45 protein-coding genes, 1 tRNA gene, 1 pseudogene and 1 riboswitch (2 of these 48 only partly in view) are annotated in these 57,671 nt (G+C 34.9%); of the genes and pseudogenes, 27 read left to right on the top strand and 20 right to left on the bottom strand.

What is annotated here, in order from left to right:
* Together AC0608_RS05910 and AC0608_RS05905 are read right to left on the bottom strand one after the other, a co-directional pair.
* On the bottom strand, positions 1-1,280 hold the start of the coding sequence (locus AC0608_RS05910; RefSeq protein ID WP_478288425.1) for a SusC/RagA family TonB-linked outer membrane protein. Its footprint begins 1,693 nt before the window's first position; only the first 1,280 of its 2,973 coding nucleotides appear in the window; it begins with the start codon at positions 1,278-1,280; its stop codon lies off the left edge, out of view.
* Between the two features lie 887 nt (positions 1,281-2,167).
* On the bottom strand, positions 2,168-4,174 hold the full coding sequence (locus tag AC0608_RS05905; protein ID WP_478288424.1) for a kojibiose hydrolase: 2,007 nt from the start codon (positions 4,172-4,174) through the stop codon (positions 2,168-2,170).
* A 196-nt stretch (positions 4,175-4,370) separates the two neighbouring features.
* On the opposite strand from AC0608_RS05905, the gene AC0608_RS05900 reads away from it, so the two are divergent.
* The 6 genes and pseudogenes from AC0608_RS05900 (at position 4,371) to AC0608_RS05875 (ending at position 12,491) form a co-directional block, all read left to right on the top strand.
* On the top strand, positions 4,371-5,966 hold the full coding sequence (locus tag AC0608_RS05900) for a glycoside hydrolase family 32 protein (protein WP_478288423.1): 1,596 nt from the start codon (positions 4,371-4,373) through the stop codon (positions 5,964-5,966).
* A gap of 43 nt (positions 5,967-6,009) precedes the next feature.
* Complete coding sequence (locus AC0608_RS05895; RefSeq protein ID WP_478288422.1) at positions 6,010-7,341, top strand: sugar porter family MFS transporter; 1,332 nt, start codon at positions 6,010-6,012, stop codon at positions 7,339-7,341.
* Entirely contained in the window at positions 7,334-8,251 is a 918-nt protein-coding gene (locus AC0608_RS05890) for a carbohydrate kinase family protein (RefSeq protein ID WP_478288421.1), read from the top strand. Before AC0608_RS05895 ends, AC0608_RS05890 begins: the two co-directional genes overlap by 8 nt.
* A gap of 147 nt (positions 8,252-8,398) precedes the next feature.
* Positions 8,399-10,002: pseudogene (locus AC0608_RS05885) on the top strand (glycoside hydrolase family 13 protein).
* 139 nt (positions 10,003-10,141) lie between these two features.
* Complete coding sequence (locus AC0608_RS05880; protein WP_478288420.1) at positions 10,142-11,161, top strand: LacI family DNA-binding transcriptional regulator; 1,020 nt, start codon at positions 10,142-10,144, stop codon at positions 11,159-11,161.
* Positions 11,162-11,441: 280 nt separating this feature from the next.
* Positions 11,442-12,491 carry a LacI family DNA-binding transcriptional regulator gene (locus AC0608_RS05875; protein WP_478288514.1) on the top strand — a complete coding sequence of 350 codons (1,050 nt, stop codon included), beginning with the start codon at positions 11,442-11,444 and terminating at the stop codon, positions 12,489-12,491.
* An 8-nt stretch (positions 12,492-12,499) separates the two neighbouring features.
* Here the strand turns inward: AC0608_RS05875 and queG are convergent, their stop codons facing one another.
* From queG to AC0608_RS05825, 10 genes are all read right to left on the bottom strand, one after another.
* Complete coding sequence (queG, locus tag AC0608_RS05870) at positions 12,500-13,423, bottom strand: tRNA epoxyqueuosine(34) reductase QueG (protein ID WP_478288513.1); 924 nt, start codon at positions 13,421-13,423, stop codon at positions 12,500-12,502.
* A gap of 97 nt (positions 13,424-13,520) precedes the next feature.
* On the bottom strand, positions 13,521-14,543 hold the full coding sequence (gene ruvB, locus AC0608_RS05865; protein ID WP_478288419.1) for a Holliday junction branch migration DNA helicase RuvB: 1,023 nt from the start codon (positions 14,541-14,543) through the stop codon (positions 13,521-13,523).
* Positions 14,544-14,665: 122 nt separating this feature from the next.
* Positions 14,666-16,462: a cytochrome c oxidase subunit I gene (locus tag AC0608_RS05860; RefSeq protein ID WP_478288418.1), complete on the bottom strand. Its 1,797-nt coding sequence runs from the start codon at positions 16,460-16,462 to the stop codon at positions 14,666-14,668.
* Between the two features lie 28 nt (positions 16,463-16,490).
* Complete coding sequence (locus tag AC0608_RS05855) at positions 16,491-17,648, bottom strand: cytochrome c oxidase subunit II (RefSeq protein ID WP_478288417.1); 1,158 nt, start codon at positions 17,646-17,648, stop codon at positions 16,491-16,493.
* Positions 17,649-17,667: 19 nt separating this feature from the next.
* The gene (locus AC0608_RS05850) at positions 17,668-19,125 is read right to left on the bottom strand and encodes a quinol:cytochrome C oxidoreductase (RefSeq protein ID WP_478288416.1); all 1,458 of its coding nucleotides are present in this window, start codon (positions 19,123-19,125) and stop codon (positions 17,668-17,670) included.
* A gap of 27 nt (positions 19,126-19,152) precedes the next feature.
* A complete protein-coding gene (locus AC0608_RS05845; protein WP_417958692.1) occupies positions 19,153-19,698 on the bottom strand; it encodes a c-type cytochrome in 546 nt (181 codons plus the stop codon).
* A gap of 8 nt (positions 19,699-19,706) precedes the next feature.
* A complete protein-coding gene (locus AC0608_RS05840; protein ID WP_091165797.1) occupies positions 19,707-20,231 on the bottom strand; it encodes a DUF3341 domain-containing protein in 525 nt (174 codons plus the stop codon).
* Entirely contained in the window at positions 20,224-21,627 is a 1,404-nt protein-coding gene (nrfD, locus tag AC0608_RS05835) for an NrfD/PsrC family molybdoenzyme membrane anchor subunit (RefSeq protein WP_121364343.1), read from the bottom strand. Before nrfD ends, AC0608_RS05840 begins: the two co-directional genes overlap by 8 nt.
* A gap of 37 nt (positions 21,628-21,664) precedes the next feature.
* Positions 21,665-24,721: a TAT-variant-translocated molybdopterin oxidoreductase gene (locus AC0608_RS05830; protein WP_478288415.1), complete on the bottom strand. Its 3,057-nt coding sequence runs from the start codon at positions 24,719-24,721 to the stop codon at positions 21,665-21,667.
* Positions 24,722-24,750: 29 nt separating this feature from the next.
* Positions 24,751-26,085, bottom strand: a complete 1,335-nt coding sequence (locus AC0608_RS05825) for a c-type cytochrome (RefSeq protein ID WP_478288414.1) — start codon at positions 26,083-26,085, stop codon at positions 24,751-24,753.
* A gap of 215 nt (positions 26,086-26,300) precedes the next feature.
* On the opposite strand from AC0608_RS05825, the gene AC0608_RS05820 reads away from it, so the two are divergent.
* Positions 26,301-26,690: an SPOR domain-containing protein gene (locus AC0608_RS05820; protein WP_417958695.1), complete on the top strand. Its 390-nt coding sequence runs from the start codon at positions 26,301-26,303 to the stop codon at positions 26,688-26,690.
* 447 nt (positions 26,691-27,137) lie between these two features.
* On the opposite strand, the gene infB is transcribed toward AC0608_RS05820, so the two are convergent.
* The 3 genes from infB to rimP form a co-directional block, all read right to left on the bottom strand.
* Positions 27,138-30,035: a translation initiation factor IF-2 gene (gene infB, locus AC0608_RS05815; RefSeq protein ID WP_478288413.1), complete on the bottom strand. Its 2,898-nt coding sequence runs from the start codon at positions 30,033-30,035 to the stop codon at positions 27,138-27,140.
* Between the two features lie 112 nt (positions 30,036-30,147).
* The gene (gene nusA, locus AC0608_RS05810) at positions 30,148-31,401 is read right to left on the bottom strand and encodes a transcription termination factor NusA (RefSeq protein WP_478288412.1); all 1,254 of its coding nucleotides are present in this window, start codon (positions 31,399-31,401) and stop codon (positions 30,148-30,150) included.
* Positions 31,402-31,414: 13 nt separating this feature from the next.
* Positions 31,415-31,879, bottom strand: coding sequence for a ribosome assembly cofactor RimP (rimP, locus tag AC0608_RS05805; protein WP_417989852.1), 465 nt, complete (start codon positions 31,877-31,879; stop codon positions 31,415-31,417).
* Positions 31,880-32,054: 175 nt separating this feature from the next.
* Between rimP and AC0608_RS05800 the strand changes: the two genes are divergently transcribed.
* The gene (locus tag AC0608_RS05800) at positions 32,055-32,879 is read left to right on the top strand and encodes a universal stress protein (protein WP_478288411.1); all 825 of its coding nucleotides are present in this window, start codon (positions 32,055-32,057) and stop codon (positions 32,877-32,879) included.
* Between the two features lie 115 nt (positions 32,880-32,994).
* On the opposite strand, the gene AC0608_RS05795 is transcribed toward AC0608_RS05800, so the two are convergent.
* A tRNA-Gln gene (locus AC0608_RS05795) sits at positions 32,995-33,065 on the bottom strand.
* Positions 33,066-33,303: 238 nt separating this feature from the next.
* On the opposite strand from AC0608_RS05795, the gene AC0608_RS05790 reads away from it, so the two are divergent.
* Together AC0608_RS05790 and AC0608_RS05785 are read left to right on the top strand one after the other, a co-directional pair.
* Positions 33,304-36,585: a glycosyltransferase family 117 protein gene (locus tag AC0608_RS05790; protein ID WP_478288410.1), complete on the top strand. Its 3,282-nt coding sequence runs from the start codon at positions 33,304-33,306 to the stop codon at positions 36,583-36,585.
* Between the two features lie 73 nt (positions 36,586-36,658).
* The gene (locus AC0608_RS05785; protein WP_478288409.1) at positions 36,659-37,300 is read left to right on the top strand and encodes a polysaccharide deacetylase family protein; all 642 of its coding nucleotides are present in this window, start codon (positions 36,659-36,661) and stop codon (positions 37,298-37,300) included.
* A 15-nt stretch (positions 37,301-37,315) separates the two neighbouring features.
* Here AC0608_RS05785 and AC0608_RS05780 read toward each other — a convergent pair whose 3' ends face one another.
* The 3 genes from AC0608_RS05780 to AC0608_RS05770 form a co-directional block, all read right to left on the bottom strand.
* On the bottom strand, positions 37,316-37,612 hold the full coding sequence (locus AC0608_RS05780) for a thioredoxin family protein (RefSeq protein ID WP_073352222.1): 297 nt from the start codon (positions 37,610-37,612) through the stop codon (positions 37,316-37,318).
* A gap of 63 nt (positions 37,613-37,675) precedes the next feature.
* Positions 37,676-38,920, bottom strand: a complete 1,245-nt coding sequence (locus tag AC0608_RS05775; RefSeq protein WP_478288408.1) for a metallophosphoesterase — start codon at positions 38,918-38,920, stop codon at positions 37,676-37,678.
* A 203-nt stretch (positions 38,921-39,123) separates the two neighbouring features.
* Positions 39,124-40,617, bottom strand: a complete 1,494-nt coding sequence (locus AC0608_RS05770) for a phage tail-like protein (RefSeq protein WP_478288407.1) — start codon at positions 40,615-40,617, stop codon at positions 39,124-39,126.
* Positions 40,618-40,972: 355 nt separating this feature from the next.
* Here AC0608_RS05770 and polA point away from each other — a divergent pair, with 355 nt between their 5' ends.
* The gene (polA, locus tag AC0608_RS05765; protein ID WP_478288406.1) at positions 40,973-43,813 is read left to right on the top strand and encodes a DNA polymerase I; all 2,841 of its coding nucleotides are present in this window, start codon (positions 40,973-40,975) and stop codon (positions 43,811-43,813) included.
* An 86-nt stretch (positions 43,814-43,899) separates the two neighbouring features.
* Here polA and AC0608_RS05760 read toward each other — a convergent pair whose 3' ends face one another.
* Entirely contained in the window at positions 43,900-44,922 is a 1,023-nt protein-coding gene (locus AC0608_RS05760) for a LacI family DNA-binding transcriptional regulator (protein WP_417958703.1), read from the bottom strand.
* A gap of 242 nt (positions 44,923-45,164) precedes the next feature.
* Between AC0608_RS05760 and AC0608_RS05755 the strand changes: the two genes are divergently transcribed.
* The 16 genes from AC0608_RS05755 to AC0608_RS05680 all read left to right on the top strand — a co-directional run.
* Entirely contained in the window at positions 45,165-45,908 is a 744-nt protein-coding gene (locus AC0608_RS05755) for a ferritin-like domain-containing protein (RefSeq protein WP_478288405.1), read from the top strand.
* 19 nt (positions 45,909-45,927) lie between these two features.
* Entirely contained in the window at positions 45,928-46,740 is an 813-nt protein-coding gene (locus tag AC0608_RS05750; protein ID WP_417958705.1) for a ferritin-like domain-containing protein, read from the top strand.
* Between the two features lie 232 nt (positions 46,741-46,972).
* A complete protein-coding gene (gene rplM, locus AC0608_RS05745) occupies positions 46,973-47,428 on the top strand; it encodes a 50S ribosomal protein L13 (RefSeq protein ID WP_091202984.1) in 456 nt (151 codons plus the stop codon).
* The gene (gene rpsI / locus AC0608_RS05740; protein WP_073204671.1) at positions 47,428-47,814 is read left to right on the top strand and encodes a 30S ribosomal protein S9; all 387 of its coding nucleotides are present in this window, start codon (positions 47,428-47,430) and stop codon (positions 47,812-47,814) included. The genes rplM and rpsI overlap by 1 nt, the downstream gene beginning before the upstream one ends.
* Before the next feature lie 174 nt (positions 47,815-47,988).
* Complete coding sequence (gene rpsB, locus AC0608_RS05735; RefSeq protein WP_039108714.1) at positions 47,989-48,786, top strand: 30S ribosomal protein S2; 798 nt, start codon at positions 47,989-47,991, stop codon at positions 48,784-48,786.
* Between the two features lie 132 nt (positions 48,787-48,918).
* Positions 48,919-49,743, top strand: coding sequence for a translation elongation factor Ts (gene tsf, locus AC0608_RS05730; protein ID WP_417958707.1), 825 nt, complete (start codon positions 48,919-48,921; stop codon positions 49,741-49,743).
* 150 nt (positions 49,744-49,893) lie between these two features.
* A complete protein-coding gene (locus AC0608_RS05725) occupies positions 49,894-50,547 on the top strand; it encodes a queuosine precursor transporter (protein ID WP_478288404.1) in 654 nt (217 codons plus the stop codon).
* A gap of 2 nt (positions 50,548-50,549) precedes the next feature.
* Positions 50,550-51,110, top strand: coding sequence for a DNA-3-methyladenine glycosylase I (locus AC0608_RS05720; protein WP_478288403.1), 561 nt, complete (start codon positions 50,550-50,552; stop codon positions 51,108-51,110).
* Between the two features lie 91 nt (positions 51,111-51,201).
* Positions 51,202-51,298: riboswitch (TPP riboswitch) on the top strand.
* Positions 51,299-51,361: 63 nt separating this feature from the next.
* Positions 51,362-51,568 (top strand): sulfur carrier protein ThiS, encoded by a 207-nt coding sequence (thiS, locus tag AC0608_RS05715; RefSeq protein ID WP_417958710.1) that lies wholly within the window; start codon positions 51,362-51,364, stop codon positions 51,566-51,568.
* A gap of 185 nt (positions 51,569-51,753) precedes the next feature.
* Positions 51,754-53,577 (top strand): phosphomethylpyrimidine synthase ThiC, encoded by a 1,824-nt coding sequence (gene thiC, locus AC0608_RS05710; RefSeq protein WP_478288402.1) that lies wholly within the window; start codon positions 51,754-51,756, stop codon positions 53,575-53,577.
* Between the two features lie 31 nt (positions 53,578-53,608).
* Positions 53,609-54,208 carry a thiamine phosphate synthase gene (locus AC0608_RS05705; RefSeq protein WP_478288401.1) on the top strand — a complete coding sequence of 200 codons (600 nt, stop codon included), beginning with the start codon at positions 53,609-53,611 and terminating at the stop codon, positions 54,206-54,208.
* Positions 54,181-54,936, top strand: a complete 756-nt coding sequence (locus AC0608_RS05700; RefSeq protein WP_478288400.1) for a hydroxymethylpyrimidine/phosphomethylpyrimidine kinase — start codon at positions 54,181-54,183, stop codon at positions 54,934-54,936. Before AC0608_RS05705 ends, AC0608_RS05700 begins: the two co-directional genes overlap by 28 nt.
* A complete protein-coding gene (locus tag AC0608_RS05695) occupies positions 54,929-55,561 on the top strand; it encodes a thiamine phosphate synthase (protein ID WP_478288399.1) in 633 nt (210 codons plus the stop codon). Before AC0608_RS05700 ends, AC0608_RS05695 begins: the two co-directional genes overlap by 8 nt.
* Positions 55,548-56,318, top strand: coding sequence for a thiazole synthase (locus AC0608_RS05690; RefSeq protein WP_478288398.1), 771 nt, complete (start codon positions 55,548-55,550; stop codon positions 56,316-56,318). The genes AC0608_RS05695 and AC0608_RS05690 overlap by 14 nt, the downstream gene beginning before the upstream one ends.
* 82 nt (positions 56,319-56,400) lie before the next feature.
* A complete protein-coding gene (thiH, locus tag AC0608_RS05685) occupies positions 56,401-57,522 on the top strand; it encodes a 2-iminoacetate synthase ThiH (protein WP_478288397.1) in 1,122 nt (373 codons plus the stop codon).
* An 84-nt stretch (positions 57,523-57,606) separates the two neighbouring features.
* Positions 57,607-57,671, top strand: the start of a protein-coding gene (locus AC0608_RS05680; RefSeq protein ID WP_478288396.1) for a HesA/MoeB/ThiF family protein. Its footprint extends 646 nt past the window's final position; the window shows 65 of its 711 coding nt (coding positions 1-65); it begins with the start codon at positions 57,607-57,609; its stop codon lies off the right edge, out of view.

Below are 57,671 nucleotides of genomic sequence, written 5' to 3'. Positions count from 1 at the left end.
TTATTAGTGTTTGTATAATCTTTATACGAATTTAATAATTCTACCGGATTTAAATAAGTATTACTTATTGTATTATAAGAACCATTAGCTTTATAAATAGGCAATGTAGGGTTCCAATATAGAGCAGTCCCAATTATATTTCCAATAAAACCTGCGTCATTAGATAAAATAGTGGTTTCATCTTTTAATGAAGCATAAATAACTCTTGACTCCACTTTTAAAGCGCCACCAAAGAAATCGTTAGAATTGTAAAAAGAGGCCGAATATTTATCTAACCCTGTATTTTTTACAATACCATCAGTATTAGAAGCTCCAAAAGAGACTCTTGTATTTGAATTTTCAGTTGTTTTACTAAAAGACAAATCATGGTTCATTGAAAATCCATTACGCAAAACTGCATCTTTCCAATTGTAAGATCTTGAACCCTTATCATCTCCACCCGCTGCTACAAATTCATCCGCGCTCATTACGCCAAATTTACCTGACATTTTACTGAATTGAACTGATGAACTGTATGATAATTGAGGTTCTTTGGATTTTCCTTTTTTGGTTGTGATTACAATAACTCCATTTGCACCACGAGAACCATAGATAGCTGTAGAAGATGCATCTTTCAATACACTAATACTTTCAATATCATTTTGGTTTACAAAGTTTAATGGATTCTTTGCAGAAGAAGCACCTAGCAAGTTATCCCCACCAGCAGAAACATTTCCTCCATCTAAAGGAACACCATCAATTACAATTAAAGGGCCGTTCCCAGAACGAATAGAAGAATTTCCACGAACTCTAATAGCAACACCAGCTCCTGGCTCACCACTGGATTGTGTAACCTGAACACCAGCAACCTTTCCTCTTAATAATTGAGCAGGTGATGGTGAAGCCACATTATCAAAATCTTTTGCGCCAATTTGATCAACTGCCCCAGTTGCGTCTTTCTTTCTTACAGAACCGTAACCAATAACAACTACTTCTTTCAATTCAGCCGAATCTTCTTTTAATTCTACATTAATTGTACTTTTTCCAGCCACATTTATCTCTTGAGATTTAAGACCAATGTAACTAAAAACTAAAACTGCGTTTGAGCCAACATTCTTGATAGTAAATTTTCCATCGAAATCAGTTTGCGCTCCATTTGTTGTTCCTTTTACTATGATAGAAGCCCCTGGAAGCGGACCACTAGCATCAGATACTGTACCGGACACATCTTGCGAATATGTCAAACTTGTACAAAGCATCGTTAGAAACACCATTAAGCCTTTAATTAGACTATTTTTCATACGTAATAAATAAGTTGGTTAATAATTTGTTTAAATGGTTTGTTTAAATATTAACATCAAACATAATTATAATTTTATGATAATATTAAGATATTAACAAACTATAACGTTTTCGTTGCGTCGAAAACGTTTTCGATTTTAAAATTAATACTTTAAAAAATTAATAGTAAAATTATATTAAACACAAAAAAAATGGAATAAATATCACATTCTTATGGTTTCACAGCTTTTAAACCACAAAATCAATTGCATATTAATCAATAAAAAAGCTTATTGTAATATAAGATTGCGAATTATTCATTGTAATAAAGCTTTTTACTAAAAATCAACAATCCAGACTTCACCCATTGAAATAGTAATCAATACATTTCAAGTTATTTTTTATCAATCTTTTAAACGTAATACTATTGCGCTAACATAACGTGCAATTAAGAAAATTTAACGCTTCTTAAAATAAAAATTTGGAAGAAATAATTTACAATTTATAAAATGATTTAATACAATTATTTTTTACTACTACTAATAGTATTTAATTTGTCTTTTGGGGAAAGAATAAATAATATAATGTTTGAAAGTCATCCCAATATTGTAGTCGAAATGACAAAACACTTAAATTACATTTTAAAAAAGCTTGACGCAAGTAGTGGAAAGAGTTCTTGTTTTTATTATATTAAAAAAACATAAAATATAAAAATGGAGTTAGAAGATTCCTAACTAATGTTTACAACTGTTTTTGGGCAAAAAATTCCAGATAAAGTAATCAAGATGATTATTAAAGAAGCATAGGAACCTGAATCAGGCTAAAAGTGAAATAAAAAGCCCCGAATACAAATGAAAATCTTTAGAAATAAATTGTCATTTGTATTCGGGGCAAAAAAATTAAGCTATTACTTTATTAGTATCGTTTTATTATCCGTTCCAAGTCCAATAATTTTCAGCGACTTCCATTGTTTTGGCAATAGTCCTTTGTTATATTTTAACCCCAAATCGGTTTGTTCCACACCGCCAAAACCATAAATTACAGCTTGAAGCATTGCACCAGCACCTGTAGCAAAATAGGGATTATTACTATTCGACGATTCTGAAAATACGCCAAAAGGAGGACGACTGTTTGGTAAGTAGGATTTAACAAAATAACTATAGGCTTTATCGCTATCACCCAATCTAGCATACAGTACTGACAAAACTCCCGAAGCCATGGCTGGACCATCTTTTTTATCAATTTTTTCGGCATAGTATTCTAAATCTCTTTTAATTTGCTCCTTTTCGGTGATCACATGTAAAGGATACGCTAATAAGTTAACATCCGCTTGTTTAATAATTTGCCCTTGATACCCTTTATAATTTTGAGTTATACCGTTCAGGGTATGAATTACTAATTTTTCTGAAACCTCTTTCCAGTTTGGATTGATTGGTTCGTTCAAGATTGTTGCTGCTTTAATTGTGTTTTTCAAGGATTCAATTGCTGAAGCATTAGTAAAAGCATTGTCATCTATATGTTGTGCATACTCATCGGCTCCAACTACATTTAAAATTGAATAACTCCCATCTTGATTTTTCACTACGCGACTTATCCAGAAATCAGCCGTTTCTTTCAACACAGCCCATTCTTTTCTTAACCAAGATTTATCCTGCGTATACGCGTAATAATTCCAAAAAGCTATCGAAACATCAGCCGTTATGTGTTGTTCAAAAATACCTGTTAATGCCCAGGTAGGCGTGGCTTCTTCGCCTGTATCATCTGATTCCCAAGGATACATTGCTCCTTTGTAGCCATAAATAAATGCTTTTTGTTTTGCTTTTTGCAAGCGGTCAGAACGGTAATCCAAACACGACTTTGCCATATCGGGTTGCAACGCTAAAAGTGTCGGATACATCCAAAGTTCCGTATCCCAAAAAATATGTCCGTTATATCCTTGCGAAGACAAGCCCATTGGTGCAATACTCTGTCTGGTATCAGGACGGATGTACGAGTATAAATTATACAAAGCAAAACGCACGCGCTGTTGCGCATCGAGGTCGCCCTCTATTTGAATGTCCCCCGTTTTCCATAATTCAGCCCAAGCTTGTTTATGTCGGCTCAATAATTTATCGATTCCTTCCTGTAATGCGTAAATGGGTTGTCGTTCGGATTCATTTAAAGGATCCGTAACATCTTTTGAAGTACAAATTCCTCCTGCTACAGCAAATCGATATTTTTTACCTTTTAGCAACTTTTTAGTAAAACCAACTTCTTGACCACTTTGTTTTAAAGTTTCACTTTCCCCATCAAAAAGAAAAGTTGTTGAAGCAGCTACTGTATATTTTCCAGTCAATGTTTTAGCCGTTGTTCCAAAGACGGGCATTAAATACTGATTGTCTTTTAAAACACGATACTGACTTTTAGCCTCTTTCAATTCATCCGGAACCGACATGTAATTATTAGCTATAATTTCTATGTCTTTAGTAGGAGTAATTTCTACAATTGCCATTGCTGAAAAAGGCACAGCTCTATTCGCCAAAATCGTGTAATTGATCGTAGCTAAATCCTTAAATGAAAATGAGGTCGTGCTTGTCCCCTCTTTCATCGAGACTACTTGGCTCCAATTATCAATATTATCGGATTTGATTTCCTGATTGTTAATATTTAAATGCAGGTTTAAAAATTCTATACCCCGGACAATTCTACTGATTCCATTTTCAGGACTTCCGTCATAAACTCCATTCAAAATAATTTCTTTAGTCTTAAGAGGGGTATCATCCGTAACAATCCCTATTTGACCATTTGCCATAGCTACACCAAAATAATTTTCTCTAGAATTTGCGAATAAATGCCATTCATCTGATTTGGCTTGACCCATAACAATTGGACCTGCCAAAAGCATGAAAAACAAACTTTTAAATGTTGAAATCATAATTGTATTTTTTTAAAATATTTTCAAACATATATAATTTATTTGTTAAAATATTAAATAGTTCCATATTGTAGCCCGAATAGAAATCGAAAACGTTTTCGGCTTATCGAAAACGTTTTTGATACTTGGAAGTGTGAAAATTACAAAATAGTATTCTATTTTTATGAAGATACTATAATAATAAACTCTTTTTTAAATGAAGTTCACAAACAAAATAGTACTGACTTTTCTTTTTCTAGGAACTGTGTTAATGGTGTTTTCTTGCAAAAAAGAGCAAGAACATAAACACATCACTATCAACACCTCTGAAAAAATAGTGCCTGATTCCTCAAAAAAATACAAAGAACCTTTTCGCCCGCAATTTCATTTCTCACCTGAAAAAAAATGGATGAATGATCCTAATGGAATGGTTTTTTACAAAGGAGTCTATCATTTGTTTTACCAATATTTTCCAAATGATATTGTATGGGGACCTATGCATTGGGGACATGCCACAAGCACTGATCTCATACATTGGACCAATAAAAAAATTGCCTTGTACCCCGATAAATTAGGGATGATATTTTCAGGAAGTGCCATTGTAGATCTACACAACACTTCGGGTCTGGGGACAAAAGAGAATCCGCCAATGATTGCTATTTTTACTTATCACGATATGGAAGGTGAAAAAACTGGGAAAAAAAATTACCAAACTCAAGGATTAGCATATAGTTTGGATGCTGGAGAAACTTGGTTAAAATACACCGGAAATCCAATCATTGGAAATATTGACACAAAAGATTTTAGAGATCCTAAAGTGTTTTGGAATCCCGAAACTAATCTTTGGAATCTGGTTTTAGTCGCAGGGGATCATGCCCAATTTTTTACTTCAACAAATTTAATTAACTGGAAATTTGAAAGTGATTTTGGCAAAAACATCGGTGCTCATGGCGGCGTTTGGGAATGTCCCGATATTTTTAAATTAAAAGTTACCGATTCCAATGAGGAAAAGTGGGTTTTATTAATAAGTATTAATCCAGGCGCACCCAATGGCGGTTCCGGAACACAATATTTTGTTGGGGATTTTGATGGGAAAAGTTTCAAAACGTCTCAAAAAGAGATTAAATGGATTGATTACGGAACTGATAATTACGCTGGCGTTACCTATAACAATATGCCTAATGGGGAGCGAATTTTTATAGGATGGATGAGTAACTGGATGTATGCCAGGAACACCCCAACAAAAAACTGGAGAAGCGCCATGACATTACCCAGAGAACTTTCTCTTTCGAAAATAAATAAACATTACGTACTAAGAAATACGCCTATAAAACAATTTAAAAAACAAGTAGTCGCAGCATATTCCAAAGATTTAATTGCTATTGAAGCCAATCAAAAAATTACTTTTAATTACAACTCACTCAATCAATCTGAAATACAATTTAAAGCTACTACAAGTAATTTAAAACTGGTTTTTTTCAACGATGTCAAGGATTCCTTAGTACTGGATTATGACTCCATAACAAACATATTTTCTATTGACAGACGCCATTCGGGAATAGTAAATTTTGAAAAAAGTTTTGGGAAAGAAATTCATAAAAGGGCATTGTCAAATAGTAACTCGGAAACTATGGATTACCAAATTATTTTGGATTGGTCATCTATTGAAATTTTTCTGAACGGAGGACAGTATAGCTTCACCGAACAAATTTTTCCTAAAAAGCCCTACACGCATTTAAAGATTCAATCCGATTCGAAACAAGATCTTACAAATTTTAGAATAAGCAAAATAAAAGGAATTTGGAGAGATTAATCCTATTTCTCATTTTAAAAACTAACCAAAAATAACCAAAAACATGAATAACGTCCGAAATTGGTCTCTTACCGTTGCAGTAGCGGGATTTTTATTTGGCTTTGATACCGTAGTTATATCCGGAGCTAATCTACCCATCAAAGAATTATGGCATACCACACCCTTATTTCATGGAATCTTCATTATGTCAATGGCCTTATGGGGAACTGTTTTAGGCGCATTATTTGGCGGAATCCCCTGTGATACACTAGGCCGAAAAAAGACTCTTTTTTGGATTGGGATCTTATTTTTAGTCTCCGCCTTAGGTTCAGCACTTGCGCCTGACCCTTACACATTTTCCTTCTTTCGGTTTATTGGAGGGATTGGCGTGGGTGCCTCATCCGTAGCTGCTCCAATATATATATCGGAAATATCAAGTGCTAAAAACAGAGGAAAACTAGTAGCTCTTTTTCAATTTAATATTGTATTTGGAATCTTAATTGCGTTTTTTTCTAATTATTTATTCGAAGGTGTTGGTGGTATAAATGATTGGCGCTGGATGATTGGAATTGTTGCCTTACCAGCGTTGATTTACAGCATTATAGTATTGCAAATTCCAGACAGTCCGCGTTGGCTAATCTTAAAAAAGAGAGATGATGCTGCGGGGTTAAAAGTTTTAGAAATGATTTACGACAAACAAGAAGCGCTTCAGAATTTCAATGAAATAAAAAAAGATGTTGTTGATGCTACAGTGAAAGCTACTATCTTTTCAAATAAATACAAATGGCCCGTAATTCTGGCTTTTCTATTGGCTTTTTTTAATCAATTATCAGGCATCAATTTTATCTTATATTATGCTCCCGAAATACTAGAAATGGCAGGATTGGCCTCAAAAGAATCTTTATTGAATTCTATTCTGATTGGTGCAACAAACTTAATATTTACTATTCTTGGTATGCGATTAATTGACGTTCTGGGAAGAAAACAGCTGATGCTAATAGGTTCTATTGGATACATTGCGAGTTTAGGAATGGTTGCTTTAGCATTTTATAATAATTTAGGCGCTATTATTTTAATGCTATCCATCTTATTATTTATTGCTTCTCATGCCATTGGACAAGGTGCTGTAATTTGGGTTTTCATCTCTGAAATATTCCCAAATAATGTTCGTGCCAATGGCCAATCTTTTGGGACAGGAATCCACTGGATTTTCGCCGCTTTAATTACGTTAGCGGGGCCAGTAGTTATAGATTTATTCAAAGCTAATCCTTGGCCAATATTTGCCTTCTTTGCCTTTATGATGGTGCTACAATTGGTATTTGTACTATTTATGATGCCCGAAACTAAAGGATTATCCCTAGAAGAATTAGAACATAAAATGCTTAACCATGAATAATATCAAAAAACTCAATATTGTTTGTTTTGGAGAAGTATTGTTTGATGTTTTTCCAACCTATAAAAAAATTGGCGGAGCCCCCTTGAATGTGGCACTCCGATTAGCTTCGTTGGGAGTAGACGCTCAAATTATAAGTCGGATTGGCTCTGATGAAATTGGTTCTGAATTATTGCACTTTATCAAAAAAAACGGAATCCCTACCAACACCATTCAAATTGACCCCGTTTATTCTACAGGTGAAGTTATCGTAGCATTAAATGAAAAAGGGTCGGCATCCTATACCATAAACGCTCCTGTGGCTTGGGATAAAATAGCCTGCAATCCGGAAATCGAAAATATAGTGAAAAAAGCAGACGCTTTCGTTTACGGAAGCCTTGTGTGCAGGGATTTAATTTCATTTAACACTTTATTAGAATTAATCCATTACGCAAAATATAAAATATTTGACGTCAATTTACGTGCGCCTTTTTATTCCAAAGACATCCTGATGCGATTAATGTTACAATCGGATTTTATTAAATTTAATGATGATGAATTGTATGAGATAAGTGCTTTTCTTAACTCACCATACCATTCGTTAGAACAAAATATACTTTTTATAGCGGAACACACTAACACAAAACACATTTGTGTAACCAAAGGAAGTCATGGGGCGGTGTTGTATTACAATGAAAAAATGTATTACAACAGTGGTTACAAAATTGATGTGATAGATACTGTAGGGTCCGGAGATTCTTTTTTAGCAGGACTACTAAGTAAATTATTAAATAATGAGGACCCGCAAAACGCAATTGAATTCGCATGTGCATTAGGTGCACTTGTAGCAAAAAACGAAGGAGCCAACCCCAGAATAACAAATAAAATCATTCTTGAATTTATGAATCCAATAAAAAAACTATCATTCCAATAATTTAAATTCATGACACTGAAATTTACAAAAATTACTACACTGGTACTACTACATCTTTTGGGTTATTTATCCTGTAATTCCTTCATGGCACAAAAAACAACTTTTGCAATAGAAAAAAAATGGTAGAAAGAAGCCGTTGCGTATCAAATATATCCTAGGAGTTTTAAAGACAGTGACGGCAATGGAGTTGGAGATTTAAAAGGGATCATTTCTAAACTGGACTATGTGAAAAGCTTAGGGATTGATGCAGTTTGGTTGAATCCTATTTATACATCCCCAAACGATGATAACGGCTATGACATTAGCAATTATAGGGAGATTCTGAAGGATTTCGGCACAATGGAAGATTTAGATCTTTTATTAAAAGAGATGCACAAACGAAACCTTAAACTCATCATCGATTTAGTAGTTAATTACAGTAGCGATGAGCACGAATGGTTCAAACAATCCAGAAGCTCCAGAAACAATAAATACCGCGATTATTACCATTGGTGGCCTGCCAAAAGGGAAAACCACCTTATAGATGGAGCTTTTTTGATGTAAACAGTGACGCTTGGAAATATGATGCCCAAACGAATTCCTATTATCTTCATTATTTTTCTCAGAAACAACCAGATTTAAATTGGGAAAATCTAAACGTTAGAAATGAAGTCTATGACATTATGAAATTTTGGTTGGACAAAGGGATTGACGGCTTTAGAATGGACGCTTTTCAGTTTGCTTCCAAAGATACCACTTGGCCAGAATTACCAAAAGGATATGAAAAAAATATTATAAAATACTATGGAGTTGGTCCCAACTTGCACAACTATTTACAAGAAATGAATACAGAAGTTTTTAGCAAATATGATATTATGACAGTTGCTGAAGGCGCAGGAAGTTCTCCAGAAGATGCTCTACTTTTTGTAGATCCCGATCTTAAAGAATTGAATATGGTTTATCATTTTGAAAGTGTTGATATTGGTAACCATTTAAATGATTTTGGCCTTGCAAAGTACAAAGCTATCTTCTCGTGATATGATCACGCCTTTAAGGACAAAGGATGGCTCTCTATTTTTCTTGGCAACCACGATCAACCCAGAATGGTAAGCAAGTTTGGTAATGACAATTCTGAATTTCGAGAAATATCTTCCAAAATGCTTTCTACTTTTATAATGACCATGCGAGGAACTCCCTATTACTATTATGGTGATGAGTTAGGAATGACAAACATCCGATTCGACTCCATAAAAGATTACACTGATGTGGACACTCGGAACAAATATATTAGTTTAAAAAACAAAGGTGGCGATTTACAAAGTTTTTTACAAGGACAGAAGCAAACATCAAGAGAAAACGGAAGAACCCCAATGCAATGGGATAGAAATAAAAATGCAAGATTTACCACCGGAATACCCTGGTTAAAAGTAAATCAAAATTACAATACCATTTCTGTTAATACTCAAGAAAAAGATCCAAATTCAGTCTTGAATTATTTTAGAAAACTAGTACAATTACGCAAACAAAATCCAACACTTGTGTATGGAAAATATACATTATTAGACAAAGAGAATCCTAATATATTTGCCTATATGAGAGAACTGGACGGGAAAAAATTATTAGTTTTATTAAATTTCACGGACAAAATCAGTACGTACAACATTGGGTTTTCTATGGCACGATCTAAAATAATTTTAGACAACTATACTGGAATTAAAAAATTAAAAAACAATGTTTTACGCCCTTACGAGGCCATTATTACAGCGCTATAATTCTAATAAAAAACAAAAAATTATATACAATTAGCTAATTTATAATTAAACTGTTTCTTGAAAATTGATTTGCAATAAATAAATTGTAAATTCGTTTTTAAGAAACAGTTTTTTGCTATTGCCAACCGTGTACTCAACCATGAATAACCCCACTCTAAAAGAAATTGCATCGCAGCTCGGAATCTCAATAACTACCGTTTCAAAAGCATTGAAAGGATATTCAGATGTCAGTCAAAAAACAAAGAATGCCGTTATTGATTTAGCCAATAAGTTGAATTATACCCCTAACAGTTTTGCGGTAAATTTAAGAACAAAAGAGTCTAAGACTATCGGACTAATCATTCCCACTGTTGTGCACCATTTTTTCTCAAATGTTATTGAAGGAATACTAGAAGAAGCAGAGAAAAGAAATTACATGGTTATTATTTTACAATCCAACGAAAAACTTGATCTGGAAAAGAAACAAATTAATCTTTTGTTGAATAAACGAGTCGATGGTATTTTAATCTCTTTATCTAATGAAACTGGAGAGTTTGATCATTTAAAAGCGATTCTATCAAACGATACTGCGTTAGTACTTTTTGACAAAATCGCAAAAATCGTTAACTGTTCTAAAGTCAGCATTAATGATAAAAAGGCAGCTTATGACGCTGTGTGTTATTTAATAAAAAAAGGATATAAAAAAATCGCACATTTTAGAGGTTCCTATTTACCTCAAAACGCTATAGACCGCTTTCTTGGATATAAAAAAGCATTAGAAGACAATGACATTCCTTATAATCCATCTTTAGTTTTTGTATGTGAAAATAATATGGATTTTGAGGATGGATATGAAAACGCAAAAAAAGTAGTTGCGGAACATCCCGAAATCGATGCTATTTTTGCTGTGACAGACTTAGTTGCCATCGGTGTTATAAAATACCTAAATGAAGTAGGCATTGCTATTCCTGGGCAAATTGCCGTTTTTGGTTTTAGCAATTGGTTTATGTCAAGTGTAATAAGTCCACAACTATCAACTGTAGACCAGCCTGGATTTGAAATTGGAAGAAAATCAGCAGAAATTCTATTTGATGAGATTAATTTAAAAAGACAAAATAAGCCCATTGCTTTTAAATCCATACAATTAGAAACCAATATTATAGAAAGAGCGTCTACTTAGCAATTTCTTATGCACCATTTACCACTAATTGTTTTATAGCTATTTCGCTTTTATGTTTTTTTTAAATAAATTCAAATGAAGCGTATTTATAACTAAAAAATATTAATTCGTTTATTTTAATAATTACAAAAAAATATTAGATAAAATTCAATATCTTGGTAAAAATTATCGTATCGTTTTATTCTTTTTAAAACTAATTTTATTAAAACACTAGCTTTTAAATAAAATAGTGGAATTAAAATTACGTTTTAGTTTATCTAAACAAGTACACATTCAATTCATGAAAGACATTACTCTTAAAGAAATTGCAATCAAATTAGGCATTTCTATAACAACAGTATCTAAGGCTTTAAAAAATTATCCCGATGTAAGTGAGAAAACAAAAAATGCAGTGATTGAACTTGCTCAAAAACTACATTACACACCCAATAGCTTTGCTGTAAATTTAAGAACTAAAGAGTCTAAAACAATCGGTTTGATTATTCCAGAAGTAGTCCATCACTTTTTTTCTAATGTAGTAAATGCTATAATTGATGAAGCTGAAAAAAATGGTTATTTGGTTATCATCTTACAGTCAAATGAAACTTTGGCTTTAGAAAAAAAACAAGTTGAATTACTGATTAATAAAAGAGTTGATGGTATCATTATGTCACTATCTAATGAGTCAAACAATGATGATCATATTAAGGAAATAGTAAATAGAAAAATTCCTTTCGTGATGTTTGACAAAATTGCAAAACTCACTAAATGTTCAAAAGTTATTATAGATGATCAAAGAGCGGCCTTTAATGCTGTTCAGCATTTAATCGACAATGGATGCAAGAAAATCGCGCATATTCGCGGCCCTTTAAACCCTCAGAATGCAATCGATCGTTATATTGGTTACAAAAAAGCATTAGAAAAAAACAGCATTCCCTTCGATACAAAATTGGTTTATACATGTGAAAACGTAACTTTTGAAGAAGGAAGATTTTTTGCAAAACAAATCATAAAAGAGCATCCGGACGTAGATGGCATCTTTGCTATAACAGATTTAGTTGCTGTTGGAGTTTTGTCATATTGTAACGACAACCAAATAAAAGTACCACATCAAGTAGCAGTAATTGGCTTCAGTAATTGGTTTATGTCAAAAGTTCTCACACCAAAATTAAGCACTGTAGACCAACCAAGCCATGAAATGGGAATTGAAGCTTTCAAGTTATTATTGGAAGAAATGAATTGTCATAAAGAAGGAATCCCTTTTATTCCAAGAACAATAGAATTAGAAACTAATGTAATCATTAGAGAATCTTCTTTAAGAAATAATTCTTTTTCTAAAAACCTGTTTTAACTGTAACGTTATTTAAGAAAATTAATGTTTCTTTTTATTCCTTGAAACTTAGCTCTTTTCAAAGGCGAATTTTTAAATATTACTTTAAATGTTTCTTCCGTAATTTCGTTCCATTCCTTTTTTGACATGGAAAGTAAAGCGGGATTAGGGTTAAATAAAGGTTCATTGTTTACTTTGGAAAATTTATTCCAAGGGCATACATCTTGACAAACATCACAGCCAAAGGCCCATTCATCAAATTTACCTTTCATCTCTAGAGGAATATTATCTTTTAATTCAATTGTAAAATAGGAAATACATTTGCTGCCGTCAACTACATAAGGAGCTACGATTGCCTGTGTTGGACAAGCATCAATACAAGCAGTACAAGTACCGCAATGATCCGTTGTAGGATTGTCATATTCCAATTCTAAATCGATGATTAATTCCGCAATAAAATAAAACGAACCTACTTTTTGAGTCAACAAATTACTGTTTTTCCCTATCCAGCCCAACCCACTCTTGGCAGCCCAAGCTTTATCCAAAACTGGTGCAGAATCAACAAAAGCACGTCCTGAAACCTCTCCAATTGTGGTTTTAATTACACCTAATAATTCGTTTAATTTTTCTTTAATCACAAAATGGTAATCCTGACCGAAGGCATATTTTGAAATTTTATAAGAATCAGAATTTTGAACTTCCTGCGGATAATAATTTAGCAAAAGCGACACAACACTTTTCGCATCATCAACCAATAACGTTGGATTAAGGCGTTTATCAAAATGATTTTCCATATACGCCATTTGACCGTTTCTGTTGTTACTCAACCAATTTTCTAACCGTGGAGCTTCTTGTTCCAAAAACCCAGCCTTGGATATACCACAAGATAAGAAACCAAGACGTTTCGCTTCGGATTTGATAAATTGTGTATATTTTATTTTATTGTTTATAATTAGAAATAGAATTTATAATGAAGTATTCTTAGTAATTATGTCAGATTTAATCCAAATTATTGATACAATACAGAACGAACTCAATACCTAACTTTACTTAAAATAAACCTCCTTGAATATTGGTGTTTATTTTCCCCAAGTGCTTATACGCTTTATCAGTAACTTCTCTGCCTCGTGGTGTTCGCATTATAAATCCTTCTTGAATAAGGAACGGTTCATAGACCTCCTCAATAGTTTCGCTGCTTTCGGATACAGCTGTCGCTAAAGTAGATAAACCAACTGGCCCGCCCTTAAATTTATCAATAATCGTGTTAAGTATTTTATTATCCATTTCATCCAGACCATGAGCGTCTACATTGAGTGCTTTTAGAGCATAACGCGCAATTTCTATATCTATGGTACCATTTCCTTTAATTTGAGCAAAATCGCGCACACGACGCAATAAAGCGTTAGCAATACGTGGGGTACCTCTACTTCTACCCGCAATTTCTACAGCAGCTTCCAATGATATTGGCATTTTAAAAATTGCAGCGCTTCTTTCTACGATTGAAGTCAACAACTCTGTTGTATAATATTGTAAACGGGAAGATATTCCAAAACGAGCTCTCATAGGAGCCGTTAACAAACCGGAACGTGTAGTGGCGCCAATTAAAGTGAACGGATTGAGGTTAATTTGAACCGTCCTTGCATTTGGTCCGGATTCAATCATGATATCAATTTTAAAATCCTCCATGGCAGAGTATAAATATTCTTCAACAATAGGACTCAAGCGATGAATTTCGTCGATAAACAAAACATCTCTTTCTTCAAGATTAGTCAACAAACCTGCTAAATCCCCAGGCTTATCTAAAACTGGACCGGAAGTAATTTTGATGCCAACTTGTAATTCATTTGCAAGAATATTAGCCAAAGTAGTTTTTCCAAGTCCTGGAGGACCATGAAAAAGAGTGTGGTCAAGTGCTTCGTTACGTTGATTTGCCGCTTGAACAAAAACTTTAAGGTTTTCTAATATTTGATCTTGACCGGCAAAATCATCAAAAGAAAGCGGTCTTAATTTTTTTTCAAGATCAAGTTCTTCGGAATTGTAGCCATGGGATGTTGGGTCTAAATTTTCATTCATCCAACAAAGATAGCAAAGCAATTTTGAATATTAAATACTCGAAATATTAAAAAACACAAAAGAATCAAACTGTGATAATCAAACAAAAAAAGCCTCTGCTTTCGCAGAGGCTTTTGTATATGTTAGTGGTGTAAAACTTCTTCACCCTCTTTCATCGGTACATTTTGAGGTACAAAATCCACATCATGTGCTGGATTACTGTAATCATAAGGCCAACGGTGTACATGAGGAATCTCACCTGGCCAGTTACCATGTATGTGTTCAACTGGTGCTGTCCATTCTAAAGTGTTAGATTTCCAAGGATTCATGACCGATTTTTTACCGTAAAAAATACTAGTGAAAAAATTATACAAGAAAACCAATTGAAATACTCCACCAATTAATGCAAATGTAGTAATCAAAACATTCACGTTTTGTAAATCATCAAATAATGGGAAGTTTGTATTAGTATAATAACGTCTTGGCAAACCTGCTAAACCAATGAAATGCATTGGAAAGAAAACTCCATAAGCACAAATTGCTGTTACCCAAAAGTGAACATATCCAAGATTTTTATTAAGCATTCTTCCAAACATTCTTGGGAACCAGTGGTAAATACCAGCAAACATACCGTAAAGAGCAGAAATACCCATTACTAAGTGAAAGTGAGCTACTACAAAGTAAGTATCATGTACATTAATATCTAAGGTACTGTCTCCAAGAATAATTCCAGTTAAACCACCTGTAATAAAAGTAGAAACTAAACCAATTGAAAACAACATAGCTGGATTCAATTGTAAATTTCCTTTCCAAAGTGTTGTAATATAATTAAACGCTTTTACGGCTGATGGGATAGCAATCAATAATGTCGTAAAGGTAAATACAGATCCTAAGAATGGGTTCATCCCCGAGATGAACATATGGTGCCCCCAAACAATAGTAGATAAAAATGCAATTGCAATAATTGACATGATCATCGCTCTGTAACCAAAAATTGGTTTACGAGAGTTTGTAGCAATCACTTCTGATGTAATACCTAAAGCCGGTAATAGTACAATATAAACTTCAGGATGACCTAAAAACCAAAATAAATGCTCAAACAATACTGGTGAACCACCTTGATAATGCAAAACTTCACCTGCAATATAAATGTCAGACAAGAAGAATGATGTACCAAAACTCCTATCAAAAATCAACAATAAAGCGGCAGATAAAAGAACAGGAAAGGATACAATACCAATAATTGCTGTAACAAAGAAAGCCCAAATTGTCAATGGTAATCTTGTCATAGACATCCCTTTTGTTCTTAAATTAATAACTGTAACTACATAATTTAGAGATCCCATTAAAGAAGATGCAATAAATATAGCCATAGAAACTAACCATAATGTCATTCCCATACCTGATCCGGGAATAGCTTGTGGTAAAGCACTCAAGGGAGGATAAATAGTCCACCCAGATGACGCAGGACCTGCTTCAACGAAAAGGGAACCAATCATGATTATACTTGACAAAAAGAACAACCAATATGATATCATATTCATAAAACCGGATGCCATATCCCTAGCACCAATTTGAAGCGGTATTAATAAGTTACTAAACGTACCACTCAAAGCGGCAGTTAACACGAAAAATACCATAATGGTTCCGTGAATGGTAACTAATGCAAGGTAAATATCATTTGCCATCACTCCATTAGGAGCAAATTTATCACCTAATAAAATATTAAATATTCGGAATGATTCTTCTGGCCATGCTAATTGCATTCTAAATAGCATAGACATCCCAACTCCTATAATTCCCATAAAAATACCTGTAATAAGATACTGTTTGGCAATCATTTTGTGATCAATACTAAAGATATATTTAGTAATAAAAGTGTCTTTATGGTGATGTTCGTGTTCGTGATCCATTGCGTGATCGTGACCTTCTGCTGACATATATGTATACTTTAAATTTTCTTAATAATTATTTCATCGCCATTACAGCAACTCCTGCAGTATCTTTTACTTTTGTTGAGTCTGTAACTGTTGCACCATCTGTTGCAGCTGGCGCAGCCATAGCAGCTTTTACTTCATTTACAATAGTAGACTTATCCTTTAACCAGGCCTTGTAATCCTCAGGTGTATCAACAATGATTTTCATTTGCATGTTATAATGTGATGCTCCACAAATTTTATTACAAAGCAACAAATAATCAAAAGTATACGGATCTAAAGCAGTTTCTCCTTTGGCAACAAGATCAATACTTTTCTTTGCTCTAAGAGCATTGATATTAGCTACTTTTTCAACCATAAAAGGCAACTCTCTATATTCTGCAGTGGTATAAATAGGCTCAAAAGCAAATTGAGTAACCATCCCGGGAACACAATTCATTTGTGCTCTAAAATGTGGCATGTAAGCCGAATGTAAAACATCCTGAGAACGCATTTTAAAAAGAATTTTTTTTCCTTTAGGTATGTGCAATTCAGTCACAACAATATCATCTTGCGCATAAGGATCTGATAAATCAACACCAACTGCGTTAGCCCCTTCAATATAGCGCACATTAGCTTTCCCTAAAACATTATCGTCACCTGAATATCTTGCTTTCCAGTTAAACTGTTGTGCATACAATTCGATAACTACAGTATCTTCATCTTCATCAACAAACATAATGTTTGTCCAAGCATAAAGACCATACAAAATTAATCCTGCCAAAACAACTGCAGGAATAACACTCCAAATAGCCTCTAGCTTATTATTATCAGCAAAATAAAGTGCTTTTTGATCTTTTTTTCCTCTGTATTTGAAAGCAAAATAATGCAATAAAACTTGCGTGATAGCCTGAACTATAAAAATCAAAACCCAAGTAATATTCATCAAATTATCAACTTCAGCACCATGAGCCGAAGCTGGGGTATGAAGAACAAGAGGACCCCATTTAAACAATCCGTAAATTGAAAAAATATAAATAAAAGCTAAAAAACCAAACATTAAATAACCTTGAACGTTATTGTCATTATCTGTAGCTATTTCTGTACTATCTGAATTAGATCCAACTTGCGTCAGATCAAATATTTTAGTCAATTGCCATAAAGCAACAGCTAATAAAACTAAAACTATGATTACCAACAAACTTGTCATCTGTTTTTTTCTTTAAATATTAATAATGAAAATGTTTACTTTCTTCTATGAAAGGATTTCTTTTTGCTAACAAAGGAACTTTTGTCAATGCTGTAAATACAACATAAATAAATAATCCAAGAAAGAAAAGAACAGAAGCTATTTCTGATATCCCAATAAACCATCTGTCACCAACGGTTCCAGGCATAATCATATTAAAAAAGTCAATATAATGTCCTGCTAGTATTACAACTCCAGCCATAACTAGTACCCAAGTAATTCTTTTGAAATCCGTATTAATCAATATTAATAGTGGAAATACAAAATTCATAACTACTGCACCAAAAAATGGAAGATTATACAATTCTATTCTTGTAATAAAGTAAGTTACTTCTTCGGGAATATTAGCATACCAGATCAACATGTATTGTGAGAACCATAAATAGGTCCAAAAAACACTAAACCCGAACATAAACTTAGCTAAATCATGAATATGACTAGTATTTACATACTCTAAAACCCCTTTTGACTTCAAATACAAAGTAACTAAAGCAATCGTAGTTATAGCACTTACAAAGAAGCTTGCAAAAACATACCATCCAAATAAAGTACTAAACCAGTGCGGATCGATAGACATGATCCAGTCCCATGACATAATAGATTCAGACACTATAAAAAACACAAGAAACATTGCCGAAAGCTTAAAGTTCTTTTTGTAATTTAAATTATCATTTGCTTCATCTTGAGCCAAACAATTTTTTCTAGAGTAATAACGGTATAGATTCCATCCAATTAAAAATATAGCAGCTCTAATTATCCAAAAAGGAAAATTTAAGTACCCTGCTTTGTTGGCTATCAATTTATCTGCAGCAACTACTTCAGGATCTAACCATATAAAAAGGTGATTCAAATGAAATCCACACAATAATAATACAATAAAAAAGATAATTGATCCAACCGGTAAATAAGCCGTTATTCCTTGCATTACTCTAAATAAAACTGGAGACCATCCTGCCTGTGCAACTTGCTGAATAGCATAAAAAACTAAAACACCAAGAGAAACTAACATGAAGAAAATACAAGCAACATACAAAGCAGACCAAGGCTTATTTTGTAATTGATGTAGCACATGTGTTAAATGTTCGGTATGTTCTGCCTCTTCACTAACAACATGACCTTCTTTTTGAATATCAGCTTCAGCATGTGCTGGTTCAACTACAACCGCCGTTGCAATTTTAGTGGTATCATCTGTAGCCACCTCCACTTTTGTATCTTCACTAGCTTCTTTGTGATTACTCGTCGCCTCATGCGAACCCACAGAAGGCTCGGATGCTTCGTGTTTAGCTTCACCATGGGCACCATGACTTTCGGCAGCAAGAAGCTTTTCAACATCTTGAATATCTTTAGGTGCAGTTAAAAAACCATATCCAATTCCTAATATACCCACGGCCATTAAGATGAAAGAAAGAGTTTTTAATTTACTTGAAAATGTATACATATCTATTACGATCAGTTTGTTCAACAATTATAATTCGCTTTTTAGTTTCAGAACATAGTCAGTTACTAACCAACGTTCTTGGGCACTCAACTGGTTTGCATGTGAACCCATTGAATTCAAACCATAAGTTATAACATAAAAAATACTGCCTTCAGTAATAACTCTATCTTTATAACTAGGAACACCTAGAAATTTTTCTCTTTCTACTAACTTCCCTTTACCGTTTCCAGAAGCACCATGACAACTGATACAATAAATTTCAAAAAGCTCCTTACCTTTCTCTGGATTTCTATTTAAAGAATCCAAAGGAGATTTAAGATTAGCTTTCGCCGCCTCATATCCTGCAGTAGAATTTTCATATTCAAAAGGCTCAAAGCCTCTATTAACTGACCCCTCAGCAGGAAGTTGACCTTCTTTGCCGTTTTTAAATGCATTCGACTCAGCATAGGTTTCATACCCTACTGACTCATACATATTTGGAAAATACTGATAGTTTGGTGCCGCATTATTATGGCATGATGAAACTAAAATAGTGATACCAAATAAAAGTGTTATTTTATATACGCTTTTCATATCTATAATTAATGCTTATCGATTACTTTAACTTCTACAGCTCCCGTGCTTTGGAAAAAAGAAATTAATTCTTCTTCATTGTCATTTACAGCAACTTCCATTAAAAAGTGGTCATCTGTAGTTCTTACATCAGGATTTTCTGCTTCTTTAAATGGCCATAACTTACTTCTCATATAAAAAGTAATAACCATCAAATGCGCAGCAAAAAATACCGTAAGTTCAAACATGATAGGAACAAACGCTGGCATGTTTTCAATATAACTAAAACTTGGTTTTCCACCAATATCTTGGGGCCAATCCTGAATCATAATATAATTCATCATCGCTGTCGCTACCGAAATACCTACACAACCATAAAGGAAAGCACAAATTGCTAATCTTGTAGGTGCAATTCCCATAGCTTTATCCAATCCGTGTACTGGGAATGGAGTAAAAACTTCTTCAATATGATGATGAGCTGCTCTGGTTTTTTTAACCGCATCCATCAAAATATCATCGTCATTATAAATGGCGTATATTACTTTATTACTCATGATGTGAATCTTTATTTGCTTCTCTTTCTCGTTTGTAATTATCTCCTGTTCCTTTTAATATTGTTTTTACCTCTGCTTGTGCTATAACAGGGAATGTTCTTGAATACAATAAGAATAATACAAAGAAGAAACCTATTGTTCCAATGAAAATTCCAATATCAACAAATGTAGGGGAAAACATTGTCCAAGATGACGGTAAATAATCTCTATGTAAAGAAGTAACAATAATTACAAATCTCTCAAACCACATTCCAATATTTACAACAATCGAAATTATAAACGAGAACATGATACTTGTTCTTAATTTTTTAAACCACATGAACTGTGGAGAAAAAACATTACAGGTCATCATCGACCAATATGCCCACCAATAAGGTCCAGTAGCCCTGTTAAGGAATGCATATTGTTCATATTCGACACCTGAATACCAGGCAACAAATAATTCAGTTATGTAAGCCACACCTACGATAGAGCCTGTAATCATAATAACGATATTCATCAACTCAATGTGTTGAACTGTTATGTAAGCTTCCAGATTAGATACTTTTCTCATAATAATCAACAACGTATTAACCATTGCAAAACCTGAGAAAACCGCACCAGCAACAAAGTATGGAGGAAAAATTGTAGTATGCCATCCAGGAATAACAGAGGTTGCAAAGTCCATTGATACAATCGTATGTACCGAAAGTACCAGTGGTGTAGCTAATCCTGCAAGAACCAAAGATACTTCTTCAAAACGCTGCCAGTCTTTTGCTCTACCGCTCCATCCAAAACTCAATATAGAATATACTCGTTTGTTGAAAGGAGTAATTGCTCTGTCTCTCAACATCGCAAAATCAGGAAGCAAACCAGTCCACCAGAAAACCAATGAAACAGAAAGATACGTTGATATTGCAAATACATCCCAAAGCAATGGCGAGTTAAAGTTTACCCAAAGAGAACCAAATTGATTCGGAATTGGTAAAACCCAATACGCTAACCATGGACGACCCATGTGAATGATTGGAAATAAACCTGCTTGAATAACAGAGAAAATTGTCATTGCTTCAGCAGAACGGTTAATAGCCATTCTCCAACGCTGACGAAAAAGTAACAATACAGCAGAAATAAGAGTTCCTGCATGACCAATACCTACCCACCAAACAAAGTTGGTAATATCCCAAGCCCATCCAACAGTTTTATTTAAACCCCATGTTCCAATACCTGTAGATACAGTGTAAATGATACAACCCAATCCCCAAAGGAAGGCTATTAATGCAATTGAAAATACAATCCACCAATGTTTATTTGCTTTACCTTCAACAGGGGCAGCTACATCTACAGTTACATCGTGATAAGATTTATCACCTATAACTAAGGGTTTTCTAATGGTTGCTTCGTAGTGAGACGACATAATCCTTTATATTGATTCTTAATTAATTATTTTTGTACTAGGTATTTCTAATTTTAACGTGGTATATCACATTTGGTTTTGTTCCAACATGCTCCAATAAATGGTACATTCTTTCGTCAGCAGCTAATTTAGTCACTTCCGCTTCTTTATCATTTACATCTCCAAAAATCATTGCTCCTGTAGAACAAGCATTAGAACATGCAGTTTGGAATTCACCATCAACGATCGCTCTTCCTTCTCTTTTCGCTTTTAAAATTGTAGCTTGTGTCATTTGAATACACATAGAACATTTTTCCATAACACCACGAGAACGAACATTCACGTCTGGATTCAACACCATACGCCCTAAATCATCGTTCATGTTGTAATCGAATTCACTGTTTTTGTTATACAAGAACCAGTTAAAACGACGTACTTTATACGGACAGTTGTTAGCACAGTAACGCGTACCCACACATCTGTTATAAGCCATGTGATTTTGACCTTGACGAGAATGTGAAGTTGCAGCAACTGGACAAACCGTTTCACAAGGTGCATGATTACAATGCTGACACATTACCGGTTGAAAAGAAACCTGTGGGTTGTCACCCGCTTTTTCCATTTCGTTGAATGTAGATAATGAACTTGATAAACCTGCGATATTTTCTTTTCTTTCGTTATCACCTTCAAAAGTACTTTCAGAAGAATAATACCTATCAATACGCAACCAGTGCATATCACGGCTTCTTCTTACTTCAGATTTCCCTACAACAGGAACGTTGTTTTCTGCATGACATGCAATTACACAAGCACCACAACCCGTACAAGCATTCAAATCGATAGAAAGATTAAAATGATGTCCTACTGAACGATCAAAAGAACTCCATAAATCTACTTTTGTTGCCTCCACTTCTTTATGATCCAATGAAACCATTGGTTGTTCATTCCAAATGTGAGCCTCTTTTGTATTGAAAATTTCTAAAGAAGTTTCTTTAATAATATCTCCTCTACCCATCAACGTTTTCTGACCTTGAACACAAGCAAACTCATGTTCCCCTACAGCTTTTACCAATGTTACAGATTGCACATTATTGAAACCTTTATATAAAGAGTAAGCATTTAAACCTACCATCATTTCTTCTTTCAAAGCCGCTTTACGACCATAACCCAATGCTAAACCTACAGTTCCAACCGCTTGACCAGGTTGAACGATTACTGGAACATTTTCTAATTTAACGCCATCAGCAGTTGTAATAGTAGCATAACTACCGTTTAAACCACCATTAGCAACAATTTCATTAGAAAGTTCATATTTCTTTGCATCAGCATTCGAAACTGTAACATAATTATCCCAAGATACTCTTGTAATTGGATCCGGAAACTCTTGCAACCAAGGGTTGTTAGCCTGCTGACCATCACCCATACCTGTTTTAGTATACAATACAAGCTCCAATCCTTCAGTTACTTTTGCATTTGCCAAAGCATTTGCAGCAGCACTATAATCAGCACCACCTGAAGTGGCAGCTGGAATAACTCCAACATAAACACCATCATGCAGCACTTTACTCCATGAAGAACCTGATATTATTGTTGCAGAAGTAGCTTTAACATAATCGTAGAATGTCCCTGAAAGTCCATTTAAAGACAATAAAACATCTTGAAATTGTTTGGTATCAAAAAGAGGACGAATTGTAGGCTGTGTTATACCATAAGTACCTTTTGTAATACTTACATCATTCCATGATTCTAAATAATGAGGAACAGCAGCTGCAATAGTACTTACTAAAGCAGTTTCATCTTCTTTTAAAGAAAATGCCACTGATGTTTTTACTTTTTTAAGTCCTTCAACAAAAGAAGCACTATCCGCTAGAGTATAAACCGGATTAACACCACTCATCATCAAAGTATGAACGCTTCCAGCTTTCATATCATTAATTAATTGAGCAACTTTTGCATTGGAACCTTTTCTAATTTGTCTAACTCCTGAAGTACTGAAAGCTTCACTTGCCAACACTTGGTTGATAGCCAAAACTAACAACTGAGCATTTTTATCTTGAATACCCGATACCAATACTCCTTTTGAACCAGCAGCTTTCAATTGTTGAGCTGCTTTTGTAACTTCAGCTTTAAATTTATTTTCTAAACGTACAGCAACAGAAGAACCCGTTACAATATTATATATATGAACTAATGCTTGTTTTTGATTAGCCGTAGACATTGGCACACGTTTATCAGCAGCAGCACCGGACAAAGTCATGTTTGCTTCTAATTGAAAATGGCGCGACATCATTCCTGCTTTTGGAATTCTTCCTTTAGCATAACCGGAATCAAATCCTCCACCTTGCCAGTCTCCAAGAAAATCAGCTCCAACAGAAACAATAAGAGATGCTTTAGAAAAATCGTAATCTACCAAAGCTCTTTCTCCATAAACTGCCTCAAAAGCATCTAATGCTTCAGATTCAGATACCGCATCATAAACAACGTGTTTAGCATTTGGATTTTTACCGATAAACTCAGCAATCAATTTTTCTGTAGACGGACTAGCCAATGTGTTTGTAAGAAGTACCACTTGTCCGCCTTTTGCGGCAGCATCAACAATACTTGATTTAATTTTAGAATCAACAGCCGACCATGTTGAATTTTTACCTTCCATTTTTGGCTGCTTCAAACGCATGCTATCATATAAAGATAAAATAGACGCATGAATTCTCGCATTCGCACTAAACTTAGCCCCCTGAATAGTATTATTATCTATTTTAATAGGACGCCCTTCGCGGGTTTTTACCAATAAATTAGCAAAATCAAATCCATCAAAAACAGAAGTAGCGTAATAATCCGCAACTCCAGGAATGATTTGTTCTGGCTGAAGTACATAAGGTATTGACTTGTTCACAGGACCTTCGCAAGCAGCAAGCGTAGCTGCAGCTGTACTAAAACCTACGTACTTTAAAAAATCACGACGTGATGTTGACGAAGATGACAATGCGTCATTATTTCCTAAGAATTCATCCGTAGGAATCTCTTCAACAAATTCGTTATTTTTAAGCGCCTCAACAATAGAACTATTTTTGTCTAGTTCTTCAACACTTTTCCAGTATTTTTTGTTTGATGACATATATAAATATTAAAATCTTAATAATTTGATTAATAATGGCATTTACCACATTCTAAACCTCCCATTTGCGCAGCAGTCAATTTGTCTACTCCGTATTTCTTAGAAAGCTCATCATGAATTTTAGTATAGTATTCATTGCCTTCCATTTTAACTTCTGTTTTTCTATGGCAATCTATACACCAACCCATTGTTAATGGAGCGAATTGCTTTTGAATTTCATATTCCTGAACTGGTCCGTGACAGGTTTGACATTCAATACCCGCAACAGTTACGTGTTGCGAATGATTAAAGTATACAAAATCAGGTAAGTTATGTATGCGAACCCATTTCACAGGTTGCGTTTTACCAGTATAACTTTGCGTTGTTTTATCCCAACCAACTGCAGTATATAATTTCTGTATTTGCTCATCATAGAACGCCTTACTGTATTCTGGAGTAGCAGTAGTTTCAGCCACTTCAGCAATGTTTTTATGACAGTTCATACAAACATTCAAAGAAGGAATACCAGCATTTTTACTAACTCTCGCAGCAGAGTGACAATACTTACAGTTAATCTCATTATCTCCAGCATGGATTCTGTGCGAATAATGAATTGGCTGTATTGGCTCGTAATTTTGATCTACGCCAATTTGCATTAAAAACCCATAAACAAAATAGGCACTTGCTAAAAGCAAAAACACCGCAGTCACCAATACTAAAAATTGATTTCTCACAAACGCCTTCCAAATAGGAGTCGTAGGAGTTTTTGGAGCTATTTCAATACCATTCGCTTTCGCAACTTTAGTTAAAACATTATTTACCAAAAACAACATTACAACCAGAACAACCATGACAAGTGCCAAAGCACCTAATATGATATTATTAGACATCCCGCTATCCGCAGGTGCAGTTCCAGGAACCGCAGTAGTTCCTGCAGCAGCTACAGGAGCCTCCGCTTTAGGCTCTGATGTATAAGCAATGATATTGTCTATATCGCCATCCGTAAGTTGCGGAAAAGCAGACATCACTGCCTTATTATTTTCCTCAAATACTTTAACCGCCTGAGCGTCTCCAGATTTAATTAATTCCGAACTGTTACGAACCCATTTATGAAGCCATGAAGCATCATATTTAGCAGCAATACCCCTAAGAGCAGGACCTGTTGCTTTCGCATCAAGTTTGTGACATGCCGCACAGTTTGCATTAAAAAGCTCCTTACCCTTTACTGGGTCCGCACTTTGTGTAGTAGCGGAAGCATCCGGAGCAGCATCTGTAGCTGCAGGAGTAGCTTCTTGAGCAAATGAAGTAAAGGAAAAAGATAGCATTAAAGCTATGCTAAAAAATAATTTCCTTGAGATCGAATTATGGTTACCCACCTTTTTCATATAGTATAATGATTATCTACTAAAAATTGGCACAGTTTTTTCTAATTGACTTATAAAAACTGATCCTTTATTTTAAAACTTCGACAAAAATACGACTTAAGAACTATTCTCAAAACCTTAAAATAGTCTTAATTTCAATTTATATCTATTCTAAATAACATTTGCTATTTGCTATCAATCATTAAATATTACTTTTGCATAAAAACAATCACATTATGAGAATTTTAGCCCTTCGTAAAGCATTTTATATCTCTATTACAATCTGTTTTTCCTTCTTCAAGGCGAGTGGACAAGATGGGAAAATTACAGTAAAACAAGACAAAAAATTTGAACAATTATTAACTGAAAAGAGAAAAACAAATCTTTCAAATGCTGTTAATGACGGATATAAAATTCAAATTTTCAGTGGAGAAAGCGAAAAAGCAAAAAATACACTGAATGAATTCAGACAAGAATTTAACAGCATTGATGGCACCATTATATTCAACACACCCAATTATAAAGTTTGGGTTGGAAATTTCAATACACGAATTGAAGCGGAACGAAACTTAATAGAAATTAAAAAAAGGTATCCTAATGTACATTTGATAAGACCAAGTAAATAAAGATGAATGAACAACAAATAAAAAAGCAACTCAAATAGAGTTGCTTTTTTATTTTTAAACATCATTGAAAAACCAGAAGTTTTAGAGGCATGTTTAAAATTCCTTATAGAAACTTAGCAAAACTAAGACTACACCATTTCATTAAAAATTAATTTTGTGTCTACATATCAATTTTTAATTAACCAATCAATAACCAATATTAAAAACACCCCGTACCGTGATAACATATTGAATTACTCACTTTATATTCAAACAGCTACCATCAAAGACCTTTTACCCGCTAATACATACTATTTATACACCCTAAAGCTAAATTTCAATTTCAAAAAATAGACAAATTAAGGCCGAGTTTATCTAGAAAATTTTCCAATTGTTCATATAGTTTACTACCAGCTAAAATAAAAAAATCCCGACGAATCGGGATTTTAATTATAACATTTTGAAATTCTATTTCAATTTCTTTTTTACCGCAACCTCATGGTATGATTCAATAACATCTCTTTCTTCGATGTCGTTGTAACCTTTTACTTGAATACCACAATCGTATCCTTTAGCAACTTCTCTTACATCGTCTTTGAAACGTTTCAGTGCTAAAAGCTCTCCTGTAAAGACAACCACTCCTTCTCTAATGATTCTCATTTTGGCATTCTTAACAATTTTACCATCCATAACCATACTTCCCGCAATAGAACCAACTTTAGAAATTTTGAATATCTCTCTGATCTCTGCAGTACCAAGAATTTCTTCTTTCATTTCCGGAGCTAACATGCCTTCCATTGCATCTTTCAAGTCATCAATTGCAGCATAGATAATAGAGTAATAACGAATATCAATTTCTTCTTTGTCCGCTAATTGTCTTGCATTTCCAGCAGGGCGAACATTAAATCCGATAATAATCGCATCTGAAGCAGAAGCCAACATAACATCAGTTTCTGTAATTGCTCCAACACCTTTATGTATGATATTAATTTGAATTTCTTCCGTAGATAATTTAGAAAATGAATCTGATAACGCTTCAACAGAACCATCCACATCCCCTTTAAGGATAATGTTCAATTCTTTAAATTGACCCAATGCAATTCTACGTCCAATTTCATCCAATGTGATATGTCGTTGCGTACGTACGGATTGTTCACGCATCAATTGAGAACGTTTAGAAGCAATTTGTTTAGCCTCTTTTTCGTCTTCAAAAATATTGAATTTATCACCCGCTGTTGCTGCTCCATCAAGACCTAGAACTGAAACTGGAGTCGAAGGACCCGCAACAGTTACTATATTTCCTCTTTCATCATGCATGGCTTTAATTTTACCATGATGCTTCCCAGCCAACATATAATCTCCAATTTTTAAAGTTCCATTTTGAACTAAAATAGTAGAAACATATCCTTTTCCTTTATCAAGGAACGCCTCGACAACAGTTCCAGAGGCCGCTTTATTTGGATTGGATTTCAAATCTAAAAGTTCTGCTTCTAACAATACTTTTTCTAATAATTCTTTAACACCTGTTCCTACTTTCGCAGAAATATCATGTGATTGAATTTTCCCACCCCAATCTTCAACAAGTAAATTCATACTTGCTAATCTTTCTTTTACTTTTTCAGGATTAGCATTTGGCTTATCAATTTTATTGATCGCAAATATAATAGGAACTCCAGCTGCTTGCGCATGGCTAATCGCTTCTTTGGTTTGCGGCATGATGTCATCATCAGCAGCAATCACAATAATAGCAATATCCGTAACTTGAGCACCACGCGCACGCATCGCCGTAAAGGCCTCGTGACCTGGTGTGTCTAAAAATGCAATTTTTTGCCCGTTATCCAATGTTACTCCATAGGCACCAATGTGCTGTGTTATTCCTCCAGACTCTCCTGCAATTACGTTTTCTTTACGAATGTAATCTAGTAACGATGTTTTACCGTGATCGACGTGACCCATTACCGTTACAATTGGCGCTCTGAAAACTAAATCTTCTTCTCTGTCTTCAACTACCTGAATTGCTTCTTCAATGTCTACAGTGATAAATTCAACTTCATAACCAAATTCATCAGCAACAATAGTCAAGGTTTCCGCGTCAAGACGTTGGTTCATGGTAACCATGATCCCAAGAGACATACAAGTTCCAATCACTTTTGTAATCGGCACATCCATCATGATCGCAATTTCACCTACCGTAACAAATTCAGTAACCTTAATAGTTTTACTTCCTTCATCAATAGCTCTTTGCTCTTCATCCGATTTCTGACGGTGTGTATCTCTTTTATCTCTTCTGTATTTAGCCGCTTTAGATTTCCCACCTTTACCTTGTAGTTTTTCTAAAGTCTCTCTAATTTGATTTTTAACTTCCTCTTCTGTAGGCTCCACTTTTGCAACAATCGCAGGTCTGTTTCCTTTTACAAAACCAGGTCTTGCACTTCTGTTTGCATTGAATCCTCCTCCACCTACATTAGGTGTAATTTTATTAGGATTTGGCGCACCAGGAACTCCCGGCACTGCAGGCGGTCTAGGAGCACCTGGCTTTGGAGCAATCCTTTTACGCTTGTTTTTATTTGCATTGGCTGCCGCCGATCCTGGAGCACCCGGTTTATTCGGAGTGATTTTCGGCTCTTCTTTTTTCTTTTTTGGTTTGTTGAATTGAGATAAATCTATTATCTGACCTGTCAAAGTAGTACCCGATAGCTTTTGATATTGCGTAGTGATGGTCTCATCAACAGGCGCTTCATCAGCTTTAACTGCTTCGGTTTTTGCGACCTCTTTTGGCTCTGCAACAACTTCTTTTACAATCTCTGGCTTGATTTCTTTAATCCCTACAACAGGTTTCGGTACATTTTTGTCTGAAACAGGTTTTTCAGTTAACGGCTTTTCCATTAGTGGCTTCTCCGCTGAAACTTCTTTTGAAACAGCTTCTACTTCGGGTGCTTTAGCAACTGGAGCTTCCACTTTTTCTGCTACTTTTATTGGCGTAATAATTGAAGGTTTCTTAGGGTTAAGATCAATCTTACCTACCTGAACAGGACCTGCTATAACCGCTCGCGCTTTTATAACCTCTTGTTGCTTAAGTCGCTCTTCTTCGATTTTACGTTTGTCTTCGATTTCTTTCTCTCGTTCTAAACGCAAAGCCTCTTTCTCTTTTCTCTTCTCTTCACCAACTTCTTTAGAAGCTTCTTTATTCCCTTTGTCACCTGCAAATTGACCGCACAAGACATTGTATACATCATCAGAAATTTTTGTGTTTGGATTTGCTTCAATAGCAATCCCTTTATCTTTTAGATAATCCACAGCTCTTTCCAAAGAAATATTCAATTCCCTTAAAACTTTGTTTATTCTAATAATTCTCTCTTCAGACATAAAACCTTTTTATTATTACCTTTTTTGTTATTCCTCACTTTACTCCCAACTCGATACCTACCGAGCAAGAATTAATTGTAAAGTGGCATGTTTATCGTTGAAGACACATTGACTAACTGTCAAATTCTTCTTTCAATATTCTCATTACATCCAGAATAGTTTCCTCTTCCAGGTCTGTTCTTCTTACTAAATCTTCTACATCTTGTTTTAAAATACTTTTCGCAGTATCCAACCCAATTTTTGCAAATTCTTCAATAACCCAGTCTTCGATTTCATCCGAAAACTCAGTTAATTCAACATCATCCTCATCAGCGGTTGCACCAGCAACATCACCTTCACGAATAACATCTAATTCATAGCCCGTCAATAAACCAGCTAATTTAATATTGTGTCCACCACGACCAATTGCCTTTGAAACTTCTTCAAGCTTCAAGAAAACCTCTGCTCTTTTAGTATCTTCATTGATTTTAATCGAAGAAACTTTAGCAGGACTTAATGCTCTTGTGATAAACAACTGTATGTTACTGGTATAATTAATAACATCTATATTTTCATTTCCTAATTCACGAACAATTCCATGTATCCTTGAGCCTTTCATACCTACACAAGCTCCAACGGGATCAATTCGATCGTCATAAGAATCTACGGCTACTTTTGCTTTTTCACCTGGAATTCTCACGACTTTTTTAACCATGATCAAACCGTCGAACACTTCCGGAATTTCTTGTTCAAATAATTTTTCTAAAAACTTATCAGAAGTTCTAGACATAATAATTTGAGGTTTATTTCCTTTCAATTCAACACTTTCAATTATTCCCCTTACATTATCTCCCTTTCGGAAAAAGTCAGAAGGTATTTGTTTTTCTTTTGGCAAAATAATTTCATTCCCTTCATCGTCCACTAAAATAACAACTCTTGGACGCACATGATGCACTTCAGCTGTGTAAATATCGCCAATTAAATCTTTAAATTGCTTGTAAAGATTTGTGTTGTCATGTTCATGAATTTTTGAAATTAAGTTTTGACGCAACGCTAGAATCGCTCTTCTACCTAAATCAATTAATTTCACTTCTTCGGAAACCTCTTCACCAATTTCGAAGTCAGGCTCTATTTTTCTGGCTTCAGTCAATGTAATCTCAAGGTGATCAAAATCCAAATCTTCATCAGCAACGATCACTCTTCTTTGCCATATCTCCATATCTCCTTTGTCAGGATTTATAATGATATCAAAATTATCATCTGAACCGTATTTTTTCTTCAATGCATTTCTAAATACATCTTCTAAAATTGCCATAAGCGTTACACGATCAATAAGTTTATCATCTTTAAACTCTGAGAATGAATCGATTAATGCTAAATTTTCCATGCGAATTCTTTAATTAAAATGTTACTGTAACAATTGCTTCTTTTATATCCACGTAAGGCAACTTAAGTTCTTTTTGAACTGTTTCCTTTCCTTTTCCAATTTTTTTAGGCTCTCTTGCTTTCCAAGACAAAATTACAAAATCATCATTAGCTTCCACTAATTCAGCTTCAATTATTTCTGTTCCAGTTTTCACAATCAAAGTTCGCCCCACATTTTTCTTGTACTGCCTTACTAATTTTAATGCTGAGCCTACACCTACTGAGGCTACTTCTAAAGAGTAATCTTGTTCCTCACGATCCAAGCTATTGTCTATAAAACGACTCACATCAATACAATCTTGAAGCGCCACTCCATTATCACCATCCAAAGCCACAATAACCTTGAAAGCATCAGTGACAGTAAGGTCTATCAAAAAGACTGATGGCTTTTCTAAAAGGCATTCTGCCAATAACGAGTTTACTTTTTCTTTAAATGTCATATTTTTATAAAAAGAGGGGACATTTAGTCCCCTCATTATCTAGATTTTAATAAATAACGGTGCAAATATAGTGTTTTTTTTTATAAATTAAAATAATCGATTGCTGTAAAATAATTTCTTATCTTTATTATAGCATTAAAATAACAGTTTTCATATAATTTAACACTTTCTAACGATGAAACGCATTTTAGTCCCCACCGATTTTTCTGAACACGCTGAAAACGCACTAAAAACAGCCGCCATAATTGCAAAAAAAAATAAAGGCGAAATTTTTCTATTGCATTTATTAGAACTTCCAAACCAGATGAACGACGCGATAGTAAATGGCAGTAGCATTCCTGAAGTAATGCTTTTCATCAAAAAAGCAAACGAAACACTTCAAAAAATCAAAGAACAACCCTATTTAGACGGAATTTCCGTAATCGCATCTGTACAATTTGAAAGAGCGTTTAATGGCATCCTAGCTTTTAATAAAAAAAATAAAATTGACTTAATAGTTATGGGATCTCACGGCACTTCAGGTATTGAAGAAATTCTTATTGGCTCTAATACCGAAAAAGTGGTGCGACTATCCGATGTCCCTGTTTTAGTAATAAAAAACGATGTAAAAGAATTAAAATTTAAAAATTTTGTATTTGCCTCCGATTTTTCAAAAGAAATAGAAAAGCCATTTAAAAAAATGATAGAGTTTGTTACCATTTTTGACGCCAATCTTTTTTTAGTAATGATTTGCACGCCCAATAGCTTTAAGACCACTCTTGCTGCTGAAAAAACAATGAGTAAATTTATCGCTCAGCAAACTATTGAAAACTACTCTTTACACATATTTAATGATGCCAATATTGAAAACGGAATCACCAATTTTGCAAAAACAATCGATGCCGATTTAATTGGACTTTGCACACATGGTAGAACCGGATTAGCTCATTTTTTTAATGGAAGTGTTAGTGAAGACCTAGCCAATCACATTCCTCGACCTGTCATTACATTCAAAATTTAACTTATCTCCAGAGTCAATACAACAGAGAAAACCTGCGCTCCTTAGACCTTAAAACCTCACCTAACTCCAAAAAAATATTGCATAAAAAAAGCCCTCAAAAATTGAGGGCTTTAAGTTGGTCTACAAGGACTCGAACCTTGAACGACTGCACCAAAAACAGTTGTGTTACCATTACACCATAGACCAGCATTGCTGCTAAGCGAGTGCAAATTTAAAATAAATTTTAGTTTGCGCAAACTTTTTTTGCCTTTTTATGAAAAAAAAAATTGTCTAAATCAAATTTAATTTCAAAAACAAAATAAAACCCTTTACAATCAGCGCGTTACTGAAGTGTAATACTTTTCCAGAAAATAATGTTAATGGTAGGACGGTTAAACAAAAAAACATTTTCTTTGTAACTTACAATTCAATTAAATTTTAGTACATGGAGAAAGTAGCATTCAATTTCAATAAATGGAATACAATTATTGGTTGGCTTACATTTGGAATCGCATTATTAACCTACACTTTGACTGTTGAGCCCACCATGAGTTTTTGGGATTGTGGTGAATACATTGCCACCGCTGCTAAATTAGAAGTAGGACACCCACCGGGCGCTCCATTGTATCAGATGATTGGAGCTTTTTTTGCGATGTTTGCTTTTGATGAAACAAAAATTGCTTTAATGGTCAATATGATGTCCGTATTTTCGAGTGCATTTGCCATTTTGTTTTTGTTTTGGTCTTCATCGATGCTTTTAAAAAAATTGGTTTCTCGATTTTCAGAAATAAATAAGAACAATGAAATTGTAATATTAGGAAGTTCATTTGTAGGCGCTTTGGCTTACACATTCTCGGATAGTTTCTGGTACAACGCCGTAGAAGCCGAAGTTTATGCCATGGCTTCATTATTGATCGCTTTATTATTTTGGCTGGGATTACGCTGGGAGCAAGAAATGAATGCTCCAAGAGGAAATAAATGGTTATTAATCATTTCTCTTGTTGTAGGACTTTCATTTGGCGTACACTTCATGGCTTTACTAACAATTCCAGCAATAGGTTTTCTGTATTTTTTTAAAAACTATAAAGTGGTTACTATCAAGAATTTTCTAATTGCAAATCTTGTAGTAATTGCTATTTTACTTTTTATCTTCAAATTACTTCTTCCTATGACTATGGGATTTTTTGGTAAAACAGAGGTTTTCATGGTAAATAGTTTGGGATTACCATTTGATTCTGGGACAATATTTGTCGGACTACTGCTAATAGCTTTCTTTTATTTTGGATTAAAATACACCAAACAAAAAGGGCTGGTACTTTACAATACTATCATACTTTGTATTTTATTTATTCTAATTGGTTTCTCCACATGGATGATGCTCCCTATCAGAGCAAATGCAAATACGGTAATTAACGAAAACAAACCCTCTGATGCTAGGGAGGTCCTGGCCTATTACAACAGAGAACAATATGGTGTAAATCCATTATTTTATGGCCCACAATATACTGAAGGCTTTGCCGGTTTAGATGAAAAAACACCTTATATGGATAAGGCGCCCAATTATGAAAGAGACTACAAAACTGGTACATATGTTATTGTAAATAATTTCAAAAATGCGGATCAAAATACAGACGACAATCACAAAACTATTTTACCAAGAATGTGGAGTGGCGATCATATTGAAAACTATATGAATTTCACGAATCCTCCTGAATTCAGATTAAACCCTAATTATCCATACGAAGATGATTTAGCCAAATATGGGATAGATCCAAGCCAATTAAGTGAGGAAGATTACAATAAAGCGATTGCTCAATTGAAAAATGAAACCGAAAAAACGGTTAATGAATTCAGACAAGCCTACGCTCAGAAACAAATTGACAATGAAGGTTATATAAAATTTCTTAAGAGCTATGGTGATTACTTAATAGTTGACAAACCAACAACAGCTGACAATCTTGGCTTTATGACTGAATACCAGTTTGGCTACATGTATTGGAGATATCTAATGTGGAATTTTGTGGGGCGTCAAAATGATGTTCAAGGCAGGTATGATTATTTAGATGGTAACTGGCTTAGCGGAATATCATTTATAGACGAACTGCATTTAGGAAGTCAAGAAAATCTGCCATCGGATGTGTTAAACAATAAAGGTCGAAATGTATATTTCTTCTTGCCCTTTATTCTTGGACTTATCGGCTTAATGTACCATGCGAATAAGGACTTAAAAAGCTTCTATGTACTACTCGCTTTATTCCTTTTTACAGGAATAGCGTTGAAAATCTACTTGAACGAAAGACCTTTTGAACCGAGAGAAAGGGATTATGCCCTAGTAGGTTCCTTTTATGTATTTGCCATTTGGATAGGCTTTGGTGTTTATGCATTGTACGAAAGTGCCACAAAATATTTAGCTCCAAAAATTGCAGGTCCAATAATAATTGCAGCAAGTTTGTTAGCTGCACCGGTACTTATGGCAGCTCAAAACTGGGATGATCATGATCGTTCTGGGAAATATACTGCCGTAGCTATGGCAAAAGCGTATCTTACTTCATGTGATCCTGATGCCATATTATTTACAATTGGTGACAACGATACCTTCCCGCTTTGGTATGCGCAGGAAATTGAAAAAGTGAGAACAGATGTCAAAATTGTGAACACTAGTTTATTCATGACGGACTGGTATATCGACCAAATGAAGACTAAAACCTACGAATCAGATCCTTTGCCTATTTCGTTTACACACGATCAATATGTGGGAGATAAGCTGGACTATGTAGCGCACATTCCTAAAGTTGAAACCCGTTGGGATATAAAGGATTTTATAGATTTTATAAAAAACCCAAAATCAACTGTAGAAATGCAAAACGGACAAACCATTCATTTTTACCCTACCAATAAAATTAGAATTCCAGTAGACAAAAATATTATTATTAAAAACAAAGTGGTCTCTGCTAAATACAATGATTCCATAGTTCCCTATATTGACATAGATATAAAAGGCAATGCGTTGTATAAAAACAGATTAATGATGCTGGATATCGTTGCCAATAACAATTGGAAACGCCCTATTTATTTCAGTGGAGGCGCTTTTGACAACGAAGATTATATCTGGATGAAAGAATACCTTCAACTCGAAGGAATGGTATACAAATTAGTACCTGTAAGAACAATAATCCCTAAAGATGGAGGTCCGCTTGAAATGGGACAAATAGACTCTGACAAAATGTTTGCCAAGGTTATGAAATGGGATTGGGGAAATAGTGAAAGCAGTACAATATATCACGATCCGGAGACCCGAAGAAATAGTATAAATTATCGTTCTTACCTTTCCAGATTAATGAATCAATTAATTATTGAAGGTAAAATAGACAAAGCAAAAATTATAATCGATTTGGCTATGACAAAAATGCCTTTGGACTACTTCGGTTATTACTCGTTAGTTGAGCCTTTTGCAGGAGGATATTATAAGATTAATGAGAAAGCAAAAGCACATCGACTGCTAGAAAAACTAATAGGTAAATATCAGGAAAACCTCAATTATTATGGCAATCTTAAATCTTCAGAACAAAGCAGTATTGCAACGCCTATCATAATAGATCTTGAGCGTTACAGAAGTCTGCTGCAAGTCATGAAAGAAAATGGCGATATCGATTTTTACAACAAGAATAAAACAACATTCAATACGTACATCAAAATGTTTGAACGTTTTGGACGTGAAAAAGAGTAATTTTAAATACCAATTAGAAAAGATAGCGATTTTGAAAAAATGTCGCTGTCTTTTTTTATTTTAAAAAGGAAAAATGAAATTCTACTGGATAAAGACGCATTGGATCATCAAAAAAATATTCTCTAATTATACCTGGGATGTTTCCAAAGGCCAAAATACGGTATATCTCACATTTGATGACGGCCCTATTCCAGAAGTTACTACATGGGTGTTAGACGAATTAAAAAAATACGACTTAAAAGCTACTTTTTTTTGTATTGGAGAAAACATTAAAAAAAACCCCGATTTATTCAAAAAAATAATCTGCGAAGGCCATACTATAGGCAACCATACCTTCAATCATCTAAATGGTTGGAAAACGCCAACTGGAGCTTATATTGAAAATACACAACTGTGCAAAGAAGTAATAGAACAAACTGTCAATTCTAATCTAAAAACTAAAATTTTTCGTCCACCTTACGGCAAATTAAAAACCGCACAATCCATAGCATTGCGGAAATTAGGATACCAAATAATTATGTGGGATGTGCTTAGCGCTGATTTTGACACAACTATTCCAAAAGAACAATGCTTGCAGAATGTGATAACAAATGTAAAGCCAGGAAGTATTATCGTTTTTCACGATAGTCTAAAAGCATTCAAAAATCTGGAATACGTACTGCCAAAAACTCTTGAATTTTTAAAAGAAAAAAATTATACTTGTGCCGTTTTGTAACCTGCAGAGCCAATTTTACAATTGTTCCTGAACAATTCCAATTAAAGTATTGGCATCTAACTCCCCAGACTGCCTCCAGATCATTTGACCTTGTTTGTAAATCATCAAAGTAGGCAAACCTTTGATTCGTAAAGCATCTGCTAATTCTTGATTTTTATCCACATCAATTTTAATAACTTTTGCTTTATCACCAAGAGCAGCTGCTACATCTCTGATAACAGGATGCATTGAAACGGAAGATTCATTCCATTCTGTGTAGAAATCAATTAACACAGGTACTTGAGTATTTATAAGTTCTCCAAATTTTGACATAAACCAAAAATTTAATTTTTTAAATTCACTAAAAAGAGATATTTATTTTACAAATGTAGCATTTTAAACGTATTCAGCCACATTAACACCTTTTTTTAGTTCAATGACTGTTATTTCCGGCATAATACCTACTCTGCCTGGATATGCATGAAATCCAAATCCTCTATTTACATAAACGTATCTTCCGAGGTTTTCATATAATCCAGCCCATTGTTTGTAAACATATTGCGCTAAACTCCATTTGAAATAACCTGGAATTTCAATACCAAATTGCATTCCATGTGTATGACCGGAAAGTGTGAGGTGATAATGTTTATCGTCATGTTGCACTACATGCTCCCAATGTGAGGGATCATGACTCATCAAAATCTTGAAATCTTCTTTCTTTAACTGCCCTGAAGCTTTAGTTAAATCTCCTGCCTGTTTGAAGTTATGCCCCCAGTTTTCGACGCCTACCAATGCAATTTTAGCGTCTCCCTTTTCAATAAATGTATGTTCATTCAATAATAAATTAAAGCCTATTTCCCCATACAAATTTTTTATAGCTTTAAAATTGGCCTCTTTTGCTGCTTCTGTTGGCCATGTAATATATTCACCATAATCGTGATTCCCCAGTACGGAATATTTACCATATTGGTGTTTTTTAATCCTATTGAATGTCTCTATCCACGGGTGCATTTCCTTCGCGTCAGTGTTCACAATATCACCCGTAAATAAGATAAGATCAGAATTTTGCTCATTAACTAAATCAATCGCATAATTAATTTTATCCGGATTATCAAAACTTCCGCTGTGAACATCTGATATTTGAGTAATAGTAAAACCATCGAAAGCATCCGGTAAATCAGGAAAAAAAATCTGTTGCTTGATTACTTTATAATTGTATTTTCCTATAGTCACTCCGTAAATTAAAGATAAAAAGGGAACTGCCGCTAATCCCAACCCTATTTGACTAACAAATTTTCTTCTGGAATTCAAAAAATCTGAACCTTTGTCATAATTAACAAAGAATTTAACGGTTCCAGTTGCTAACCTAAAAATATCTTCTCCTATTAATACAAGAGTTAAAATTAATTTTGGAACATAAACTATCAATAACAGCCCCATAACAACCATCATTTCTTTGGTCTGACCCTTACTTCGGTCAAACTGCATCAAAGAATAAACAATGTATATTAAAACGAGTAGGCTTGCTAGCTGAATTGAAAATAATACTGGTCTTGATTTTATCAAAGTTTTCAGTACTTGAAAAGTATATAGCTCAACAATAAGAAGGATTAAAGAAAGAAATACGATACGGAAGATCATTTTAAAAAAATTTTACACAAAATAACAAAACAATTAATTAAAACAGATTCTAATTAATTAAAATTTAACTCTTGACCGTCCTATTACAAACCCACATCCTCTTTTAAATAATATAAATTAAATAGTGTAATGGTAAATTATCATTCAAAAAACAGCATTAATTAGTGTGATAATTAATGCTGTTTTTTGAATCATTATTATTACTATTTTATAACCAATGTCATGTTAGGAGTTATCATATTATCTGTAAGCATCGTAGAGGAATAACGTTGCGCATATACTTCTACATAATCATTGGTATTCAACTCTACTAAAGCATTTAATGGCAATACCACTATATCACTGGCAACAGTACCACGCCCATAAATCTTGTATTGAGTAACAACAGCTGTGTTTTTGGCTATATAAATAATATACGTGCCTGGATTTGTAACTTGAAAAGAAATAGAACCCGTTACTTGAAAAAATCGTTTCTTTTTTCCTAAATATGTAAGTCGATTGTTTAAGCCTGAGGTAGAAAATCTAAATAAATTTGTTGAAGCCGAAACCCCTTGTACTTTTATAATATTACTTGGATTAACCATATTAAAATTTGTTCCTGCACCAGAACCAACTGGATAATCGACAGAAAACTCTCCCACTGCGGTAGCATCTGTCTCGTTAGGTATACCGGCACTACGGACATTCCAGCTATTGTTAAAATTATACCCCGAATAACTCCCGGTAGTATAGCCGTTTACATACTTACCAGACGTTACTGTGCCTGTAAATACTACTGTCTCCATAACTGCATCCCCAGTTATAGTTGGATTAGATGAAACGTCAAATCCAATAGATGTTCCCGTCACCTCACTGAAACCACCTTGTTTTTGTACTAACCCAAAGGTTCCTTGTAATTTTTCATAAGTCCCTGAATTATTACTAAACCAAGCTACATTACTTATCAATAATTTACTAATACTATCATACGTAATTCCTGAAGCGTTCCCTACAAATTGAACAATACTTACAAATACCAATCCAAATCCAGTTACTGTACCTACGTTAGAACACCCTCCCACTATAGCATCTCTAAGAATCAGATTTTGTGCTGCCGTACCACTTAAATTAAAGGCTTTTCCTCCTCCTGTAACTTGAATTGTTACATTTCTAATACTTCCTCCTGAGGCTCCATCAAAAAGATTTCCTGAAGTTCTGATCAACTTATCTTCATTTGCATCCAAACCAGAAACATAGGAGTTATTTAAGTCTATTGGTAAATCTAGTGTTATAGCTCCATTTATTTCATAATACGTACTCACATCCAAAAGATATTTAGTATTTCCTCCAGCTGCTTTCTCTGCTGCTAAAACGGTAGCTAAAACATCCGTAGATTTTATACGTTTAAATTTTAATCGGTCACTTGTACCACTATTTAAAACATTCCATAGGGATAAGGTTGAATTGAAGTGATAAAAAGACTTTAAAGTGGTATCATACACCATTAAGCCATCTGCTGGAGAAACAATAGCAATTCTTTCTGCTGTGTTCATCCTTGGTGTCAACATCCCTTGGGTTGTGGAGGACACATCCAATATTGAACTAGCATGAGGCGCAGTCGTACCAATCCCTACTTGCCCAAACATATTTGACGTTATTGTCATACAAAATAACAAACAGGCTTGAACTACCCTTTTAGCAAAGTAATGTTTTTTCATAACAAATAAATTAAATGATTGGAGACAAATACTGGTATTAGCAACAGTACTAAAATTCAAAATTAAGCCTTTTATCGGCTAAATATGTTTTTAGTCGATAAAAACGGCTATTTTTAGATTAATATGTTTATAATCTTACAGTTTTAAACATCCTAAAAATATATCCGTTTTCATTTGTAATTATTTTCCTGTTTATAAAATTAGAGAGATGGATTGCTTAAAGTCGTTTACATTAAGTGTAGCCCCTTTTTTCTCTTAATTTGGTTAAAAAAACCTTCAAAAGAAATATTTGATTCCTTCACTCCTTTATCTGGCAAGTTTTGTACTTTTGAAAACTTTACCAAAATCCCAATTTATGTCACAACAAAAACGCCTCTTTCTTCTAGATGCCTATGCGTTAATCTTTCGAGGATATTACGCTTTCATAAAAAATCCAAGAATCAATTCTAAAGGAATGGACACATCCGCCATTATGGGATTTATGAATTCTTTAATGGATGTTATTAAAAGAGAGAAACCAGATCATTTAGCTGTTGCTTTTGACAATGGCGGAAGCCAACTTAGAAATGAAATATTTCCTGAATACAAAGCCCACCGTGATGCCACACCTGAAGCTATAAAAATTGCCATTCCTTATATCCAAGATTTACTTAAAGCCATGCATATTCCTATAATTGAAGTCAAGGGCTATGAAGCAGACGACTTAATTGGGACTATTGCAAAACAAGCCGAAAAAGAAAATTACAAGGTTTTTATGGTTACACCTGATAAAGATTTTGCACAACTGGTTTCCGAAAATATTTTCATGTACAAACCTGCTCGAATGGGTAATGGAATAGAAATCTGGGGAATTCCGGAAGTTCTAGCCAAATTTGATATTGAAAGACCAGATCAAGTAATCGACTTTTTAGGAATGATGGGTGATGCTGCCGATAATATCCCAGGGCTACCTGGTGTAGGCGAAGTAACCGCTAAGAAACTTTTGAAAGAATTTGGAACCATGGAAAATCTTTTAGCCAATACGGATAAGCTAAAAGGAAAAATGAGAGAAAATATTGAAGCCAATAAAGACAAAGGGTTGTTGTCTAAAACTCTGGCTACAATTTTACTGGATTGTCCCGTTATTTTTGATGAGAAAGATTATGAATTATCAACTCCTGATGTCGATAAAACGGATGCCCTTTTCAACGAATTGGAATTTCGAAGAATGGCGGAACAATTTGATGCCATATTTAAAAAAGGGATTACCCCAGCAGGCAGTACTACCATCGACGAAACAAAATTACACAAAAAAACTGCCCCTAAAAACGAAGAACAGTTTGACCTTTTTGGAAGTGCCATTCAGGACGATTCATCTGATGAAGCGCGCCATCAATTTTATAATAATTTAGAAAACACTGCTCATTCATACCAGATAATCCAAGGTGATTTAGGGTTAAAATTACTATTGCAAAACTTACAAAACCAATCATCGGTATGTTTTGATACCGAAACAACTGGACTAGATGCTTTACATGCTGAATTGGTAGGAATCTCTTTTTCGTATGAAAAAGGAAAAGGATTTTACATTCCTTTTCCCGAAAACCAACAAGAAGCACAAACTTTAATCGAGAAATTCATTCCTTTCTTCGAAAATGAAAATATTGAAAAAATAGGACAAAATTTAAAATATGATTTGAAAATTCTGACCAATTACAATGTTACCGTAAAAGGAAAATTATTCGATACCATGATTGCCCATTATCTGATCAATCCAGATATGCGTCATAATATGGATATTTTATCGGAAACGTATTTAAAATATTCGCCCCAATCCATTGAAACTTTAATTGGTAAAAAAGGAAAAAACCAGAAATCAATGCGTGATGTTGAACTAGAAGAAATTAAAGAGTATGCCGTTGAAGATGCTGATGTAACCTTACAACTCAGGGAAATTTTTACTTTAGAATTAGACAAAACTGGAACTAAAAAACTTTTTGAGGAAATCGAAATCCCACTGGTAAACGTTTTGGCAGATATGGAAAAAGAAGGCATTCGCGTGGATGTTGATTTCTTAAAATCACTGTCGAAAACATTAGATGATGATATCAAAATTCTAGAAGCAAACATATTTGAAACTGCTGGCGAGAAATTCAATTTAGCCTCCCCAAAACAATTGGGTGCTGTTTTATTTGACAAATTAAAAATTGGCGGGGCTAAACAAAAGAAAACCAAAACAGGACAATATGCTACTGGAGAAGAAATCTTGAGTTATTTAGCTACTGATAATCCTATAGTAAAAGACATTCTGGATTGGCGACAATTGATTAAGTTACAAAACACGTATGTTGACGCACTACCCAATCAAGTAGATAAAATTACCCAGCGCATTCACACTGATTACATGCAAACCGTGGCAGCAACTGGACGCCTGAGTTCGAACAATCCCAACTTGCAGAATATTCCGATCCGTACTGAAAGAGGAAGACAGATCCGGAAAGCATTTGTAGCCCGAGATGAAAATCACACTATTGTTTCTGCCGATTATTCTCAGATAGAATTGCGAATTATTGCTGCTCTAAGCGGGGAAGAAAACATGATTGCCGCCTTCCAAAATCATGAAGACATTCACAAATCTACTGCTTCAAAAGTATTTAATGTTCCATTAGAAGAAGTGACCCGCGAGCAACGAAGTCATGCCAAAACGGTAAATTTCGGAATTATATATGGGGTTTCGGCTTTTGGATTGAGCAATCAAACGAACTTATCTCGCAAAGAGAGCGCTGATTTAATTGAGGCGTATTATCAAACCTATCCAAGATTAAAATCTTACATTCAGGAACAAATAGATTTTGCAAGAGAGAACGGATATGTGCAAACAATCCTTGGGCGTCGCCGCTATTTAAAAGATATCAACTCACAAAACGCCATTGTTCGTGGCGGTGCAGAACGAAACGCGGTCAACGCCCCGATACAAGGAAGCGCTGCTGATATCATCAAAATTGCGATGATTAACATTCATCAAAAACTCACATCTGAAAGCTGGAAAAGTAAAATGCTGTTGCAGGTTCACGATGAGCTTGTTTTCGATGTACACAATTCGGAACTCGAAAAAATCAAACCAATGATTAAACACGAAATGGAACATGCCTTCACACTTGCAGTTCCGTTAGACGTTGATTTAGGAGCAGGAAAAGACTGGCTGGAAGCGCATTAAAATTATCTTTTATTCTATCCAAAAAAAAATCTCTAATCGTTCAAAAACGATTAGAGATTTTTTTTGTAGTTATAGAAAATGAGTTGCTACAATTTTCTTGTTGACTCTCTTTCTTTCAATTTAGTTTTAATGACAACGGTTTCATAAGGAACATGCTCTTCTTTAGATTCTAACCTGTCGATAAGCAATTTAGCGGCTACTTCTCCTATTTCGATTCCGTGCTGACTTACCGTCGTTAAACTGGGAGACAATCTACGGGAAGCGAGAATCCCATCGGCAAAACCAATAATTGAAATATCCTCAGGCACTTTATATCCTTTTTTAAGTGCAATACGCAAAGCGGCAACAGAATCATTTTCTTCCAAAGCAAAAATGCCATCTATTTTATTTTCAAAAACTTTTTCGATTTTATCTTTTAAATCCTCTTCGGAGTCCGTTCTTAAAATAATATCATTATTAACTGAAATATTATTATTATTTAATGCTTTTAGATAGCCCTCGACTCTTAGTTTTCCAACACTTAGATTATCAATAGAGGATAACAAGGCAATATTTTTACACCCTAAATCAATTAAATGTTGGGTAGAATTTAATGCTGAATCAAAATCATTAACAATTACTTTGTCACAATCGACACCATCGGCAATTCGATCAAACATAACAATTGGGGTTCCATCATTAATGATTGCCGAAAAATGGTCGTAATCGTGATTTTTTTGGGCTTCTTCAGAAACAGAAACAATAAATCCATCAATCGTTCCGTTACTCAGCATTTCCAGCGTATGCGCCTCTTTCTCTGACGATTCGTTAGAGATACACATTATAACATTGTATCCTTTTTCATCTGCTACTTTTTCGATACCACTAAATACTTTAGCAAAAAAAGAGTTTAGAATATTTGGTATAATAACTCCTATAGTTTTTGTTTTTCTGTTTTTAAGATTCAGACCAATAACGTTGGGTTTGTAGTTTTTGAGTTTTGCGTATTCTTTAATTTTAACTTTAGTTAACTCACTAATCTCCGGACTATCGTTAAGTGCTTTCGAAACTGTTGAGACCGAAACATTAAGTTCTTTTGCTATTTGTTTTAATGTAGCTTTAGCTTTCATAAATTTAAAATATTAACGAGGGGAAGAGGAGACTATATGGTAATTATACAAACTATTTCAACAATTCTATAATAATAACCATTAAAATTAAACCAACTTTACATTTCAATTAATTGAAAATCAATACCTAAGACGTGGTTTTTTATTATTATATTTGTAATCCTAATTCATCAATCGCAAATATACATATTAAATCATTAATCAGAAAGAATACAACTATTAACCTTTTAAATGTTTAGATTATGAAAAATGTAGTTTCGATTCAAGAAGTAAAACCATCTTTCACAAACAGAAGGAGCTTCCTGAAAATTAGTGGCCTCACACTTGTGGGCACAAGTTTATTGTTAGCGGGCTGTAATGATGACGATTATGAGAATGATCCAGTAAATCAGTTTCCCGGAGTAAGAAATGGAGTTTTTGATTTAGGCGGTGGAGATTTTGGTGTCCTAACCTATGCTTATGCACTAGAACAGCTAGAAGCCGATTTTTATACTAAAGTAGTAAACGCTTCTGGATTCACAACGAATTTCACAGCACAAGATCAAGCAGTTCTTACTGATTTGTATCGTCATGAGGTCATTCACAGAGAGTTTTTCAAGACTGCCTTAACAGGGGCTTTACCGGATCCAAACACTCAATTACTACCCACCTTAGCTTTTGATTATGGAACCTTAAATTTCAGCAACCGCACACAAGTTTTAGCTACGGCAAAAGCCTTGGAAGATACCGGAGTCGCTGCATATAACGGTGCTGGAAAATTAATCAAAAGTCCTGATTACCTCCTATTAGCAGGAAAAATAGTTTCTGTTGAAGCAAGGCACGCCTCGGCGATCAGAAGTTTAATCAATCCGAATTCAAAAGATTTTGCCGGAGATGATGTTATAAATGTCACTACAGGACTAGACGTAGCCAGTAACCCATCACAAGTAATTCCTGTAGCTGGTGGATTTATCACAACAAATTTTACTGCACAGTATTTACCTTAAACTTTTAAATTTAGAAATTATGAACATATTAAAATTTATAGAATCTCTTGCAGATGAAAATATATTGCAAACGAAAGGCTCCAGAAGAGAAAGTTTAGGACAATTCAGTACATTAGGGAAAAACTTAGCATTAGCAGCCATTCCATTCGGATTAGCATCAGTATCAACTTCAGCATATGCGGCCGATATCTCGCCAACTCCTAGTACACCCATTGGGGCTTTGCAGCTTGCTTTAACACTAGAATATCTTGAAAAGGAATTTTATCAGATGGCGTTAGATTCCGGTGTAATCCCTTTACTTGAAAATTTAGGGCGTGATAGAAAAGTTTTTGAACAAATTTCTAAACATGAAAACAGCCATGTTACGTTTCTAATTAACGGCCTGGGTGGCACTGCAAGTGCAAATTTCGTACCTAAACCTACTTTTGATTTTACCGTTGGTGGCGCTTTCAAACCCTTTACAGATTACCCAACTTTTCTTGCCTTGGCCCAAGCTTTTGAAGACACAGGCGTAAGAGCTTATAAAGGACAGGCAGGAAATCTAATTTCAACCCCAGATTTACTTACGGCTGCATTACAGATTCACTCTGTTGAAGCCAGACATGCCTCAGAAGTAAGAAGACTCAGAGGATTAAAAGGATGGATTTCAGGAAATCAAAGAGGAGCAGGTATGCCCGCTGCAACACAAGCAGTATATGATGGTGAAGAAGTTACAGTTCAAGCCGGATATAATACAGCTGCTTTATTTGGTGCTGATGCAGGTTCTGAATCTTATGATGAACCTTTGACAACAGCTCAAGCGGTAGCAATAGCAAATATATTTATTGTATAAAATTGAATTCCCTTACTATCAAAACCATTTGAATCCTAAATTCAGATGGTTTTTTTTGTGTAAGACTTTATTTATCATCGTTTTAATTAAAATTAATCTGGCATTTTCATCCAAAAATAAATCTATAGATATATAGTTAAAATTATCTTTTACAGGTGTTTGTATTTAAAATAAATAATTGTACTTTTGCAACCCCTTTATTGGGGATGGAATGTTTAATTAAAAATATATTATGGACGCATTAAGCTACAAGACACAATCAGCAAGCAAAGCCACTGTTACAAAAGAGTGGATTGTTGTAGATGCTGATGGTCATAACTTAGGTCGTCTTGCTTCAAAAGTCGCTATGATTTTGAGAGGTAAGTACAAACCAAGTTACACACCACACGTGGACTGCGGAGATAACGTTATCGTTATCAACTCAGAAAAAATCAACCTTACAGGTAACAAAATGGATGAAAAAACTTACATCCGTCACACTGGTTACCCAGGAGGTCAAAGAACTTTAACTGCTAAAGTATTGCAAGCAAAAAACCCTGCATTACTAGTAGAAAAAGCAATAAAAGGGATGTTACCAAAAAACAAAATTGGTGCGGAACTTTTTAGAAATTTAAATGTTGTTGTAGGATCAGAGCACAAACAAGGCGCACAAAAACCTAGAACAGTTAACCTTAACGATCTTAAGTAATGGGAGTTATTCACAAAATCGGTAGAAGAAAAACCGCTGTTGCACGTGTTTATGTTTCGGAAGGAACAGGAGTAATCGTTGTAAACAAAAAACCATTCGAAACTTATTTCCCAACAGCAACTTTACAGTACAAAGTGTTACAACCGATGTCTATGACAGAAAATGTAAGCAACTTTGACGTAAAAGTGAACGTTTACGGAGGTGGTTCAACTGGTCAAGCAGAAGCTGTAAGAATGGCATTGGCACGCGTTATGTGTGAAGTAAATGCTGAAAACAGAGCTATCTTGAAACCAGAAGGTTTATTGACAAGAGATCCAAGAATGGTTGAACGTAAGAAATTCGGTCAGAAGAAAGCTCGTAAGAGATTCCAATTCTCTAAACGTTAATAGTACCTGTCTTGTTCAAATAGGACAAGACATTGTCAATTATTTATTGAAATTAAAAAAAACAGTTGTTGTTGCTCTCCTACCGAGGTAGGAAATAGTTTAGCATCTAAATGTATAAAGCCGAGAAATCGCCATTTATGCATTGCTAATCAACAGAACGTAAACTAGAACAAAATGGCAAACAAAGTAGAAGTAAAAGAATTACTAGAAGCAGGCGTTCATTTCGGACACATGACTAGAAAATGGGATCCAAACATGGCTCCTTACATTTATATGGAGCGTAATGGTATTCACATTATCAATCTATATAAAACTGCAGCAAAAATTGAAGAAGCTAATGAAGCTTTGAAAAAAATCGCTGCATCAGGTAGAAAAATATTATTCGTTGCTACCAAAAAGCAAGCAAAAGACATCGTTGCTGAAAAAGCAAAAGCTGCAAACATGCCTTATATCACTGAAAGATGGCCTGGTGGAATGCTAACTAACTTCGTAACTATCCGTAAAGCTGTTAAAAAAATGGCTACTATTGATAAAATGAAGAAAGATGGTACATTCATGACCCTTTCTAAAAAAGAGCGTTTACAAGTTGATCGTCTTCGTGCTAAATTAGAGAAAAACTTAGGTTCAATCGCTGACATGTCTAGACTACCAGCTGCATTGTTCGTAGTTGATATCAAAGCAGAACACATTGCAATAAAAGAAGCTCAAAAATTAAACATTCCAGTTTTCGCAATGGTGGATACCAATTCTGACCCAAGAGAGGTTGAATTTGTAATCCCATCTAACGATGATGCTTCTAAATCAATTGATAAAATTTTATCTTTAGTTACGGCTGCAATTGTTGAAGGACTTTCTGATAGAGGTTCTGACAAAGAAGGTGAAGCTACTGCTGAAGTTGTTGCTCCTGCTGCTGAAGCTGTAGAAGTAGCTCCTGCTGTAGAAGCTGCTGCTCCAACTGCAACTGAAGAATAAATTAACATTTAATTCCAAGTTTTAAATTCCTCTCCATAAAAAATTAGAAACCTAAAGTTGATAATTTAATAAAATTGGAAATTGGATTTAACACTTGGAATTTTTTACTTTTAACCTTAAAAAATAATACATATGGCAACAATTACTGCTGCAGACGTAAATAAATTAAGAACAATCACTGGTGCAGGAATGATGGACTGCAAAAAAGCTTTGGTTGAAGCAGACGGAGATTTCGATTTAGCTATCGAAAACTTACGTAAAAAAGGACAAAAAGTAGCTGCTAATCGTTCAGATAGAGAATCTACTGAAGGTGCTGCAATTGCTGTTGTAAATGCTGACAAAACTGCTGGAGTTGTTATCACATTAAATTGTGAAACCGACTTCGTAGGGATGAATGAAAACTTTGTAAAAATGGCTACTGAAATGGCTAATTTAGCATTGAATTTTGACACTAAAGAAGCATTTTTAGCAGCTGATTTCAACGGAATTACTGTTGCTGATAAATTAATCGAGCAAACTGGAGTTATCGGTGAAAAACTAGAGATAAGAACTTTCGAAAAATTAGAAGGTGCTTTCATCGGGTCTTACATTCACTCTGGAAACAAAATTGCTACTTTAGTTAGTCTATCTGCAAAAATTGAAGGTGCTGATGAAGTATCAAGAAACATTGCTATGCAAGCTGCAGCTATGTCACCTATCGCATTAGACGAAACTGGTGTTGACGCTGACACTATAGCAAAAGAAATAGAAATTGCTAAAGATATCCTACGTCAAGAAGGAAAACCTGAAGCAATGTTAGACAATATTGCTAAAGGTAAATTGGCTCGTTTCTTTAAAGATAATACTTTAGTAAACCAAGATTATATTAAAGACAATAAAATGAGCGTTGCTGCTTATGCTAAATCTTTAGATAAAGATCTTATCGTTACCGGTTTCAAAAGAGCTGCGTTAGGATAATTTATTCTGAACTTGTTTCAGAATCGCTTAATTTATTTAAGTTTTCTAAACTCAAATATAAAATCCCATTTTGTTGTAAAAACAAGATGGGATTTTTTTATTATCTAAAAAATAAATTAAAACACTAAATTTGAGTACTAATTATTTTTTATGTTCAAAACCAAAAAAGAACTTGTATTCGTTATCCTAGCCGGAATCTTTATCACTAATGCTGTTGTCGCCGAATTGATAGGTGGAAAATTGATACAAATAGGCCCTTTCGTTATGAGTATTGGGATTTTACCTTGGCCAATCGTTTTTCTCACTACCGATTTAATCAATGAATATTTTGGAGAAAAAGGAGTAAAAAAACTATCTTATATTACGGCTTGTTTAATAGGCTATGCTTTTATCATATTACTTTTAGCCATAATTGTTCCCGCGGCAAAAGGGATTAGTCCTGTAAATGATTCTCAGTTTTATGCCGTATTTGGTCAAAGTATGTGGATTATTGCCGGTAGTATTATTGCATTTTTAGTTTCCCAATTGATTGATGTAAGCGTTTTTTGGTTTTTCAAAAACAGAACAGGGGAACGGAAAATATGGCTCAGAACAACCGGATCCACAGTTGTTTCCCAATTATTTGATTCCTTTATAGTGTTAGGAATTGCATTTTGGCTACCCGGGAAAATCAACTTTGATACCTTTTTAAGTTCGGCACTGATTGGCTATACATTCAAACTAGGAATCGCTATTTTACTGACTCCATTAATATATTTAGGTCACCATTTAATTAAAAAATATTTATCAGAAGAAACTCAATAATTATGGATGACAAATCAAGATGTAAATGGTGCGCTGGTGTTGCTATTTACGAAAAATACCATGATGAAGAATGGGGAGTTCCCGTTTATGAGGATCAAAAATTATTTGAGTTTTTAATCCTCGAAACCTTTCAGGCGGGATTGAGTTGGATAACCATCTTAAAAAAGAGAGAAAACTTCAAAGTAGCTTTTGATGATTTTGACTATAAAAAAGTAGCCCTTTATACCGAAGATAAAATCGAGGAATTGTTGCAAAACGCTGGAATCATTCGCAATCAATTAAAAATCAGATCGGCAGTTTCAAATGCAGTTGCCTTTATGAAAGTACAAGAAGAATTTGGTAGTTTCAGTAAATACATTTGGGAATTCACCGGTGGAAAACCAATAAATAACAATCGACAATCGCTAAAAGAAGTTCCTGCCACTACTCCACTTTCGGACGCAATCAGTAAAGATTTGAAAAAACGCGGGTTTAAATTTGTGGGGTCTACGGTAGTTTATGCGCATATGCAAGCCACTGGAATGGTCGACGATCACGTAGCAGATTGCTGGAAAAAACAGTAACTTTTTAAAGATCAATAACAAAACAAGTTTGAAAAGTTTTATTTTTTTTTCAAATTTAAGAATTACCTATTAAATAATATCCTATTTTTGCTCCACACTTTAGGGGTGTCTACAACATTGTAGGCTGAGAATTACCCTCTGAACCTGATCTAGTTCATACTAGCGTAGGGAAAAGTAAGATGACTTCCTAGTACATTTATGTACCCTTGTAGCCATTCCTAAAGTATAACTGTATACTAAATTCAAAAGGAATGGAGCTTAAAATCAACAATCAAACGAAACAATTTACAACTGACAGTCTAACTGTTCAGGCACTTCTTGACTTGGAAATTCCCATCAAACAAAAAGGAATCGCCGTAGCCATTAACAATACCGTAATTCCAAAATCCAACTGGAATTCCCATCCCATACAAGAAACCGACGACATTCTCATCATCTCTGCAACTCAGGGAGGTTAATTGGGCAGCTCGGGCGGGCTATCCATTTCAAGCCCGCAGTTGCAATCCTATAAAACATAGTCTTAGTCAAAGCTTCCTTACGGTCGCTTCACTCATCCTTGTTTTATTTGGCTTTCCACTTTACGGGCTTTCCATTACTATCCCTAGCAGAAGGCGAACACTCCTAAAATATAAAATTCAAACAAATGAATAACGAAGAAAAAATCTCAAGAACTCCCTTCCCAAACTCTACAAAAATTTACGTAGACGGAATCCTTCATCCCATAAAAGTAGCGATGCGTGAAATCGCATTGGCAGACACTAAAATGTCAAATGGCAGAATAGAAAAAAATCCACCGGTAACCGTTTACGATACTTCAGGTCCCTTCACCGACCCAAATATCGAAATTGACATTCGAAAAGGATTGCCCCGCATTCGAGAACAATGGATTCTGGACCGTAATGACGTAGAAGAATTGACTGAAATCTCTTCTGAATATGGTAAAAAACGTCTCAATGACGAAAAACTAAACGAATTGCGTTTTGAATATTTGCACAAACCCATGCGGGCCAAAAAAGGAGCTAATGTATCTCAATTGTATTATGCAAAACAGGGAATTATCACGCCCGAAATGGAATACATCGCCATTCGTGAAAACCAACGCTTGGAGTTGATAAACGAACAAACCAAGGCGATGCAATGCCAACATGACGGAAACAGTTTTGGAGCTAATACGCCAAAATCCAAGATCACACCTGAATTTGTCCGCAGTGAAGTAGCCAGAGGTCGTGCCATTATCCCAAACAACATCAACCACCCAGAAAGCGAACCGATGATTGTGGGACGCAACTTCTTGGTAAAAATTAATGCGAACATTGGGAACAGCGCCGTAACCTCCACGATCGAAGAAGAAGTGGAAAAAGCAGTTTGGGCATGCCGTTGGGGGGCTGACACGATTATGGATTTATCGACAGGAAAAAATATTCACGAAACCAGAGAATGGATTATCCGAAATTCTCCAGTGCCAATTGGAACGGTGCCTATTTACCAAGCTTTAGAAAAAGTAAATGGTGTTGCCGAAGATTTAACTTGGGAAGTATTCCGTGATACGTTAATAGAACAAGCGGAACAAGGAGTTTCTTATTTCACCATTCACGCCGGCGTTTTATTGCGTTACATCCATTTAACTGCTGACCGTGTTACCGGAATTGTTTCCCGTGGTGGTTCTATCATGGCAAAATGGTGTTTATTTCACCATAAAGAAAACTTCCTTTACACCCATTTCGAAGAAATTTGCGAAATCATGAAACAGTATGACGTAGCCTTTTCATTAGGAGATGGTTTACGCCCAGGTTCTATTGCCGATGCGAATGATGCCGCTCAATTTGCCGAATTGGAAACACTTGGTGAGCTGACAAAAATTGCTTGGAAACACGATGTTCAGGTATTTATTGAAGGTCCCGGTCATGTACCGATGCACCTAATTAAAGAAAATATGGACAAGCAACTGGAACACTGTGACGAAGCTCCTTTTTATACTTTAGGCCCATTGACAACGGATATTGCCCCGGGCTATGACCACATCACTTCCGCCATTGGCGCGGCAATGATTGGCTGGTATGGCTGTGCCATGTTGTGCTATGTTACACCAAAAGAACACCTTGGTTTACCCAATAAAAAGGACGTTAAAGACGGTGTTATCACGTATAAGATTTCGGCTCATGCCGCTGATTTGGCCAAAGGGCATCCTGGATCACAATACCGTGACAATGCCTTGAGCAAAGCACGTTTTGAATTCCGTTGGGAAGACCAGTTTAACTTGTCATTAGATCCCGATACAGCTCGTGAATTTCATGATGAAACCTTGCCAGCAGATGGTGCCAAAGTGGCTCATTTTTGTTCGATGTGTGGACCCAAATTCTGCTCAATGAAAATCTCGCAGGAAATCCGTGATGTCGCTGAAGCGGAGAAAGGAATGCAAGAGAAGTCGCAAGAATTTGTAAAAAGTGGAAAGGAAATTTATATCTAAAAAATAGAGGAAAGAAGAAAGAGAAAAGACTATGATCGTAATCACAAATCCAATTCCTATTCCTAATGAAATCGATACCCTCCATTTGCTTTTCGAAAATGGTTTGGAGTTGCTTCACATTCGAAAACCCGGTTTTTCAGAAGCAGAAATGAAAGCTTACATATCGGAAATAAAAACGGATTATAGACAAAGTTTGGTTTTACAAAGTCATCATCAACTGGCTTCGGCATCTGGAATACAACGCATTCATTTTACAGAAAAAATGAGAATCGAAACATCTGAGGAATGTTTAAAAAAATGGAAGAAAAATAGATTTTCACTCTCCACTTCAGTCCATAACATGGCTGATTTTGAACAATTATTTACTGTTTTTGATTATGCTTTTTTTGGGCCGGTTTTCGAAAGTATTTCTAAACCCAATTATGCTTCGGATATAGATTTTAAAAAAGAATTGGGACAAAGAAAGAATAACACAACTGCATTGATTGCAGTAGGTGGAATTACATCTGAGAGAATCAAAACCGCATTAGCATATGGTTTTGATGATGTTGCACTTTTAGGTACCATTTGGAACAGTAAACATCCAGTCAAAAATTTTAAATTATGTCAGAAAACAGACCTTACGTATTAACAATTGCAGGCTTTGATCCGTCTGGAGGTGCAGGGGTTTTGGCAGACATCAAAACATTCGAGCAGCATCACGTCTATGGTTTTGCATTGAATACAGGCAACACCATTCAAACCGAAAAGGAGTTCTTCGAAATGCACTGGACTGACCAAGCTTTTGTATTGAGATCACTAGACAAATTGTTTAAAAACTATACTATCAAAGCAGTAAAAATTGGAATTGTTCCTTCACTCGACTACTTAAAAGAAATTGTTTTTACGATAAAAAAGCTTTCGCCAAAAACAAAAATTGTTTGGGATACCGTTTTAAAATCGACTACTGAATTCCATTTTATCACTATTAAAAATCAAACTGTTTTGATTGAGATATTGAAAGCAATTGATTTGATAACACCCAATTACAATGAAATTGTGCAACTGTCTTCTGAAGAAATTAATGCAGAAAGAATTGCGATAACACTTTCAAAACACTGCGCCGTGTTACTAAAAGGCGGTCATAATCCTGCAGCAATAGGCATTGATTATTTATATACCGGTAAGGAAATCTTTAGGCTTAAGCCAAATAATACTTTGGTTTTCGAAAAACATGGTTCCGGTTGCGTACTATCATCAGCCATTGTCGCAAATATAGCTCTGGAGCAAGACCTGAAAACAGCTTGTATTAATGCCAAAAAATATATAGAAACGTACTTAGAATCCAACCCAACTAAATTAGGATACCATCATGCATAATAGGTTACACTACATTTCGCAGGGAAATACAGTTAAAGAACAATTGTATAACATTCACAAAGCATTGGACAATGGTTGCGATTGGATACAAATGCGGTTCAAAAAAAACTATTCAGATGATGCTTTCACTTTGGCGGAAGCCATAAAAATGGTATGCAAAGAATATTTAGCCACTTTTATCATCAATGACAACGTTCATTTAGCGCAACAATTGGATGCGGATGGAGTTCATTTGGGTTTGAGTGACATGAAGGTGGAAGAAGCCCGAGTCCTTTTAGGAAAAACAAAAATCATTGGAGGCACTGCAAACACTTTTGATGACGTGCTCCAAAGAACAGCCGAAAAATGTGATTATATTGGTCTGGGTCCATTTCAATTTACCACTACCAAACAAAATTTAAGTCCAATTTTAGGATTGGAAGGCTATCGTTCGATTATTAAACAAATGAAAATAAAAAACATCCAAATTCCCATTTATGCCATTGGAGGGATCACATTAGAAAACGTGGAAAGCTTAATGGAAACCGGAATTTATGGTATTGCTGTTTCTCGTTTGATTACACAAACCCAAAATCCATCCCAACTTATCAATCAACTTAACGACAACTTATATGGTACCATTTAAAATAGGAGACAAAACCTTTCAATCCCGCTTGTTTTTAGGCACTGGGAAATTTGGTTCCAATCAACAGATGGAAGAAGCCATTTTAGCCTCTGGAAGCGAGTTAGTAACCGTAGCATTAAAACGTGTGGATTTAGAAACCGAAACCGATGCTCTTTTATCACATTTGAAACATCCGCTGATTAATTTGTTACCCAATACCTCTGGCGCTCGAAATGCTAAAGAAGCCATTTTTGCAGCACAATTAGCTCGGGAGGCATTAGAAACCAATTGGCTTAAACTGGAAATTCATCCCGATCCAAAATATTTGATGCCCGATGCGATCGAAACCTTAAAAGCTACCGAGACATTAGCCAAATTAGGATTTATCGTTTTGCCTTACATCCATGCGGATCCCGTTTTATGTAAACGACTAGAAGACGCCGGAACTTCGGCGGTGATGCCTTTGGGTTCACCAATTGGCAGTAACAAAGGATTAAAAACTATCGATTTTTTGGAAATTATTATCGAACAGAGCAAAGTCCCCGTGATTATAGACGCCGGAATTGGCGCACCATCCGATGCTGCAAAAGCGATGGAACTTGGAGCAGATGCCGTTTTGGTAAACACAGCCATTGCCGTTGCCGGAAACCCTATATTAATGGCCGAAGCTTTTAGAGAAGCCGTTATTGCAGGTCGAAAAGCCTTCGAAGCGCAATTAGCGCAAAAAGCAAATCGTGCAATGGCCTCAAGTCCTTTGACAGCGTTTTTGTATGAGTAATCCTCTCCCCAACCCTCTCCAAAGGAGAGGAAGCCGAAACTGAACACCAAAAATGATGATCACTAAATAACCAACATAAACAATGAAAACATTTAAAGCGGTTTTTGACAATTACGATTGGGATACTATTAAATCTAAAATATACAGTACTACTTCCTTAGAAGTCGAACAGGCTTTGGCCAAAAGCAAACGCAATCTAGATGATTTTTTGGCATTGATTTCACCGGCTGCCCTCCCTCATTTAGAGCAAATGGCACAGCTGGCACAGAAATTAACCCAAAAAAGATTTGGCAAAACAATTCAGATGTATGCTCCTTTGTATTTAAGCAACGAATGCCAAAACATTTGTACCTATTGTGGTTTTAGTTTAGACAATAAAATCAAGCGAAAAACACTTACCGAAAATGAAATCACGCAAGAAATCGAGGTCTTGAAAAAAGCGGGATTTGATCATGTTTTATTGGTTACTGGAGAAGCAAATCATACTGTAAACATTCATTATTTTCTAAAGGCAATTGCACAAATAAAAAATGATTTTTCGATCATTTCAGCCGAAGTGCAACCCTTGTCAACAGTTGAATATTTGCAGCTTCATGACGCTGGTGTTTATTCAATTTTAGTATACCAAGAAACCTACCATCGAGATGTTTATAAACAATATCATACCAAAGGAAAAAAATCCAATTTTGATTTTCGTCTAGAAACTCCCGATAGAATAGGAACTGCGGGTATTCATAAAATAGGATTGGGTGTTTTATTAGGATTGGAAGACTGGCGCACGGACAGTTTTTTTAACGCCTTGCATTTGGATTATTTACAGAGAACCTATTGGCAAACTAAATATGCGGTTTCTTTCCCGAGATTACGACCGGCGGAAGGAGTTATTGCGCCTAATTTCATCATGGAGGATGCCGATTTGACCCAACTCATTTGTGCCTATCGCTTGTGGAATGAAGATTTAGAAATCTCTATGTCTACCCGAGAGAACGAAAAATTTCGGGATAATAGTATTGCAATTGGTATCACCAGTATGAGTGCCGGTTCTAAAACTAATCCTGGCGGTTATGCAGTTGATCCACAATCATTGGAGCAATTTGAAATCAGTGATGAACGATCTGCTGGCGAGATTGCAAAAGTTATTTCCAGCAAAGGATACGAACCCGTTTGGAAAGATTGGGATAAAATATACAATCAAATCTCATAAAGTCTTAATGTCAAAAGAACTCAACTTACTTTTTATCTTCTTTTGACTTTCAACTTTATGACTTTCAACTTTAAGACTAAAAAAATGAGTATCATTCAAGATTTTTTACGCTACAACCGCCAGATGATGTTGCAGGAAATAGGCAATTC

The organism is Flavobacterium sp. GNP008 (assembly GCF_056428965.1).
This window is presented reverse-complemented; position numbering and strand designations above follow the sequence as displayed.

Coding starts and splice junctions, on each gene's coding strand:
- thiH (WP_478288397.1), top strand. CDS start 56,401: ATGAAAACATTTAAAGCGGTTTTTGACAATTACGATTGGGATACTATT.
- AC0608_RS05790 (WP_478288410.1), top strand. CDS start 33,304: ATGGAGAAAGTAGCATTCAATTTCAATAAATGGAATACAATTATTGGT.
- AC0608_RS05780 (WP_073352222.1), bottom strand. CDS start 37,612: ATGTCAAAATTTGGAGAACTTATAAATACTCAAGTACCTGTGTTAATT.
- AC0608_RS05895 (WP_478288422.1), top strand. CDS start 6,010: ATGAATAACGTCCGAAATTGGTCTCTTACCGTTGCAGTAGCGGGATTT.
- AC0608_RS05900 (WP_478288423.1), top strand. CDS start 4,371: ATGAAGTTCACAAACAAAATAGTACTGACTTTTCTTTTTCTAGGAACT.
- ruvB (WP_478288419.1), bottom strand. CDS start 14,543: ATGAATGAAAATTTAGACCCAACATCCCATGGCTACAATTCCGAAGAA.
- AC0608_RS05860 (WP_478288418.1), bottom strand. CDS start 16,462: ATGTCAGCAGAAGGTCACGATCACGCAATGGATCACGAACACGAACAT.
- AC0608_RS05875 (WP_478288514.1), top strand. CDS start 11,442: ATGAAAGACATTACTCTTAAAGAAATTGCAATCAAATTAGGCATTTCT.
- AC0608_RS05775 (WP_478288408.1), bottom strand. CDS start 38,920: ATGATCTTCCGTATCGTATTTCTTTCTTTAATCCTTCTTATTGTTGAG.
- AC0608_RS05825 (WP_478288414.1), bottom strand. CDS start 26,085: ATGAAAAAGGTGGGTAACCATAATTCGATCTCAAGGAAATTATTTTTT.
- AC0608_RS05755 (WP_478288405.1), top strand. CDS start 45,165: ATGAAAAATGTAGTTTCGATTCAAGAAGTAAAACCATCTTTCACAAAC.
- AC0608_RS05720 (WP_478288403.1), top strand. CDS start 50,550: ATGGATGACAAATCAAGATGTAAATGGTGCGCTGGTGTTGCTATTTAC.
- AC0608_RS05800 (WP_478288411.1), top strand. CDS start 32,055: ATGAAACGCATTTTAGTCCCCACCGATTTTTCTGAACACGCTGAAAAC.
- AC0608_RS05840 (WP_091165797.1), bottom strand. CDS start 20,231: ATGAGTAATAAAGTAATATACGCCATTTATAATGACGATGATATTTTG.
- AC0608_RS05725 (WP_478288404.1), top strand. CDS start 49,894: ATGTTCAAAACCAAAAAAGAACTTGTATTCGTTATCCTAGCCGGAATC.
- AC0608_RS05820 (WP_417958695.1), top strand. CDS start 26,301: ATGAGAATTTTAGCCCTTCGTAAAGCATTTTATATCTCTATTACAATC.
- nrfD (WP_121364343.1), bottom strand. CDS start 21,627: ATGTCGTCTCACTACGAAGCAACCATTAGAAAACCCTTAGTTATAGGT.
- nusA (WP_478288412.1), bottom strand. CDS start 31,401: ATGGAAAATTTAGCATTAATCGATTCATTCTCAGAGTTTAAAGATGAT.
- AC0608_RS05845 (WP_417958692.1), bottom strand. CDS start 19,698: ATGAAAAGCGTATATAAAATAACACTTTTATTTGGTATCACTATTTTA.
- rpsI (WP_073204671.1), top strand. CDS start 47,428: ATGGGAGTTATTCACAAAATCGGTAGAAGAAAAACCGCTGTTGCACGT.
- AC0608_RS05855 (WP_478288417.1), bottom strand. CDS start 17,648: ATGACAAGTTTGTTGGTAATCATAGTTTTAGTTTTATTAGCTGTTGCT.
- AC0608_RS05850 (WP_478288416.1), bottom strand. CDS start 19,125: ATGTATACATTTTCAAGTAAATTAAAAACTCTTTCTTTCATCTTAATG.
- AC0608_RS05760 (WP_417958703.1), bottom strand. CDS start 44,922: ATGAAAGCTAAAGCTACATTAAAACAAATAGCAAAAGAACTTAATGTT.
- rimP (WP_417989852.1), bottom strand. CDS start 31,879: ATGACATTTAAAGAAAAAGTAAACTCGTTATTGGCAGAATGCCTTTTA.
- thiS (WP_417958710.1), top strand. CDS start 51,362: ATGGAGCTTAAAATCAACAATCAAACGAAACAATTTACAACTGACAGT.
- AC0608_RS05785 (WP_478288409.1), top strand. CDS start 36,659: ATGAAATTCTACTGGATAAAGACGCATTGGATCATCAAAAAAATATTC.
- AC0608_RS05830 (WP_478288415.1), bottom strand. CDS start 24,721: ATGTCATCAAACAAAAAATACTGGAAAAGTGTTGAAGAACTAGACAAA.
- AC0608_RS05690 (WP_478288398.1), top strand. CDS start 55,548: ATGGTACCATTTAAAATAGGAGACAAAACCTTTCAATCCCGCTTGTTT.
- polA (WP_478288406.1), top strand. CDS start 40,973: ATGTCACAACAAAAACGCCTCTTTCTTCTAGATGCCTATGCGTTAATC.
- tsf (WP_417958707.1), top strand. CDS start 48,919: ATGGCAACAATTACTGCTGCAGACGTAAATAAATTAAGAACAATCACT.
- AC0608_RS05750 (WP_417958705.1), top strand. CDS start 45,928: ATGAACATATTAAAATTTATAGAATCTCTTGCAGATGAAAATATATTG.
- thiC (WP_478288402.1), top strand. CDS start 51,754: ATGAATAACGAAGAAAAAATCTCAAGAACTCCCTTCCCAAACTCTACA.
- AC0608_RS05905 (WP_478288424.1), bottom strand. CDS start 4,174: ATGATTTCAACATTTAAAAGTTTGTTTTTCATGCTTTTGGCAGGTCCA.
- AC0608_RS05880 (WP_478288420.1), top strand. CDS start 10,142: ATGAATAACCCCACTCTAAAAGAAATTGCATCGCAGCTCGGAATCTCA.
- rplM (WP_091202984.1), top strand. CDS start 46,973: ATGGACGCATTAAGCTACAAGACACAATCAGCAAGCAAAGCCACTGTT.
- AC0608_RS05695 (WP_478288399.1), top strand. CDS start 54,929: ATGCATAATAGGTTACACTACATTTCGCAGGGAAATACAGTTAAAGAA.
- AC0608_RS05890 (WP_478288421.1), top strand. CDS start 7,334: ATGAATAATATCAAAAAACTCAATATTGTTTGTTTTGGAGAAGTATTG.
- AC0608_RS05770 (WP_478288407.1), bottom strand. CDS start 40,617: ATGAAAAAACATTACTTTGCTAAAAGGGTAGTTCAAGCCTGTTTGTTA.
- infB (WP_478288413.1), bottom strand. CDS start 30,035: ATGTCTGAAGAGAGAATTATTAGAATAAACAAAGTTTTAAGGGAATTG.
- rpsB (WP_039108714.1), top strand. CDS start 47,989: ATGGCAAACAAAGTAGAAGTAAAAGAATTACTAGAAGCAGGCGTTCAT.
- AC0608_RS05700 (WP_478288400.1), top strand. CDS start 54,181: ATGTCAGAAAACAGACCTTACGTATTAACAATTGCAGGCTTTGATCCG.
- AC0608_RS05705 (WP_478288401.1), top strand. CDS start 53,609: ATGATCGTAATCACAAATCCAATTCCTATTCCTAATGAAATCGATACC.